The organism is Actinoplanes couchii, from assembly GCF_016862075.1.
Taxonomy (GTDB): domain Bacteria; phylum Actinomycetota; class Actinomycetes; order Mycobacteriales; family Micromonosporaceae; genus Actinoplanes; species Actinoplanes couchii.
In genome coordinates this window covers 1-56,135 of the sequence record NZ_BOMG01000035.1, presented here as the reverse complement: position 1 = coordinate 56,135, position 56,135 = coordinate 1, and the positions used below count along the sequence as shown (strand labels likewise).

At 70.8% G+C, this 56,135-nt stretch carries 53 protein-coding genes and 2 pseudogenes (1 of these 55 running past the window's edge); 34 read left to right on the top strand and 21 right to left on the bottom strand.

The genetic code is table 11. The features are described 5' to 3' along the window. Positions 1–373: the end of a transcription termination factor Rho gene (rho, locus tag Aco03nite_RS11495; protein WP_203795025.1), read on the top strand. Its footprint begins 1,724 nt before the window's first position; only the last 373 of its 2,097 coding nucleotides appear in the window; its start codon lies beyond the left edge, outside the window; its stop codon occupies positions 371–373. Positions 374–506: 133 nt separating this feature from the next. Beyond that, a complete protein-coding gene (locus Aco03nite_RS11490) occupies positions 507–1,667 on the top strand; it encodes a nitric oxide synthase oxygenase (RefSeq protein ID WP_203795024.1) in 1,161 nt (386 codons plus the stop codon). Here the strand turns inward: Aco03nite_RS11490 and Aco03nite_RS11485 are convergent. From Aco03nite_RS11485 to Aco03nite_RS11475, 3 genes are read right to left on the bottom strand one after another with little or no spacing between them, the layout of a single operon-like run. Further along, positions 1,651–2,268: an RNA ligase family protein gene (locus Aco03nite_RS11485; protein ID WP_203795023.1), complete on the bottom strand. Its 618-nt coding sequence runs from the start codon at positions 2,266–2,268 to the stop codon at positions 1,651–1,653. The genes Aco03nite_RS11490 and Aco03nite_RS11485 overlap by 17 nt on opposite strands. A 1-nt stretch (position 2,269) precedes the next feature. Then, positions 2,270–3,166, bottom strand: a complete 897-nt coding sequence (locus Aco03nite_RS11480) for a phosphatase domain-containing protein (RefSeq protein ID WP_203795022.1) — start codon at positions 3,164–3,166, stop codon at positions 2,270–2,272. Then, a complete protein-coding gene (locus tag Aco03nite_RS11475; protein WP_203795021.1) occupies positions 3,163–4,221 on the bottom strand; it encodes an RNA ligase in 1,059 nt (352 codons plus the stop codon). Before Aco03nite_RS11475 ends, Aco03nite_RS11480 begins: the two co-directional genes overlap by 4 nt. A 195-nt stretch (positions 4,222–4,416) precedes the next feature. Here Aco03nite_RS11475 and rpmE point away from each other — a divergent pair, with 195 nt between their 5' ends. After that, positions 4,417–4,641: a 50S ribosomal protein L31 gene (gene rpmE / locus Aco03nite_RS11470; protein ID WP_188119615.1), complete on the top strand. Its 225-nt coding sequence runs from the start codon at positions 4,417–4,419 to the stop codon at positions 4,639–4,641. Between the two features lie 86 nt (positions 4,642–4,727). Further along, on the top strand, positions 4,728–5,816 hold the full coding sequence (prfA, locus tag Aco03nite_RS11465; protein ID WP_203795020.1) for a peptide chain release factor 1: 1,089 nt from the start codon (positions 4,728–4,730) through the stop codon (positions 5,814–5,816). Here the strand turns inward: prfA and Aco03nite_RS11460 are convergent, their stop codons facing one another. Together Aco03nite_RS11460 and Aco03nite_RS11455 are read right to left on the bottom strand one after the other, a co-directional pair. Continuing rightward, positions 5,817–7,166 (bottom strand): outer membrane protein assembly factor BamB family protein, encoded by a 1,350-nt coding sequence (locus tag Aco03nite_RS11460; protein WP_203795019.1) that lies wholly within the window; start codon positions 7,164–7,166, stop codon positions 5,817–5,819. It lies immediately after the preceding gene. 2 nt (positions 7,167–7,168) lie between these two features. Continuing rightward, positions 7,169–8,671 carry a GGDEF domain-containing protein gene (locus tag Aco03nite_RS11455; protein WP_203795018.1) on the bottom strand — a complete coding sequence of 501 codons (1,503 nt, stop codon included), beginning with the start codon at positions 8,669–8,671 and terminating at the stop codon, positions 7,169–7,171. A gap of 100 nt (positions 8,672–8,771) precedes the next feature. Here Aco03nite_RS11455 and prmC point away from each other — a divergent pair, with 100 nt between their 5' ends. The 4 genes from prmC to Aco03nite_RS11435 are packed head-to-tail and all read left to right on the top strand — an operon-like array spanning position 8,772 to position 11,870. Beyond that, a complete protein-coding gene (gene prmC, locus Aco03nite_RS11450) occupies positions 8,772–9,647 on the top strand; it encodes a peptide chain release factor N(5)-glutamine methyltransferase (protein ID WP_203795017.1) in 876 nt (291 codons plus the stop codon). 36 nt (positions 9,648–9,683) lie between these two features. Next, positions 9,684–10,328, top strand: coding sequence for an L-threonylcarbamoyladenylate synthase (locus tag Aco03nite_RS11445; RefSeq protein ID WP_203795152.1), 645 nt, complete (start codon positions 9,684–9,686; stop codon positions 10,326–10,328). Between the two features lies 1 nt (position 10,329). Further along, complete coding sequence (locus tag Aco03nite_RS11440; RefSeq protein ID WP_203795151.1) at positions 10,330–10,926, top strand: arsenate reductase/protein-tyrosine-phosphatase family protein; 597 nt, start codon at positions 10,330–10,332, stop codon at positions 10,924–10,926. Further along, positions 10,923–11,870, top strand: coding sequence for an L-threonylcarbamoyladenylate synthase (locus Aco03nite_RS11435; protein WP_203795016.1), 948 nt, complete (start codon positions 10,923–10,925; stop codon positions 11,868–11,870). The genes Aco03nite_RS11440 and Aco03nite_RS11435 overlap by 4 nt, the downstream gene beginning before the upstream one ends. On the opposite strand, the gene Aco03nite_RS11430 is transcribed toward Aco03nite_RS11435, so the two are convergent. Then, positions 11,853–13,316 carry an SDR family oxidoreductase gene (locus tag Aco03nite_RS11430; RefSeq protein ID WP_203795015.1) on the bottom strand — a complete coding sequence of 488 codons (1,464 nt, stop codon included), beginning with the start codon at positions 13,314–13,316 and terminating at the stop codon, positions 11,853–11,855. The two genes, Aco03nite_RS11435 and Aco03nite_RS11430, sit on opposite strands and share 18 nt — an antisense overlap. 216 nt (positions 13,317–13,532) lie before the next feature. Here Aco03nite_RS11430 and glyA point away from each other — a divergent pair, with 216 nt between their 5' ends. The 14 genes from glyA to Aco03nite_RS11360 all read left to right on the top strand — a co-directional run bounded on the left by glyA (position 13,533) and on the right by Aco03nite_RS11360 (position 25,475). Further along, positions 13,533–14,816, top strand: coding sequence for a serine hydroxymethyltransferase (gene glyA, locus Aco03nite_RS11425; protein WP_239145073.1), 1,284 nt, complete (start codon positions 13,533–13,535; stop codon positions 14,814–14,816). 145 nt (positions 14,817–14,961) lie between these two features. After that, complete coding sequence (locus Aco03nite_RS11420; RefSeq protein WP_203795013.1) at positions 14,962–15,396, top strand: hypothetical protein; 435 nt, start codon at positions 14,962–14,964, stop codon at positions 15,394–15,396. 280 nt (positions 15,397–15,676) lie between these two features. Next, positions 15,677–15,859 (top strand): AtpZ/AtpI family protein, encoded by a 183-nt coding sequence (locus Aco03nite_RS11415; RefSeq protein ID WP_239145072.1) that lies wholly within the window; start codon positions 15,677–15,679, stop codon positions 15,857–15,859. Further along, a complete protein-coding gene (atpB, locus tag Aco03nite_RS11410) occupies positions 15,856–16,641 on the top strand; it encodes a F0F1 ATP synthase subunit A (protein WP_203795011.1) in 786 nt (261 codons plus the stop codon). Before Aco03nite_RS11415 ends, atpB begins: the two co-directional genes overlap by 4 nt. Positions 16,642–16,718: 77 nt before the next feature. Next, positions 16,719–16,952: an ATP synthase F0 subunit C gene (locus Aco03nite_RS11405; RefSeq protein WP_203795010.1), complete on the top strand. Its 234-nt coding sequence runs from the start codon at positions 16,719–16,721 to the stop codon at positions 16,950–16,952. 25 nt (positions 16,953–16,977) lie between these two features. Continuing rightward, a complete protein-coding gene (locus Aco03nite_RS11400; RefSeq protein ID WP_203795009.1) occupies positions 16,978–17,535 on the top strand; it encodes a F0F1 ATP synthase subunit B in 558 nt (185 codons plus the stop codon). Further along, positions 17,535–18,356, top strand: a complete 822-nt coding sequence (locus tag Aco03nite_RS11395) for a F0F1 ATP synthase subunit delta (protein ID WP_203795008.1) — start codon at positions 17,535–17,537, stop codon at positions 18,354–18,356. Before Aco03nite_RS11400 ends, Aco03nite_RS11395 begins: the two co-directional genes overlap by 1 nt. 81 nt (positions 18,357–18,437) lie before the next feature. Then, on the top strand, positions 18,438–19,985 hold the full coding sequence (gene atpA, locus Aco03nite_RS11390; protein WP_203795007.1) for a F0F1 ATP synthase subunit alpha: 1,548 nt from the start codon (positions 18,438–18,440) through the stop codon (positions 19,983–19,985). Between the two features lie 2 nt (positions 19,986–19,987). After that, a complete protein-coding gene (locus Aco03nite_RS11385) occupies positions 19,988–20,923 on the top strand; it encodes a F0F1 ATP synthase subunit gamma (RefSeq protein ID WP_203795006.1) in 936 nt (311 codons plus the stop codon). Further along, positions 20,923–22,365 carry a F0F1 ATP synthase subunit beta gene (gene atpD, locus Aco03nite_RS11380; protein WP_203795005.1) on the top strand — a complete coding sequence of 481 codons (1,443 nt, stop codon included), beginning with the start codon at positions 20,923–20,925 and terminating at the stop codon, positions 22,363–22,365. Before Aco03nite_RS11385 ends, atpD begins: the two co-directional genes overlap by 1 nt. A gap of 159 nt (positions 22,366–22,524) precedes the next feature. Next, entirely contained in the window at positions 22,525–23,655 is a 1,131-nt protein-coding gene (locus tag Aco03nite_RS11375; RefSeq protein ID WP_444978835.1) for an LCP family protein, read from the top strand. Positions 23,656–23,734: 79 nt separating this feature from the next. Next, entirely contained in the window at positions 23,735–24,016 is a 282-nt protein-coding gene (locus tag Aco03nite_RS11370) for a F0F1 ATP synthase subunit epsilon (RefSeq protein WP_203795004.1), read from the top strand. Positions 24,017–24,024: 8 nt separating this feature from the next. Then, positions 24,025–24,510: a DUF2550 domain-containing protein gene (locus Aco03nite_RS11365; RefSeq protein ID WP_203795003.1), complete on the top strand. Its 486-nt coding sequence runs from the start codon at positions 24,025–24,027 to the stop codon at positions 24,508–24,510. Between the two features lie 149 nt (positions 24,511–24,659). Continuing rightward, positions 24,660–25,475 carry a PhzF family phenazine biosynthesis protein gene (locus Aco03nite_RS11360; protein ID WP_203795002.1) on the top strand — a complete coding sequence of 272 codons (816 nt, stop codon included), beginning with the start codon at positions 24,660–24,662 and terminating at the stop codon, positions 25,473–25,475. A gap of 34 nt (positions 25,476–25,509) precedes the next feature. Here the strand turns inward: Aco03nite_RS11360 and Aco03nite_RS11355 are convergent, their stop codons facing one another. Beyond that, the gene (locus Aco03nite_RS11355) at positions 25,510–25,902 is read right to left on the bottom strand and encodes a VOC family protein (RefSeq protein ID WP_239145071.1); all 393 of its coding nucleotides are present in this window, start codon (positions 25,900–25,902) and stop codon (positions 25,510–25,512) included. Further along, on the bottom strand, positions 25,899–26,471 hold the full coding sequence (locus Aco03nite_RS11350; protein WP_203795000.1) for a cob(I)yrinic acid a,c-diamide adenosyltransferase: 573 nt from the start codon (positions 26,469–26,471) through the stop codon (positions 25,899–25,901). The genes Aco03nite_RS11355 and Aco03nite_RS11350 overlap by 4 nt, the downstream gene beginning before the upstream one ends. A gap of 42 nt (positions 26,472–26,513) precedes the next feature. Here Aco03nite_RS11350 and murA point away from each other — a divergent pair, with 42 nt between their 5' ends. After that, complete coding sequence (murA, locus tag Aco03nite_RS11345) at positions 26,514–27,803, top strand: UDP-N-acetylglucosamine 1-carboxyvinyltransferase (RefSeq protein ID WP_203794999.1); 1,290 nt, start codon at positions 26,514–26,516, stop codon at positions 27,801–27,803. Between the two features lie 57 nt (positions 27,804–27,860). On the opposite strand, the gene Aco03nite_RS11340 is transcribed toward murA, so the two are convergent. Continuing rightward, positions 27,861–28,187: a hypothetical protein gene (locus Aco03nite_RS11340; RefSeq protein ID WP_203794998.1), complete on the bottom strand. Its 327-nt coding sequence runs from the start codon at positions 28,185–28,187 to the stop codon at positions 27,861–27,863. 120 nt (positions 28,188–28,307) lie between these two features. On the opposite strand from Aco03nite_RS11340, the gene Aco03nite_RS11335 reads away from it, so the two are divergent. Next, complete coding sequence (locus Aco03nite_RS11335) at positions 28,308–29,159, top strand: 3-hydroxyacyl-CoA dehydrogenase family protein (protein ID WP_203794997.1); 852 nt, start codon at positions 28,308–28,310, stop codon at positions 29,157–29,159. 100 nt (positions 29,160–29,259) lie between these two features. Here the strand turns inward: Aco03nite_RS11335 and Aco03nite_RS11330 are convergent, their stop codons facing one another. From Aco03nite_RS11330 to Aco03nite_RS11315, 4 genes are read right to left on the bottom strand one after another with little or no spacing between them, the layout of a single operon-like run. Next, positions 29,260–30,015: a hypothetical protein gene (locus Aco03nite_RS11330; protein ID WP_203794996.1), complete on the bottom strand. Its 756-nt coding sequence runs from the start codon at positions 30,013–30,015 to the stop codon at positions 29,260–29,262. Further along, entirely contained in the window at positions 30,002–32,443 is a 2,442-nt protein-coding gene (locus Aco03nite_RS11325) for an FtsK/SpoIIIE domain-containing protein (RefSeq protein ID WP_203794995.1), read from the bottom strand. Before Aco03nite_RS11325 ends, Aco03nite_RS11330 begins: the two co-directional genes overlap by 14 nt. A gap of 49 nt (positions 32,444–32,492) precedes the next feature. Then, positions 32,493–33,806, bottom strand: a complete 1,314-nt coding sequence (locus Aco03nite_RS11320; RefSeq protein WP_203794994.1) for a hypothetical protein — start codon at positions 33,804–33,806, stop codon at positions 32,493–32,495. Between the two features lie 8 nt (positions 33,807–33,814). Beyond that, the gene (locus Aco03nite_RS11315) at positions 33,815–34,435 is read right to left on the bottom strand and encodes a DUF4126 domain-containing protein (protein WP_203794993.1); all 621 of its coding nucleotides are present in this window, start codon (positions 34,433–34,435) and stop codon (positions 33,815–33,817) included. A 71-nt stretch (positions 34,436–34,506) separates the two neighbouring features. Between Aco03nite_RS11315 and nucS the strand changes: the two genes are divergently transcribed. Both nucS and Aco03nite_RS11305 read left to right on the top strand, forming a co-directional pair. Further along, positions 34,507–35,166 (top strand): endonuclease NucS, encoded by a 660-nt coding sequence (gene nucS, locus Aco03nite_RS11310; protein WP_203794992.1) that lies wholly within the window; start codon positions 34,507–34,509, stop codon positions 35,164–35,166. Between the two features lie 483 nt (positions 35,167–35,649). After that, positions 35,650–36,192 (top strand): annotated as a pseudogene (locus Aco03nite_RS11305) (transposase); the annotation flags it as partial. A 207-nt stretch (positions 36,193–36,399) separates the two neighbouring features. Here Aco03nite_RS11305 and Aco03nite_RS11300 read toward each other — a convergent pair. From Aco03nite_RS11300 to Aco03nite_RS11290, 3 genes are read right to left on the bottom strand one after another with little or no spacing between them, the layout of a single operon-like run. Continuing rightward, positions 36,400–37,887: a DUF6297 family protein gene (locus Aco03nite_RS11300; RefSeq protein ID WP_203794991.1), complete on the bottom strand. Its 1,488-nt coding sequence runs from the start codon at positions 37,885–37,887 to the stop codon at positions 36,400–36,402. Beyond that, positions 37,884–38,534, bottom strand: coding sequence for an ABC transporter ATP-binding protein (locus Aco03nite_RS11295; RefSeq protein ID WP_203794990.1), 651 nt, complete (start codon positions 38,532–38,534; stop codon positions 37,884–37,886). Before Aco03nite_RS11295 ends, Aco03nite_RS11300 begins: the two co-directional genes overlap by 4 nt. Before the next feature lie 16 nt (positions 38,535–38,550). After that, on the bottom strand, positions 38,551–40,044 hold the full coding sequence (locus Aco03nite_RS11290) for an aldehyde dehydrogenase family protein (RefSeq protein ID WP_203794989.1): 1,494 nt from the start codon (positions 40,042–40,044) through the stop codon (positions 38,551–38,553). Positions 40,045–40,097: 53 nt separating this feature from the next. On the opposite strand from Aco03nite_RS11290, the gene Aco03nite_RS11285 reads away from it, so the two are divergent. After that, complete coding sequence (locus Aco03nite_RS11285; RefSeq protein ID WP_203794988.1) at positions 40,098–40,424, top strand: Rv1322 family protein; 327 nt, start codon at positions 40,098–40,100, stop codon at positions 40,422–40,424. Positions 40,425–40,434: 10 nt separating this feature from the next. Next, positions 40,435–41,220 (top strand): alpha/beta hydrolase, encoded by a 786-nt coding sequence (locus tag Aco03nite_RS11280; protein ID WP_203794987.1) that lies wholly within the window; start codon positions 40,435–40,437, stop codon positions 41,218–41,220. Between the two features lie 140 nt (positions 41,221–41,360). On the opposite strand, the gene Aco03nite_RS11275 is transcribed toward Aco03nite_RS11280, so the two are convergent. The 4 genes from Aco03nite_RS11275 to mce all read right to left on the bottom strand — a co-directional run bounded on the left by Aco03nite_RS11275 (position 41,361) and on the right by mce (position 46,291). Beyond that, entirely contained in the window at positions 41,361–42,473 is a 1,113-nt protein-coding gene (locus tag Aco03nite_RS11275; protein ID WP_203794986.1) for an AI-2E family transporter, read from the bottom strand. Positions 42,474–42,494: 21 nt separating this feature from the next. After that, positions 42,495–43,976, bottom strand: a complete 1,482-nt coding sequence (locus Aco03nite_RS11270) for a coiled-coil domain-containing protein (RefSeq protein WP_203794985.1) — start codon at positions 43,974–43,976, stop codon at positions 42,495–42,497. A 226-nt stretch (positions 43,977–44,202) separates the two neighbouring features. Beyond that, positions 44,203–45,549, bottom strand: coding sequence for a coiled-coil domain-containing protein (locus Aco03nite_RS11265; protein ID WP_203794984.1), 1,347 nt, complete (start codon positions 45,547–45,549; stop codon positions 44,203–44,205). 259 nt (positions 45,550–45,808) lie between these two features. After that, positions 45,809–46,291, bottom strand: a complete 483-nt coding sequence (mce, locus tag Aco03nite_RS11260; protein ID WP_203794983.1) for a methylmalonyl-CoA epimerase — start codon at positions 46,289–46,291, stop codon at positions 45,809–45,811. A gap of 67 nt (positions 46,292–46,358) precedes the next feature. Between mce and Aco03nite_RS11255 the strand changes: the two genes are divergently transcribed. Beyond that, complete coding sequence (locus tag Aco03nite_RS11255) at positions 46,359–47,540, top strand: acetyl-CoA C-acetyltransferase (protein ID WP_203794982.1); 1,182 nt, start codon at positions 46,359–46,361, stop codon at positions 47,538–47,540. Continuing rightward, entirely contained in the window at positions 47,537–48,502 is a 966-nt protein-coding gene (meaB, locus tag Aco03nite_RS11250) for a methylmalonyl Co-A mutase-associated GTPase MeaB (RefSeq protein ID WP_203794981.1), read from the top strand. Before Aco03nite_RS11255 ends, meaB begins: the two co-directional genes overlap by 4 nt. Here meaB and Aco03nite_RS11245 read toward each other — a convergent pair whose 3' ends face one another. Continuing rightward, complete coding sequence (locus tag Aco03nite_RS11245) at positions 48,503–49,084, bottom strand: PadR family transcriptional regulator (protein WP_203794980.1); 582 nt, start codon at positions 49,082–49,084, stop codon at positions 48,503–48,505. A 53-nt stretch (positions 49,085–49,137) separates the two neighbouring features. Between Aco03nite_RS11245 and Aco03nite_RS11240 the strand changes: the two genes are divergently transcribed. The 4 genes and pseudogenes from Aco03nite_RS11240 to Aco03nite_RS54530 all read left to right on the top strand — a co-directional run. Continuing rightward, positions 49,138–50,319 (top strand): FAD-dependent oxidoreductase, encoded by a 1,182-nt coding sequence (locus tag Aco03nite_RS11240; protein WP_203794979.1) that lies wholly within the window; start codon positions 49,138–49,140, stop codon positions 50,317–50,319. A gap of 180 nt (positions 50,320–50,499) precedes the next feature. Next, the gene (gene icmA, locus Aco03nite_RS11235; RefSeq protein WP_203794978.1) at positions 50,500–52,173 is read left to right on the top strand and encodes a coenzyme B12-dependent isobutyryl-CoA mutase large subunit; all 1,674 of its coding nucleotides are present in this window, start codon (positions 50,500–50,502) and stop codon (positions 52,171–52,173) included. A gap of 76 nt (positions 52,174–52,249) precedes the next feature. Next, positions 52,250–53,176, top strand: coding sequence for a tetratricopeptide repeat protein (locus Aco03nite_RS11230; protein ID WP_203794977.1), 927 nt, complete (start codon positions 52,250–52,252; stop codon positions 53,174–53,176). Positions 53,177–53,200: 24 nt separating this feature from the next. Further along, positions 53,201–54,406: pseudogene (locus tag Aco03nite_RS54530) on the top strand (arginase family protein); the annotation flags it as partial. Positions 54,407–56,135: the final 1,729 nt, after the last annotated feature.

Genomic DNA, 56,135 nt, shown 5'->3' with positions numbered 1-56,135 from the left:
CCTCGGCGCGGCCCGCAACATCGAGAACGGTGGCTCGCTCACCATTCTGGCGACCGCGCTGGTCGAGACCGGGTCGATGATGGACACGGTCATCTTCGAGGAGTTCAAGGGCACCGGCAACGCCGAGCTCAAGCTGGACCGGAAGATCGCCGACAAGCGCATCTTCCCGGCCGTGGACGTCTCCGCTTCCAGCACCCGTAAGGAAGAGATCCTGCTGGGCAAGGAGGAGCTGGCGATCGTCCACAAGCTCCGCAAGGTGCTCAGCTCGCTGGAGAGCGGCGCTGCCCTGGACCTGCTGATGGACCGGCTCAAGCAGACCCGGACCAACATCGAGTTCCTGATGCAGATCGCCAAGTCGACGCCTGGCGAATAAGCACGCAAAACGCCGCGACCCACTCGAAAGGGTGGGTCGCGGCGTTTTTGTCGCACAACCTGTCTGATTCGGCCCATCCACGGTCGTGCGAACCTCCGGTATCCCTGTCCCACGACAGTCCGGAGGCGCCCTGATGCTCGTGCCCGGTTACCGGGATTGCCCGGCCGAACCCTGGGATCCGGGCACGCCTGTGGACCCCGGCGAGGCGGAGGACTTCCTGCGCCGGTGCTACATCGAGAACCCCCGGCTCGGGCCGGTCGAACCGAGACTCGCCATCGTCCGCGCGCAGGTCGCCGCCACCGGCACGTACGTGCACACCACCGACGAGCTGACCCACGGCGCGCGGATGGCGTGGCGCAACGCGAGCCGGTGCATCGGGCGGCTCTACTGGCGCAGCCTGATGGTGCTGGACCGGCGCCGGGCCCGGACCGCCGACGAGATCTACTCGCTGCTCGTCCAGCACCTGCAGACCGCCGGGGACGGGCAGATCCGCCCGGTGATCAGCATCTTCGCCCCGGCCCAGCCGGGCCGCCCGCACGCCCGGGTGTGGAACGAGCAGCTCATCAAGTACGCCGGCTACCGGACCGAGAACGATCAGACGGTGGGGGATCCACGGCAGGTCGGGTTCACCGAGGCCGTCCAGGGTTTCGGGTGGCGGGGCAAGGGCGAGGCGTTCGACGTGCTGCCGCTGGTGGTCGAGACGCCGGCCGAGGGGGTGCGCGTCTACGAGCTGCCGGAGCGGGTCATTCGCGAGGTGCCGCTGAGTCATCCGGAGTTCGGCTGGTTCGCCGAGCTGGGCCTGCGCTGGCACGCGGTACCGGCCATCGCCAACATGCGCCTCACCATCGGCGGCGTGCACTACCCGCTGGCCCCGTTCAACGGCTGGTACATGGGTTCCGAGATCGGCTCCCGCAACCTCGCCGACCGGGACCGTTACGACCTGCTGCCGCTGATCGCCGAGCGGATCGGCCTGGACACCAGCCGGGAGTCCACGCTGTGGCGGGACCGGGCGCTGGTCGAGCTGAACCGGGCGGTGCTGCACAGTTTCGAGCGGGCCGGGGTCAAGATGAGCGACCACCACACCGAGTCGCAGCGTTTCGTCACACATCTGGCCAACGAGGAGAAGGCCGGCCGCCGGGTGCCCGCCGACTGGACCTGGATCGTCCCGCCGATCTCCGGCGGCATCACCCCGGTCTTCCACCGTTACTACGACGAGTTCGACCAGCGCCCCGCCTTCTACCTGGACGACGAGGCGGCGGAGCTGGCCAAAGGCTGCCCTAGGCGAACTCGTTGACCGCGAAGTCGTCGCGGTGGCGCCAGGACGCCTCGGTGCGCACGTGCTCGGCCCGCACCCACTTGAGCAGCTTGAGCGGGAACTCGGCGTGCGGGATCCGGCCGGCCACCCGGACCACGAAACCCTCGGAGTGCTCCTCGTCGCGTTGCGTGGCCCAGGCGGCGCGGGCCTCGGACAGGCTGCCGCCCCGGTACAGCACCGGGACCATCGGCAGCTCCAGCCGGCGGGCCCAGTCGACGGTGTCGTCCCAGCCCAGCAGGGTGTCCGTCTCGTCCCAGATGCCGAAGACCAGGAACACCCCGGGCAGGTCGGTGTACGCCACACTGCGGCGAGCCCACATGGACTCGCCGCAGACCCGCCAGCCGTCCGGGATCCGGTACGACGTCATCGCCCACAGCGCCTTCGCCGGCCGGTCCCACGGGTGGGTGCCGGAGTCGAGCGAGCGGGCGTGCATGCCGTCGCGGGTGAAGGTGAGGTTCCCGCCGTCCATTTTCTCGGTCACCACGAGCTCGCCGTCCAGCCAGGACAGATCGTGCTGAATCCGGTCGTCGGCGGATGCTCCCGGTGAGTCGGGCAGATGGAACGTCCGCGGGTACTTCACCCTAGAAATCTCCCTCCGCAACCTGAAAGACCGTCAGGCCGAGCTGCCGCCACATACGTACCACCTGTTGACGGTCGTCGAACACCCCGACGATCCGCCAACGATCCTTGACCTCCCGGTCGAAGATCTCCCGCTTGACGATCGAGTCCTTGCGGCTGTCACCCTCCGGGCGCATGAACAGGCCTTCATAGGGCACCCCGACGAACAACTCCAGCCAGGCCTCGGTCTCCGCCCGGCACACCTCGTCGCGCCCGGAGCAGAAGACGATGGCGTGGCCGGCCGCGTGCATCGCCCGCACCGCCGTGATCACCGCCGGGTTCGGCTCGTCCTCGCCGACCCGGTTCCACGCGTACGGGCTGCGGCCGGTCATCAGCGCGACGGTCCCGTCGATGTCGACCAGCACCGCGCCCGGCAGCTCCGGGTCCGGCCGGTAGACCACACCCGGGCCGCCCGGATCGATGAACGGGATCGGCAGCGGCGTGTTCTTCCCGGCCAGGTAGCGGTCGTGCATGCGGCGGATGGCGTCCTCGCCGACCCGCTCGTCCTCGGGCCGGCCGACGTCGCGCCGCACACACTCGTCCACCGGCACGTCGGTGAAGTCGTGCACCTCGAACGACGCCGAATAGCGCGCCGCCATCTCGGCCCACTCCCGGACCGTCTTGGCGCGCAGGTTGGTGTCGTCCACGATGACGCTGCCCCGGGCCCGCAGCAGCGCCTCGACGGCCGCCCGCTGGGCCTGGGTGACCTGCGCCTCGGCGTGCTGCGTGTAGAGCCGGCAGCCGTGCAGCATGCGCCGCAGGTCGTCGCGGTTGACCCGGACCACGTCCGGCTGGAGCTTGCGCGCGAACGTGGTCTTGCCGGACGCCGGCAGGCCCCGGGTGATGAGCAGACGTGTCACTTCGGTTCAACTTCCTTCACTGCCGGCCGTACGCGCTGCCACAGGCCGGGACGGTAGTCCTTGCCGTCCAACCGCAGGAACAACTCGGCCCGGTACCCGGTGCGCAGCGCCTCGGCCGCGAACTCCTTGCGGCCCCACCCCTCGGGCAGTGCCGCGACGATCTTGTCGAACGTCGCCTCGACGGCCGCCACCGCCTCCTCGACCTCGGCGATCAGGCCGGTGGCGATGCCGGTGACCCAGACGTGGAACTCGTCCGGCAGCGGCTCGGTCAGGGCGTCCAGATCACCACCGACGGCGAGGATCTCCCACACCGAACGCGGGGTCAGGCCGGTGACGAGCCGGTGTAGACGTACATAATCGGCGTATTTGATCTTGACTCGCTGGTCGGCCTCGGTGAAGTGCACGACCAGACCCTCCCGGCCGTCCCTCGGCTCGGCGGCGAGCGCCTCGGCGAACGTCGCGTGGCCGAAGGTCTCCACCACCGGCCCCGGCCAGTCCGGCACCGCCGTCGGCCCGTGACTGCGGCCGGTCGCGATCTCCACCGCACCGAGCAGGATCAGGTCGTCCATCCCCTGGTAGTCGATCACGATCCGGTTGTCCGGATAGACGATCTCCACGAGCACGGTCAACCCCTGCGGCGGTACGAACGACGAGTACCGCTCGCGCAGTACCTGCGTCGCGTGCCGGGCCTGGTCGGAGGCGAACGAGCCCCGGGTGGCGACCGCCCAGCCCTCGCCGTCGTGATAGATCACACCCAGGCTGCCGTCGGCCTTGTCGGTGACCGTCACCGCCGCGCCCGGGGCGAGCCGGGGCGCCTGGCTCTGGTCGTGGTTGAAGAATTTCGGGAACGGCCGCGCGGCGATCCGCCCCTCGGCGTCCACCACCAGACCACGGCAGGCCAGCGTGACGGGCGTCCACGCCCCGGAGTACTGACACGCCTCGGTGTAGTTGTAGATCGTGAACGGCAGGCGGGGATGACGCTGGGTGCGGACCAGTCCGCTGTCGATCGCGGCGGCCAGATCGGCCGGATCGAGGACGTCGTGCAGAAGCGTCATGGGGTGCCTGCCAGCTGTGGGAATGAACGGAGCAGCGCTCACGTTAACCAGGACGAATCCAGTTGCGCCTCCTGATTTCCGGCCGGTACGGGAGGCATGGCAGACTGGTGCATCGGCCAGTAGGGGTTCCGGTTCACGTCTTTCCAGCAGGAGGGCGACCCGGCGGCCCGTTGTATCGAGAGGGACCGAGAAGACATGAAGAGCGGAATCCACCCCGAGTACACGACCACCGAGGTCGTCTGCTCCTGCGGCAGCACCTTCACCACCCGCAGCACCGCGAAGGGCGCGGAGATCCGCGTCGAGACCTGCAGCGCCTGCCACCCGTTCTACACCGGCAAGCAGCGCGTCCTCGACACCGCGGGCCGGGTCGCGAAGTTCCAGGCGAAGTACGCCAAGGTCACTGCCGCGAAGAAGAAGTAACTGCTTCCACGGCGCCCGTCCCGGTTCTCGGGGCGGGCGCCGTTCGCGTGTGGTCCGCTTTTCACGCCGGCTGGGGAGAAGTTCTGATGAGTAACGACCGTTTGAGCACGCTTCTGGCCGAGTACGTGGACCTGGAGCGCCTGATGGAGGACCCCTCCATCCACTCCGACCAGGCCCTGGTCCGCCGGGTCGGCCGCCGTTTCGCCGAGCTGGCGCCGATCTGGGCGGCCAACCAGGAGCTGGAGGCGGCCCGCGCCGATCTGGCCGCCGCCAAGGAGCTGGCCGCCGAGGACTCGAGTTTCGCCTCCGAGGTCGAGGCGGTCGCCGCCACGCTGCCCGGGCTGGAGGAGAAGCTCGGCGAGATGCTGATGCCGCGCGACCCCAGCGACGCCAAGGACGTGATCATCGAGATCAAGGCGGGTGAGGGCGGCCAGGAGTCCGCGCTGTTCGCCGGTGATCTGCTGCGCATGTACACCCGGTACGCCGAGAAGCACGGCTGGGTGGTCGAGGTGATCGACTCGCAGGAGTCGGACCTCGGCGGTGTGAAGGACATCTCGGTCGCGGTGAAGACCAAGGGCGCGCCCGTGGGCGGGCACGGCGTCTGGTCCCGGATGAAGTGGGAGGGCGGCGTGCACCGGGTGCAGCGGGTGCCGGTCACCGAGTCCCAGGGCCGGATCCACACCTCGGCGGCCGGCGTGCTGGTGCTGCCCGAGGCGGAGGACGTCGACATCGACATCCAGCCCGGCGACCTGCGGATCGACGTCTACCGCTCGTCCGGTCCGGGTGGCCAGTCGGTCAACACCACCGACTCCGCGGTCCGGATCACCCACCTGCCCACCGGGACCGTGGCCAGCTGCCAGAACGAGAAGAGCCAGCTCCAGAACAAGGAGGCGGCGATGCGCATCCTGCGGGCCCGGCTGCTGGCCCAGGCCCAGGAGGCGGCCGACGCGGCGGCCGGTGACGCGCGCAAGGCCCAGGTCCGCACGGTGGACCGCTCCGAGCGGGTCCGCACCTACAACTTCCCGCAGAACCGGATCACCGACCACCGGATCGGCTACACCGCCTACAACCTGGACCTGGTCCTCGGCGGCGAACTGGACGGGGTGCTGGACGCGCTGGCCCAGTCGGACCGGGCGGCCCGCCTGGCCGGGGACAGCGACATGCCGCGCCGCTGATCAGCCGATCCGGTGGACGGTCAGCCGGCCGGCGTTCTGACAGGCCAGGATCGGGCCGGTGCCGGAGCACCGGCCGTTCCCGGTCAGCGGGACCGTCCCGAGCAGGGTGGACCGGCCGGTGACCAGGTCGAACCGGGTCACCACGGACCTGGTGTAGTCCTTCACCAGCGGGTCCAGCAGCACCACGTAGTGCTCGTCGGCGTCCCAGTAGGCGACCCAGCCCCGCCCGGGTTTGCCGACCGTGCGCCCGGTGGCCGCCTCGGCCAGCACCGGCTGGGGCGCGGTGTCCGAGCGGGTGAGCAGCAGGAACTCATTGCCGGGGGACAGCCCGATGATCGGCCAGCCGGTGCCGGTCCAACGGTGCTCGCCGGTGAGCGGGTCGACGGCGCGGAAGCGATTCTCCTCGGTGAGGCAGATCACCGGACCGCAGTCCTGGGACCAGAGGTAGTCGCCGGACTTCGCCGACCAGAGCCGCTCCAGCGTGTCGGCCCGGTAAGCGGTGATCTCACCGTCCGTCCCGGTCGTCCGGTTCTCCAGGAACAGGCCCGGGGTCAGCGCGATCGAACTGCCGCTCCCGGTGACCGGCGACCGCTCGGCCCACGGCAGCTTCCGGACCAGCTGGACGGCGCCGGTGGCGTAGTCCAGCAGGGTGATCTCACCGTCCCCGGTGGCGGTCACCATCCGGATCGGCTCGTCCCCGTCGATCTGCACGGTCATGTCCACCGCCCGCGGCAGGGCCCGCTCCCAGACGACACCGCCGTCCCTGGTCCGGACCAGCCGGAACCGCACCGGGTCGCCCTGCTTGCCGTGCTCGACCAGCAGGGTCGTCTCCGGCCCGGCGTGCAGGTGGTAGCCGCCGGACCGGGTCCACAGCGTGGTGCCGCTGATCGCGTCGACGGCCGTGATCGTGCCGCCGTAGGTCTCCACGGCGACGCTGCCGTCGCCCATGTCGGTCTCCACCGTCTCCTGCCCACCGGCCAGCAGCAACACGCCGGAGCGCTCCACGGTCTCCATCTGCGTCGACTGCTCGCCGACCGGGCGGCTCCAGCGGGCCTTCCCGGTCGCCGCGTCGTAGGCGGTCAGACTCGGCGAACCGTCGCTGTTGGTCTGCACCAGGATCAGGCCGCCCGCGACCGACATCGAGTCCATCTCCTCGAACGGCACCGCCCACAGCTCCTGGATCAGCGGCGGCGCCGGCCGGGCCGAACCGCCGAGCGCGACCACGCACAGCGCCGCGAGACCGGCCAGCACCAGACGGCGCACCGTGCCGTGCCGGAACTCCGGCACACGCTCGGCGCGGCCGTCCCCGTCCGGTTCGCCGCTGACGTCGCCGAGCTCGATCATGCTCATGGTCATATGGTGGGCTTCCGGCCCGCCGCGGCGGCGGCCAAAGCGGCACTGAGCCCCCGGCCGTTGGACCCGACCTCGGACCAGCCGGACGCCACCCCGATCGGGGTGCCGGGCACCAGCGCCTGCCAGTTCTCGGCGTTCGCGGCGGCGCCGATCCGGCGGGACACCTCGGCCGCCTGGTGCGGGCCGGCGCCCGGCAGCACCAGCACGAACTCGTCACCGGCGAACCGGGCCACGAAGTCGCCGCGGCGCATCACCCGGTGCAGCACCCCGGCGATCCGCTGCAGGACCAGGTCACCGCAGTGCCGGCCGTGCCTGATGTTGATCGTGGTGAAGCCGACCACGTCGCAGATGCCGACCGCGGCCCGCTCGCCCCGGGACAGCAGCGAGTCCACATAGCGTTCCAGCTGACGGCGGTTCGGCAGGCCGGTCAGCGGGTCGGTGAGCGTCTCGTCGCCGTACCGGCCCGGATCGCGGTGTGTCTCCTGCGCGTCCAGGCGGGCGGCCACCCCGTCCAGGTAACCGTCCCGGAGCTGGTCGATGCGCATCGCGGCGAGACGGAACGCGTACCGGTCGGCGGCGTGCGCGGCCGCGTGATCACCCGCGGTGGAGTGGCAGATGCTGCGCAACCGGGCCGCCTCGGGAGCGCCCAGGGTCTCGGCGGAGACCGGCACCGCCTCCAGCATCGCCAGCGCCTGCTGCGGGCGGCCGGCCGCGATGGCCAGGCAGACCGAGCCGAGATGCCGCAGGTCCCGGGTGCGGGCGCTGTCGCCGCCGCCACCGGTCAGCCAGCGGGTCGCGTCCGACGAGGTCGAGTCGCCCAGCGCGGCCCGGCGGGCCAGGGCGTACCCGTACACCGCCCGGCTGCTCGGCCGGAGCTGATCGGTGGCGACGTAGCGGGACAACTCGGCGTCGATGTCGCGCAGCACCCGCAGACAGCCGTCGGTGTCGCCCTGATGGTCCAGCGCCACGGCGTTGCGCAGCCGGATACCCGGCGCCGCGAAGACCTCCTGCGCCAGGCCGGCCGCCGCGCCCACCTCGCGGGCCTGCTCGATCGCGATCAGGGCCTGGCCGTGAAAACCCAGATAGCTGTACGCCATGGCGAGGTCGTGCCAGCCCCACGCGGTGTCCGCGTCCCGTTCCGGCACGGCGGCCAGCGCCCGGGACGCCTGCACCAGATGCGTGACCCCGCGGTCCAGATTGCTCTGCAGGTGTGCGCCGAGGGCGGCGAAAGCGTGCAGCTGGCCACGCAGGTAGGGGTCGGGCACCTCGCGGACGGCCTCGGCGGCGGCGGCCATCGCGGCGGCCAGCTCGGCCACCCGGCCCAGGTTGATCAGCGCGCCGAAGCGCTGGACCAGCGAGTACGCCCGGGTCGCCGGGTCGGTGACGGTGTCCAGCACCGTGTCCAGGATCGGCAGGGCCGCGGCCGACTGCCCGTTCTGCTGGAGGTGATTGGCACGGCGAAGATCATCGACGTGTTCCGCGAGCTGGTCCAACCAACCCACCAGGCGCCTCCCACGACATCGGGCATCGCCCTCGCGCGATCCGCGGACCGGGCCGGAGCCCGCCGACGACTCCGCGTGCGCGAGGTCCCATGATTATGCCGTGACACCGCGACACGAACACCCCCGCGAGGACACGGATCGGACCCGCTTGGCGCCGGAGCTGGCAGCGGCGACGGTCGATCTCGGCGCGGCCGGAGTGTCCTCGCCACGTGTCGACGCCGAACTATTGGCTGCTCACGCACTGGGTGTGCCGCGCGGGCGGCTCCTGCTGACCGACACGATCCGGGCCGCCGAGCTGTCCCGGTTCCGGGACCTGGTCGCGCGCCGGGCCCGCCGGATCCCCCTGCAGCACCTGCTCGGCAGCGCCGCGTTCCGCTATGTGGAACTTGCGGTCGGCGACGGCGTCTTCACCCCCCGGCCGGAGACCGAGCTGCTGGCCGGCTGGGGTGTCGAGCGGACCGGGCCGGGCGCGCTGGTGGTCGACCTGTGCAGCGGCAGTGGCGCCATCGCGGTCGCGATCGCCGACGAGACGAAGGCCGGGCGGGTGATCGCCGTCGAGCGGTCGCCGGCCGCCCTGCCCTGGCTGCGCCGCAACACCGGGGGCTACCCGGTGGTCGAGGTGGTGGCCGGGGACGTGACCGATCCGGATCTGCTGGCCGGCCTGCACGGCACGGTGGACGTGCTGCTCTGCAACCCGCCGTACGTGCCGGACGGCACCGAGGTCCCGCCCGAGGTCTCCGGGCACGACCCGGCCGAGGCGGTCTTCGGCGGCGGCGACGGGCTGGTGGTGATCCGGCCGGTGATCGAGCTGGCCGCCCGGCTGCTCGTACCGGGCGGATCCCTCGGGATCGAACACGACGACGTGCACGGCGAGGCGGTTCCGGCGCTGCTGCGGGCCGACGGCCGGTTCACCGGGGTGACCGCGCACGACGACCTCACCGGCCGTCCGAGATATGCGACCGCCCGCCGCCGGTGAAACACCGTTCAGTCGCATGGCACACTGCAACACGTGATGCTCTACGACTGCGCCACCGTCGCTGACCGGGACCGTGGCATCGCCGCGGCTGTCGAGGCGGCCAAGAGCGGCGAGCTCGTGGTCTTCCCCACCGACACGGTCTACGGGGTGGGGGCCGACGCGTTCACCTCGCACGCCGTCACCCAGCTGCACCACGCCCGCGGCTCGGACCGCCGGGTGCCGCCGCCGGTGCTGGTCGGCTCCCGGCACACGCTGGACGGGCTGACCTACTCGCTGCCGCGTGCCGCCCGGGAGCTGGCCGACGCGTTCTGGCCCGGCGCGCTGACCATCATCGTCGAGCACTCACCCAGCCTGACCTGGGACCTCGGCGACACCGGGGGCTCGGTCGCGGTGCGCATGCCGCTGCACCCGGTCGCCCTGGAGGTGCTGCGCGAGGTCGGGCCGATGGCCGTGACCACCGCCAACAAGCTCGGCTCGCCCGCCCCGGTGACCGCCGACGAGGCCCGCGACCAGTTGGAGTACGCGGTGCGCGTCTACCTGGAGGCCGGCCCCGCCCTCGACCCGGCGCCGAGCACGATCGTGGACGTCACCGGTGATGTGCCGCGGGTGCTGCGGGCCGGTGCGATCCCGCTCGAGAAGCTTCGTGACGTGGTTCCGGAAATCATCGATGGGCAGGACTGACTTGGCGCCGTTCACCGTTCTGCACGTCTGCATGGGCAACATCTGCCGGTCGCCGATGGCCGAGCGCCTGCTGGCGCGCGCCGTCCGGGACCGGGCCGGTGACGCCGACGACGGCCGGCTGCTGCACAGTGTCAGCGCCGGCACCGGCGGCTGGCACGAGGGCGAGGAGATGAACCCGCCCGCGGCCCGCCTGGTCCGCGCCCGCCGCGGCACCGACGAGGGCTTCCTCGCCCGCAAGCTGCGCGGCGACTTCATCGACGAGGCGGACCTGATCCTCACCGCCACCGCCGACCAGTACGACTACGTGGTCGCGCTCCGCCCGGACGCCGCCGAGCGCACCTTCGTGCTCGGTGAGTTCGGCCGGCTGCTCGGCTCGGTGGACGCGGCCTCGCTGCCGCCGGCCGAGCCGAAACCGGAGGCGCTGCGGGCCCGGGGCACCGCGATCGTCGAGGCGGTCGCCGGGCTGCGTGGCGCGGACTCGGCCCAGGCCGGCGACGACCTGGACGACCCGTGGGGCCGCGGCGACCAGACGTTCCACCGGGTGGGCGACGAGATCGAGGACACCACGATGCCGTTCGCCGCGTTGTTGCTTCCGTGAACCTTTCGAAGATCGCTCTGCCGGACGCCGAGGGGTTGCGCCGGGCCGCCGAGATCCTGCGGGCCGGCTCGGTGGTGGCGTTTCCCACCGAGACCGTCTACGGCCTCGGCGCCGACGCCTTCTCCGAGCGGGCGGTCGGCGAGATCTACCGGTTGAAGAACCGGCCGTCCTGGAACCCGCTGATCGTGCACGTGGCGGACCTTCCGGCAGCCCGCGCGCTGGCCGCCGAGTGGCCGGCCGGGGCGGACAAGCTGGCCGGCGCCTTCTGGCCGGGCCCGCTGACCCTGGTCGTGCGCCGGGCCTCGCACCTGCCCGGCATCGGCGCGGTCAACGACACCGTGGCGGTCCGCGTCCCGGCGCATCCGGTCGCGCTCGACCTGCTGAGGGCCTGCGGGTTGCCGCTCGCCGCGCCCAGTGCGAACCGTTCCGAGGGCATCTCGCCGACCACCGCCGAGCACGTGGTGCGCAGCCTGCCGGACGTGCCGCTGGTGCTGGACGGCGGCGCCTGCTCCTGGGGCATCGAGTCGACGGTGCTGGACGTGACGGGTGACGTGCCGCGGCTGCTGCGGCCGGGTGCGCTCGGCCTGCGGGTGCTGCGCGAGGTGGCCGGCACCGTCGCGCTGCCCGAGGCGGAGACCGAGGACGGCGCCGCGCGGAACTCGCCCGGGATGAGCCGGCGGCACTACGCGCCGCGGGCCCGGACCGTGCTCCGCCCGGATGCCCGGGACCACGAGGGTTTGACCGGGCCGGTCGGCACCCTGACGTATGAGGGCAGCGAAGGGACCGAGGTCCTCTCCGCCGACCCGCGGGAGTACGCCGCCGACCTGTACGCCGCCCTGCACCGCCTGGACGACGCCGGTTACGCCACCATCGTCATCCAGGAGCCGCCGCGGACCGAGGACTGGCTGGCCGTCCGGGACCGGTTGTCACGCGCTGCCGCCTGACGTCTCCGCGGTGCGGGTGATGTTGCGGGCCATCCCGCTGAAGACGATCCCGTGGAACGGCACCACCGACGCCCAGTAGAGGTGCCCGGCCAGCCCGCGCGGCAGGAAGACGGCCCGCTGGCGGTAGACGCTCCCGCCCTCCGGGGTGGCCTCGGCCCGCATCTCCAGCCAGGCCCGCCCGGGCACCCGCATCTCGGCCCGCAGCCGCAGCAGTGAGCCGGGTTCGATCTCCTCGACCCGCCACCAGTCCAGGGCCTCGCCGACCCGTAGCCGGTGCCGGTCGCGCCGGCCGCGCCGCAGCCCGACCCCGCCGGCCAGCCGGTCCATCCAGCCGCGCACCGACCAGGCCAGCGGGAACGAGTACCAGCCGTTCTCGCCGCCGACCCCCTCGATGACCTTCCACAGCCGGTCCGGCGGGGCGCTCACCGGCCGGGACCGCTCGTCGACGTAGATGTTGCCGCCGGACCAGTCCGGGTCGCTGGGCAGCGGTTCGGCGGAGACGTCCAGGCCGGAGGCGGTGGACCAGCGGGTCTCCACGTCGGCGTCCCGGATCTTGCTGCGGGCCAGCCGGACCGACTCGTCGAAACCCAGCGGGGCCGGGCCCGGGATCAGCTCGGCGATGTCGTTCTCGTGCGCGATCGCCTCGTGGATCAGGCTGCCGACCAGCGGCCGGGCGATGCTGTTCGGCACCGGGGTGATCAGGCCGACCCAGTGCGACGACAGCCATGGGCTGAGCAGGCGGACCGGGACGATGACCCGGCGCGGGAGCCCGGCCACCCGGGCGTAGCGCTGCATCATCTCCCGATAGGTGAGCACGTCCGCGCCGCCGATGTCGAAACCGCGGCTGACCTCGGGCGGCAGGGTCGCGGCGCCGATCAGGTAACGCAGCACGTCGCGTACCGCAATCGGCTGGATCTTGTTGTTGACCCATCGTGGGGTGACCATGGCCGGCAGGCGCTCGGTCAGGTAGCGCAGCATCTCGAACGACGCCGAGCCGGACCCGATGATCACCGGCGCCCGCAGCACCACCGTCGGCACCCCGCTGTCCAGCAGGATGTGCCCGACCTCGGCCCGGGAGCGCAGGTGGGCGGAGGGTTTCTCGTGGGCGGGCGGCTCGGGTCCGCCGAGATAGATGATGCGGCGTACGCCCGCAGCCCGGGCCGCCGTGGCGAAGTTCTCCGCGGCCTCGCGGTCCAGCCGCTCGAAGTCCGGGCGGCCCAGCGAGTGGACCAGGAAGTAGGCGACGTCGACGCCCTCGAAGGCGGCCGGGAGCGTCGCCGGGTCGGACAGATCTCCCTCGGTGATCTCGGTCCGCCCGGCCCACGGCGCGTCCCGTAACCGGGCGGCACTACGGGACAGACATCGCACCTGATGGCCGGCGTCGAGCAGTCGCGGGACCAGACGCCCGCCGATGTAGCCGGTCGCGCCGGTGACAAGACATCGCATGCGTACAGGATTTCCCAGGAAGCCCGGGTCTGACGCCGGTCGGGCCGAAACGCCGGTCGCCGCGGTGTGGTGTGTGCCGCTCTGGGGCGAATCCCGGCGATTGACCCTGGTCGGGTCCGCCGGGGGACGCGACTGTGCCCGCCTGCGCGGCCGGGGAGACATATGCTGCTCGGGCAGGGTCCTCGGACGGGTAGATCCTCGACACGGGAGGCCATCGTGGGCACCTTCTGGGGGCCGGACTTCGCGGTGTTGCGGCGTGACGATCCGGAGATCGCCGCCGTGCTCGTCGACGAGGTGGTCCGCCAGCGGGACACCCTCCAGCTGATCGCGAGCGAGAGCTTCACCTCGCCGGCGGTGCTCGCGGCGCTCGGTTCGACGCTCGCCAACAAGTACGCCGAGGGTTATCCGGGGGAGCGCTACTACGGCGGCTGCGCCCAGGTGGACCGGGCCGAGCGGCTCGCGGTCGAGCGCGCCCGGGAGCTGTTCACGGCCGAGCACGCCAACGTGCAGCCGCACTCCGGCGCGGCGGCGAACCTGGCCGCCTACGCGGCGCTGGCCGAGCCCGGTGACGTGGTGCTGGCGATGGGGCTGCCGTACGGCGGGCACCTCACCCACGGCAGCCGGGCCAACTTCTCCGGCAAGTGGTTCCACCCGGTCTCCTACCGGGTCTCGCCGGAGACCGAGGAGATCGACTACGACGAGGTACGGGATCTGGCGCTGGCGCACCGTCCGAAACTGATCATCTGTGGCGCCACCTCGTACCCCCGCCTGATCGACTTCGCCCGGTTCCGGGAGATCGCCGACGAGGCCGGGGCCTACCTGATGGTCGACGCGGCGCACTTCATCGGGCTGGTGGCCGGGCGCGCGGTGCCGTCCCCGGTGCCGTACGCCGACGTGGTCACCGCGACCACCCACAAGGCGCTGCGCGGACCGCGCGGCGGCATGATCCTCTGCCGGGGCGAGCTGGCCCAGCGGATCGACAAGGCGGTCTTCCCGTTCGCGCAGGGCGGGCCGATGATGCACGCCATCGCGGCCAAGGCGGTCGCCTTCCGTGAGGCGTCCACCGCGGAGTTCCGGGGGTACGCCAACCAGACGGTCCGCAACGCGCGGGCGCTGGCCGCCGGGCTCGCCGCCGAGGGGATGCGGCCGGTCACCGGCGGCACCGACACCCACCTGGCCGTCCTCGACCTGCGGGAGCTGGGCGTGACCGGGCTGGAGGCGGAGACCCGGTGCGCGCGGGTGGGCATCGCGCTGACCAAGAACGCGATCCCGTTCGACCCGCTGCGCCCGTCGGTGGGCTCCGGGATCCGGATCGGCACGCCGAGCGTCACCTCCCAGGGCATGCGGGAGGACGAGATGGGCCGGATCGCCCGGGTGATCGGCCGGGCGGTGCGGGACGAGACCGCCGGGGTGGCCGCCGAGGTGGCCGAGATCGTGGGAGCGTTTCCGCCCTATCCGCTGGACACGGAAATGCCCGAGGATTCCGCACTGGCATGGTGAAATCGCATTCCGGGAAAGAATCCGGAAACGTGATCTGAACGCCCGCTAACCGCTGACGGACGTGTTATCGGGAAGTCCCGGACCCGGTGATAACGTGGCCCGCCGTGCCGAAGACGGTACGAAATGCCTGCGGGAGGTTTTTGCGGTGAGTCAAGTGCCGGCCGACGAGGAACGCCCGGCCCCGGCGGAGGACCCGCGCTGGCGGATCGAGCACCTTCCGCTCCTCACCGCGGTCTCCACCGCCCTGCTGTTCTGCGCCTTCTCGGCCGGTTACCTGGCCAGGGGTGTCGAGGCGGGGGTGGGCGCGGCCGCCGGGGTGCTGATCGTGACCGTCAGCTTCACCATGTCCACCCTGGTGATCGCCTGGGCCGACACGGTCCGGCCGGCTTTGCTGTTGCCGCTCGGAATGCTTACTTATGTGGTGAAATATTCTTTGTTGGGAGTCATCCTGGCCATCGGCGTCGACATCCCCTGGCCGGGCTGGTCGGCCCTCGGGTGGGGCATCGTCGCCGGGGTGGTCGTCTGGACCGGTGTCCAAGCCTGGTGGGTGCACCGCCGGGTCATTCGGAAGGTGATCTAGAGCACCTCGTAACCCCTGGTCAGGAGCATGTAAAACGGGCACGGCGCCACTATCCGGTGACCCCTCGGACTGCGCGGTGTTCCGATTTGGCGCGACAGGAGTACCGTGTCCAGTCAGTTGCGAGACCCCTGACGCCTGGACAACTACGGTTGTGCGGGGGGTCCCGCTTTGCTTCGTGTTTCCTGCTGATATCGTTCGGGCCGACATGGCCGCCCAGAAACCTCCCCACGAATCCCACGGTGACGACGGTCCGGACACGCCCCCCGACTCCGGTGCGGGCATGACAGCACTGTCGTATCTCATCGCGGGCATTCTGTCCTGGGGTGGAATCGGCTGGCTGGTCGACTACTTCGTCGGAACCACGGGCATCTTCGCCGCCATCGGTGCGGTCCTCGGGGTCGCCGGCGCTGTGTACCTCATCGTGCGCCGTGTCACGGCGCCTGACAGGAAAGGGCCAAGGTGATCGGTCAGTCGACGGTCCTCGCGGCGGCGTTCCCGCCCAGCGTCGAGGACTTCTACCTGCCCAGCATCCTGCCGTGGGACGCTCACGACAGCTACTGGTTCACCAAGATCACGGTCCTGGTCTGGGTGGCGGTCGCAGCAATCATCATCTTCTTCCTGGCCTCTTACCGGAACCCGCAGCTGGTTCCGACGAAGAAGCAGTGGATGGCGGAGAGCCTTTACGGCTTCGTGCGCAACAACATCGCGGTCGACATGATCGGCCCGCAGGGTGTCCGGTTCGCGCCCTACCTGACCACGCTGTTCACGTTCATCCTCGTGAACAACATGTTCGGCATCATCCCGCTGGTGCAGATCTCCCCGATGTCGCACATCGCGTTCCCGGCGGTCCTCGCGGTCGTCACCTACGTGATGTTCATCTGGGTCGGTATCAAGAAGCACGGCATCGGCTACTTCATCCACGCGGTGAAGCCGGACGCGCCGGCCGGCATCCTGCCGCTGCTGATCCCGATCGAGATCTTCTCGAACTTCCTGGTCCGTCCGTTCTCGCTGGCGGTGCGTCTCTTCGCCAACATGTTCGCGGGCCACATGCTGCTGCTGGTGTTCACTCTCGGCGGTTTCGCGATGATCAGCGCGAACGCCTGGCTGGCCCCGATCTCGGTGCTGTCCTGGGTGCTCACCATCGCGATCACCTTCCTCGAGTTCATGGTGATCTGCCTTCAGGCTTACGTCTTCACGGTGCTGACCGCGAGCTATGTGCAGGGTTCGCTCGCTGACGAGCACTGAGTAGTACCCGATCTCCAAGTAACACCCCGTTTGTCGTCCCGCGTGATAGTCACGCGAGATACCAGGAGGAACGAAGAATGCTTACCGCCGAACTCTTCGGTAGCACCGCCGCCATCGGTTACGGCCTCGCTGCTATCGGCCCCGGCATCGGTGTCGGTCTGGTCTTCGCCGCTTACATCCAGTCGACCGCCCGTCAGCCGGAGTCTTCCCGCCTGACCCTGCCGTTCGTCTGGATCGGCTTCGCGGTGATCGAGGCGCTCGCGCTCCTCGGCATCGCGTTCGGTTTCATCTGGCAGGGCACCGGGCTCTGATCTAGACCTCGACTAGGAGGTTCGTATGATCGACCTTTACCTGGCCGCGGCCACGGAAGAGGGCGCCGAAGTCGTCAAGCACAACCCGATCATCCCTGTCTGGCAGGAGATCGTGGTCGGCTCGGTGGCGTTCGCCGTGCTCTGCTTCGTATTGATGAAGTTCGTCTTCCCCATGATGGAGAAGACGTTCCAGGCGCGGGTGGACGCCATCGAGGGCGGCATCAAGCGCGCCGAGGCCGCACAGGCCGAGGCCAACGAGCTGCTCGAGCAGTACAAGGCGCAGCTGGCCGAGGCGCGTACCGAAGCCGCTCGCATCCGCGACGAGGCCCGGGCCGACGCCGAGGGCATTCGTCAGGACGTCCTGGCCAAGGCTCGCGAGGAGTCGGACCGCATCATCGCGGCCGGCAACGAGCAGCTGAACGCCCAGCGTGAGGCCATCGTGCGGGAACTCCGCTCCGAGGTCGGCACGCTCGCGGTCGACCTGGCCAGCAAGATCGTCGGCGAGGCTCTCGCGGACGAGGCCCGTACCCGTGGCACCGTCGAGCGGTTCATCGCCGACCTCGACACGGCGGGACAGCGCTGATGACGTCACCGACTGTAAGCCGCGAGGCCTACGGCGAGGCGTCTGCCCGGCTGGCCGCCGAGACCGCGACTGCCACGGCTCCGCAACTGGTCACGGTCGCCGACGAGATTCTGTCGGTGGCCGGCCTGCTGCGGTCCGACCTGCGCCTGCGCCGGGCCCTGACCGACCCGTCGCGGCCCGGTGCGGACCGTGCCGAGCTGATCAAGTCGCTGCTGAGCGGCAAGGTCTCCAAGGCCACTGTCGACACGATCAGCACGCTGGTGACCGGGCGGTTCGCCCGTCCGGGCCAGCTGCTGGACGCCACCGAGCACCTGGGTGTGGACGCGCTCCTCACCTCGGCGGAGCGGGACGGCAAGCTGGGCGACGTCGAGGACGAACTGTTCCGGTTCGGCCAGATCTCGTCCGGTGACTCGGCCCTGGCCGCCGCGCTCAGCGACGCCAGTGCCTCGCTCTCGGAGCGGGTTAAGCTGGTGGAGGACTTGCTGAAGAGCAAGACCCAGCCGGCGACCTTCCGGCTCGTCGAGGTGGCCCTGACCGGCTTCGGTGGGCGTGGCTTCGCGGCCTCGCTGAACCGACTGGTCGAGGCGACCGCCGAGAAGCGCGACCGCGAGGTGGCGTACGTGACGGTGGCCAAGCCGTTGACCGAGGCCGAGGAGCAGTCCCTGGCCGGCAAGCTGTCCGCCGTCTACGGGCGCGACGTCTCGCTGAAGGTGGACGTCGTTCCGTCGGTTCTCGGTGGAGTCAGCGTCCGGGTCGGTTCCGACCTCTACGACGGCACGGTCCAGCGCAAGCTGAACGCAGCCAAGCAGGCGTTCGCCTAATTTAGCTTTTTCCCCTCGATTCCTGATCGAGAAGCCCCCTCGGCGGCGGTGACGTCCCGAGCTAGACAGAGAAGGCAGAGGATGGCCGAGCTGACCATCTCCTCGGACGAGATCCGGGGGGCGCTAGAGCGCTACGTCTCGTCCGCCACGAGCGACCTCACCCGTGAAGAGGTGGGCGTCGTCTCCGACGCAGGCGACGGCATCGCGCACGTCGAGGGTCTCCCCTCGGTGATGGCGAACGAGCTGCTCGAGTTCGCCGACGGCACCCTGGGTGTCGCGTCGAACCTCGATGTCCGTGAGATCGGCGCCGTGATCCTGGGCGACTACGCCGCGATCGAGGAGGGCCAGCCGGTCAAGCGCACCGGCCGCGTCCTCTCGGTCCCGGTGGGCGACGCCTTCCTGGGCCGCGTCGTCGACGCCCTGGGCAAGCCGATCGACGGTCTCGGTGAGATCGCCAACGAAGGCTTCCGCGAGCTGGAGCTGCAGGCGCCGAACGTGATGGCCCGGCAGCCGGTGAAGCAGCCGCTGCAGACCGGCATCAAGGCGATCGACGCCATGACGCCGATCGGCCGTGGCCAGCGCCAGCTGATCATCGGCGACCGCAAGACCGGTAAGACCACGGTCGCGATCGACACGATCATCAACCAGAAGGCGAACTGGGAGTCCGGCGACCCGGAGAAGCAGGTTCGCTGCATCTACGTGGCGATCGGCCAGAAGGCCTCCACCGTCGCCAGCATCCGGGGCACCCTGGAGGCACAGGGCGCGCTGGAGTACACGACGATCGTGTCGGCCCCCGCGTCCGACCCGGCCGGCTTCAAGTACATCGCCCCGTACACCGGCTCGTCCATCGGACAGCACTGGATGTACAACGGCAAGCACGTCCTGATCGTCTTCGACGACCTGACGAAGCAGGCCGAGGCCTACCGCGCCGTGTCGCTGCTGCTGCGCCGCCCGCCGGGCCGTGAGGCGTACCCGGGCGACGTCTTCTACTTGCACTCCCGCCTGCTGGAGCGTTGCGCCAAGCTCTCCAACGAGCTGGGTGGCGGCTCGATGACCGGTCTGCCGATCATCGAGACGAAGGCCAACGACATCTCGGCCTTCATCCCGACCAACGTCATCTCGATCACCGACGGTCAGATCTTCCTGGAGACCGACCTGTTCGCCTCGGGTGTCCGCCCGGCGATCAACGTCGGTACCTCGGTGTCGCGCGTGGGTGGTTCGGCGCAGGTCAAGGCGATGCGCTCGGTCTCCGGCCGGTTGCGCCTGGACCTGGCCCAGTTCCGTGAGCTGGAGGCCTTCTCGGCCTTCGCCTCCGACCTGGACCGCGCGTCGCGTGCCCAGCTCGAGAAGGGCGTCCGCCTGGTCGAGCTGCTGAAGCAGCCGCAGTACTCCCCGTACTCGACGGTCGAGCAGGTCATCGTGATCTGGGCCGGCACGACGGGTCAGCTCGACGACATCGCCGTCGGTGACGTGCGGCGTTTCGAGCAGGAGTTCCTGCAGTGGTTCAAGCAGCACCACAGCGACGTCTACACCACGATCGAGTCGACGAACCTGCTGAGCGACGACAACATCGAGAGCCTGAAGTCGGGCGTCGTCGAGTTCAAGAAGTCGTTCCAGGGCGGTAACTAGGCATGGCCGCCGGTCAGGTATCGGCGCTGCGTCGGCGCATCCGCACCGTCAAGTCGACCAAGAAGATCACCAAGGCGCAGGAGCTGGTCGCCACCAGCCGGATCGCGAAGGCCCAGGAACGGGTCAACGCCTCCCGGCCGTACTCCCTGGCGATCACCAAGGTGCTCGGCGCTCTGGCGTCGAACGCCTCGGTCGACAACCCGCTGCTGACCGCGCGTGAGCGCGTTCAGCGGGCGGGGGTCCTACTGATCACCAGTGACCGGGGCCTGGCCGGCGCCTACAACGCCAACGCCATCCGTACCGCCGAGCAGCTGATCGCTGAGCTGAAGGCGGACGGCAAAGAGGTGGCGCTGTACATCGTGGGCCGGAAGGGCTTCGGGTACTACACGTTCCGCAACCGGCCGGTGGCCGCGAGCTGGACCGGATTCTCCGAGCGCCCCACGTTCGCCGACGCCAAGCGCATCGGTGACGGGCTGATCGAGGGGTTCCAGGCCGGCTCGGCGACGGAGGGGACCTTCGGGCCCGAGGGCATCGAGGGTGTGGACGAGCTCCACATCGTCAGCACCGAGTTCAAGTCCCTGATGACTCAGCAGGCCAACGCGAAGCCCCTCGCGCCGGTCGCGGTCGAGTCGCCGGAGGAGGAGAAGTCCTCCGAGCCCAAGGCGTCGTACGAGTTCGAGCCGGACGCCGACGAGTTGCTCGACGCGCTGCTGCCGAAGTACCTCAACACGCGGATCTACGCGGCGTTGCTGGACTCGGCGGCCAGTGAGTCGGCTTCGCGCCGGCGGGCGATGAAGAGCGCGTCGGACAACGCCGACGACCTTCTCAAGCGGTACACGCGCGAGATGAACTCCGCGCGGCAGGCTGCGATCACCCAGGAAATCAGTGAGATCGTCGGCGGCGCCAACGCGCTGGCCGCGGCAGGAAGTGATGTGTGATGACTGCTGTTGCTGAGCCCACCAAGGCGGAGACCGGTGTCGGCCGTGTCGTCCGGGTCATCGGCCCGGTCGTCGACGTCGAGTTCCCCCGCGACGCCATGCCCGCGATCTTCAACGCTCTGCGGGTCGATGTCACCCTCTCCGAGGGCAAGAAGACGCTGACCATGGAGGTCGCCCAGCACCTGGGTGGCAACCTGCTCCGCGCCGTCTCGATGCAGGCGACCGACGGCCTGGTCCGCGGTTCCGCGGTCACCGACACCGGCGCGCCGATCTCGGTGCCGGTCGGCGACGTGACCAAGGGCCACGTGTTCAACGCCCTCGGCGAGGTGCTCAACGTTGACCCGTCGACGCTGGACATCCAGGAGCGCTGGTCGATCCACCGCAAGCCCCCGGCGTTCGCGGACCTCGAGCCGAAGACCGAGATGCTGGAGACCGGCATCAAGGTGCTCGACCTGCTCGCGCCGTACGTGCGTGGTGGCAAGATCGGCCTGTTCGGTGGCGCGGGCGTGGGCAAGACGGTGCTCATCCAGGAGATGATCATCCGCGTTGCCCGTAACTTCGGTGGCACCTCGGTGTTCGCCGGCGTCGGCGAGCGCACCCGTGAGGGCAACGACCTCATCCTGGAGATGGACGAGGGTGGCGTTCTGGACAAGACCGCCCTGGTCTTCGGCCAGATGGACGAGCCGCCGGGCACCCGTCTCCGGGTCGCCCTGACCGCCCTGACCATGGCGGAGTACTTCCGGGACGTCCAGAACCAGGAGGTGCTGCTCTTCATCGACAACATCTTCCGGTTCACCCAGGCCGGTTCCGAGGTCTCCACCCTGCTCGGCCGTATGCCGTCGGCCGTGGGTTACCAGCCCACCCTGGCCGACGAGATGGGTGAGCTGCAGGAGCGGATCACCTCGGTCCGTGGCAAGGCGATCACCTCGCTGCAGGCGATCTACGTGCCCGCCGACGACTACACCGACCCGGCGCCGGCCACCACGTTCGCCCACCTCGACGCGACCACGAACCTCGAGCGGTCGATCTCCGACAAGGGCATCTACCCGGCCGTGGACCCGCTGGCCTCCAGCTCGCGGATCCTGGCGCCGGAGTTCGTCGGTGTCGAGCACTACACGGTGGCCCGTGAGGTCCAGCGGATCCTCCAGAAGTACAAGGACCTGCAGGACATCATCGCCATCCTCGGCATGGACGAGCTCTCCGAAGAGGACAAGGTCACGGTGCAGCGGGCTCGCCGCATCGAGCGGTTCCTCTCGCAGAACACCTACGCGGCGGAGCAGTTCACCGGTGTCGCCGGCTCGACGGTCCCGCTGAAGGAGACCATCGAGGCGTTCAAGAAGATCTCCGAGGGTGAGTACGACAACTACCCGGAGCAGGCCTTCTTCATGTGCGGTGGCCTCGAGGACCTCGAGAAGAACGCGCACGAGCTGATGAAGGGCTGACCTCGGTCAGTTCGTAGTTCGTAGGAAGAGCCGCGCCGGTGTCACACCGGCGCGGCTCTTTTGTATCGTCGTACGTCACTGTAAGTGACGAATTGACCTCTCTTCGCACACGATTCGGGTATTCTTGGCCGCGCATTCTTCCGGCAGTGGGGTATTCGAGTGTCCAAGTCTCTGAAGCGGCGTGCGCCCGTCTGGGCCCGGCTCTGTGCCGGCCTCGGGTGTGCGCTGATGGTCGGCAGCGGTGGCCTGCTGGTCACCGGGCAGGCCCTGGTCGCGCGGTACACCGGCGCCATCGAGACCGGTGGCGGCTCGCTGATCGGCGGCACGGCCTCCGCCGAGGACGACGACCGGGGCAGCGACATCACCGGCCCGGTGAACATCCTGATGGCCGGCATCGACCCCCGCGACGACACCCAGGCCCCGCGGTCCGACTCGATCATCGTGGCGCACGTGCCGGCGAGCATGGACCAGGTCTACCTCTTCTCCATCCCGCGCGACCTCTACGTGACGATCCCGCCGTTCGCGCAGACCGGCTTCGCCGGCACCACTGCCAAGGTCAATTCCGCGATGTCGTACGGCAGCTACCTCGGTGACGGCACCCACGACGTGCAGCAGGGTTTCCAGCTGCTGGCGCACACGGTCAGCGGGATCACCGGGATCCACCGTTTCGACGCCGGCACGATCATCAACTTCGGCGGGTTCAAGAAGATCGTCGAGGCGATGGGCGGCGTCACCATGACGATCGACCAGAGCGTCCGGTCCGAGCACCTGCAGCCGAACGGCAAGGGCCGGCCCAAGCGCCCGGAGTGTCTGAGCGGGGGCTGCGACCACCCGTACACGGGCCCGCAGAAGGTCTACAAGGTCGGTACCCACCACCTGCAGGCCTGGGAGGCGCTCGACTACGTACGGCAGCGCTACGGGCTGCCCAACGGCGACTACGACAGGCAGCGGCACCAGCAACAGTTCATCAAGGCGATGGCGAAACAGGCGATGAGCCGGGACGTGGTCACCGACCCCACCAAGCTGCTCGCCGTGCTGGACGCCGCCGGGGACTCGCTGACCTTCGACGGCGGCGGCAGCAGCGTGATCGACTGGGGGCTGGCGCTCAAGGGGATCAACACCGAGGACATGACGCTCGTCAAACTCCCCGGCGGCGGGCTCTACGACAACGGCCGATACCTCGGTGAGCAGCTGGATCCCTCGACTGCCGAGTTCTTCCAGGCCGTGCGCGAGGATCGGATCGCGGCGTTCCTGCTCGACCACCCGGATTACGTCGCCGCGGAGAGCTGAGACGGCACCCCGTACCACGTCGGCGTTGGCCGCCGATTAGACTTCACCCATTCGGTTCGCAGCGTCAAAGGGAGACAGCGTGGCCAACCAGCTGCACGTCGAGGTCGTCGCCGTCGAGGAGAAGGTCTGGGTCGGCGAGGCCGAGATGCTCGTCGCGCGCACCACCGAGGGCGAGATCGGTGTCCTCCCCAACCACGCACCGCTGCTCGGCCTGCTGAAGGAGCCCTCCCAGGTGCGGGTCAAGCTCGCCGGGGGCGACCAGCTCACCTACGACGTGGCCGGTGGGTTCCTCTCCATCGACGCCAACGGCGTGACGATCCTCGCCGAGAGCGCGACGCCCGCCACTCCCGAGTCTCGCTGACACCGGCGATGCGGGTTCTGGAGATCGCCGGAATCTGCGTCGTCGCGCTGCTCGCGTTTCTCTTCGCGCTCTTCTTCCGCCGCCGCCTGCTCCAGGTCGGCGGCGGAACCATTCGGTTGCAGGTGCACATCAACACGATGGTGCCCGGCCGTGGGTGGTCGCCCGGCCTCGGCCAGTTCCTCGGCGACGAGCTCCGGTTCCACCGCATGTTCAGCCTGGCGATCCGGCCCAAGCGGATCCTGGACCGGCGCTCGCTGACCGTCGAGGAGCGGCGTCTCCCGGCCGGCCCCGAGCGGCTCACCATGCCCGGCCACTGGGTCGTCCTGCGCTGCCGCACCGGGTCCACCGACCTGGAGATCGCGATGGCCGAGACCACGGTGACCGGTTTCCTCTCCTGGCTGGAGGCGGGCCCGCCCCGCGATCCCGGCAGCCTGGGCGGCCGCCCGGTCTTCGGCCCCCGCCCGACCGAGACCCCACGCCCGGCCGAGAGCTGACGCCGCCTCTCCCGGACCTTGACTCCGCGCCTGGCGAGAGCTGACGCCGCCTCTCCCGGACCGGGATCCCGCGCCCGGCCGAGAGCTGGCGCCGCCTCTTCGGGATTGGCCGTCGTGCCGCCGCCCGCGGATTCCGTAACGTCGGCGGCATGCGGATCAAAATCGTCGACGCCTTCACCGACCGGCCGTTCACCGGCGCGCCCGCCGGGGTGGTGGTGCTCGACGGCGACACCTTTCCCTCGGACGAGTGGATGCAGCGCGTCGCGATCGAGGTCAACCACGCCGAGACGGCGTTCCTGCACCGCCTCCCGGCCGGTTCCGCGGCGGATTGGGCGCTGCGCTGGTTCACCCCGGGCGCCGAGGTGGCCCTCTGCGGGCACGCCACCCTGGCCACCACCCACGTGCTGAATCGGGCCGGGCTGATCGGTGGATCCACCGGCTATCAGACCCGCAGCGGGGTGCTCACCGCCTCGGTCGACGACTCCGGCCTGATCACCCTGGACTTCCCGACCGCCCCGCTGAGCCCGGTGAAGGCCGATCCGGAGCTGGTCGCGGCGCTCGGCGTGACCCCGTCGACGGTGCTGCACACCGGTCCGCTCACCGACGACCTGCTGTTCGAGGTGGCCGACGAGGCGACGGTCCGCGGGCTCGCCCCCGACCTGCGCGCGGTGGCCCGGCTGACCCGGCGCGGGGTCATCGTCACCGCGGTGGCCGCCGGCCCGGCAGCCGGTCACGACTTCGTGTCCCGCTTCTTCGCCCCGGCCGTCGGTGTCGACGAGGACCCGGTGACCGGCAGCGCGCACACCGCCCTGACGCCGTTCTGGGCCGCCCGGCTGGGCCGCACCGAACTGACCGGTTACCAGGCCTCCCGCCGGGGCGGTCACGTCCGGGTGGCCCTGCACGGCGACCGCACCCACCTCAGCGGCCACGCCGTGACCACCATCGACGGCGACCTGCTCGTCTAGGTTCGGTGCGCCGAACACCGGCGGGGCACGAAACCTAGTCCTCGGCGACCAGTTCCACCTCGTAGCCCCAGGGGTCCTCGAGGTAGGTCGCGTACGAGTCCGGGCCGCCCGCGTGTGGGTAGCGGTCGGGGAACATCGGGGACCAGCCGTGGTCCGGGGCGAGTTCGTGCAGACGGTCGACCTCGGTGCGCGGGCCCGCGGTGAACGCCAGGTGGTTCAGTCCGGGCGCGCGTCGGTCGTGGGCCGGGCCGGACAGTGCGGGGGACTGCTCCAGCACCACGTAGGTCTCGCCGCGCCGCCAGGACCGGCCGCCCGGCCAGTCCTGGAAGCCGGTCCAGCCCAGCTCGGTGAAGAGCCAGCCCCACGGGCGGATCGCCCCGGCCAGGTCGGGCACCCACAGCTCGACGTGGTGCAGGGCTCCGGTCACCGGTCGCCGCCGGGCACCCACTTCACGTCGCCGCCCGGGTTGGCCGTGCGGGACAGGATGAACAGCAGGTCGGAGAGCCGGTTCAGGTACTTCAGCGGGAGCACACTGGTCCGGTCCGGCTCCAGCTCGTACAGCGCCCATGCGGTCCGCTCGGCCCGGCGCGCCACCGTCCGGGCCACGTGCAGCAGCGCCGCACCGGGGGTGCCACCCGGCAGGATGAAGCTGTCCAGCGCGGTGAGCCGCTCGTTGAACTCGTCACACCAGGTCTCGAGCCGGGTCACGTAGGCCTCGGTGATCCGCAGCGGCGGGTAGGGCGGGTCCTCGGCCAGCGGGTTGCCCAGGTCGGCCCCGAGGTCGAAGAGGTCGTTCTGGACGGTGGCGAGCACCGCCCGGACGTCCTCGGGGAGGTCGCCGAGCGCGAGCGCGACGCCCAGCGCGGCGTTGCACTCGTCGGCGTCGGCGTACGCGGCGATCCGGGGTGAGGTCTTCGGCGCGACCTCGTTGTTGACCAGCCTCGTCTCGCCGGCGTCGCCGGTGCGGGTGTAGATGCGGGTGAGATGCACAGCCATGGGGGACACCCTACGAGGCGCGGGTGTGCTCCGGCCCATACCATGGCCCGCGTGGATGTGATCAGGGTTAAGGGTGGTGCACGGCTCGCCGGCGACGTCGTGGTGGGCGGGGCGAAGAACTCGGCGCTCAAGCTGATGGCCGTCGCGCTGCTGGCCGAGGGCCGCAGTGTGGTGTCGAACGTGCCCCGGATCACCGACATAGCGATCATGGCCGAGGTGCTGCGCCGGCTCGGCTGCGACGTCACGCTGGACGGCACCGAGGCGATCATCGACGTGCCCGCCGAGCCGGGCAGCGAGGCCGACTACGACCTGGTGCGGCGGCTGCGCGCGTCGATCTGTGTGCTGGGCCCGCTGCTGGCCCGCCGCGGCTACGTGCGGGTGGCCCTGCCCGGTGGCGACATGATCGGCTCCCGGGGCCTGGACATGCACGTCGCGGGCCTGGCCCGGATGGGCGCGGAGATCTCCGGTGAGCACGGGTTCGTGATCGCCTCGGCGCCGAAGGGCCTGCGCGGGGCGAAGATCTGGCTGGACTTCCCGAGTGTCGGCGCCACCGAGAACATCCTGATGGCGGCGGTGCTGGCCCGGGGCGTCACGGAGATCGACAACGCGGCCCGCGAGCCGGAGATCGTCGACATCTGCGAGATGCTCAACGCGATGGGCGCGAAGATCGAGGGCGCGGGCACGTCCACCCTGATCATCGAGGGTGTCGAGGGCCCGCTGAAGCCGGTGCGGCACACCACGGTCGGCGACCGGATCGTCGGCGGCACCTGGGCGTACGCGTCGGTGATGACCCGTGGCGACGTGACCGTGCACGGGGTCCGGCCGGAGTTCCTGGACGTCGCCCTGGACAAGCTGGTGACCGCGGGCGCGACCGTCGAGCCGGGTGACAACCAGTTCCGGGTGCGGATCGCCGACCGCCCGCGCGGGGTGGACATCGTGACGCTGCCCTATCCGGGGTTCGCCACCGACCTGCTGCCGATGGCGCTGGGCCTGGCCGCGGTCGCCGAGGGGTCGTCGCTGATCACCGAGAACATCTTCGACGGCCGGTTCATGTTCGTGAACGAGATGGTGCGGCTGGGCGCCGACATCCGCACCGACGGGCACCACGCCGCGGTGAACGGGCGGGAGCGGCTCTCCGGCGCCCCGGTCCGGGCCACCGACATCCGGGCCGGCGCCGGTCTGGTGATCGCCGGGCTCTGCGCCGACGGGGTGACCGAGGTGGGCGAGGTGCACCACATCGACCGTGGCTACCCGAACTTCGTCGCCGACCTGGCCGCGCTGGGTGTCGAGGTGGAACGCACCGACGTCCCCGAGCCGACTTTCGACTTCTAGGACTGTTGTCGAGCGTTCTTCTCGACAACAGTCTGGGCTTCAGATCTTCAACGAAGTTCAGAAAGACGCGACCAAGCGTCGTGCCTCCTCCACCTCTTCGGAGAAGACCAGCACGCTGACCCGGCCGTCGCGCCGGGTCGCCGTGGTGGCACGGATGCCCGCATCGGAGAGGTACCGCCGGATCTCGTCGGCCACCTCGGGCTCGCCGGTGACGGCCGCCGGCCAGAGCAGGCCGTAGTCGTCCCACTCGCCGAAGATCGCCAAACCGTCCGGTGCCGGGACGGTGGGTTGCAGGCCCATCCGCCAGAAGACCGCGCCCAGGAAGCCGACCAGCCCGACGGCGATCAGCGGTCCGATGAGGTACCAGCCGTCGCTCGTGGCCATGCGCACAGTGTGGCACCGGCGCCCGACCATTTCTGACGATTCGACCCGATCCCCAACCGAGCTGAACCTGCGTTAAGTAACGCCGGTAAACTGGCGGCTCGGCTGACGAAGGAGTGAAGAATGGCGGGTCGTCTCGCGGTCATCGGATCCGGTCTGATGGGCTCCGGCATCGCTCAGGTCTCGGCGCAGGCCGGGTGGCAGGTCACCATGCGGGACGTCGACGACGCCTCGCTCACCCGCGGCATGGGCGCGATCGAGGATTCGCTGACCCGGTTCGTCACCAAGGGCCGGATCACCGAGGAGGATCTGCAGGCCACCCTCGCCCGGATCACCCCGACCACCGACCTGGACGCGGTCGCCGACGCCGATGTGGTGATCGAGGCGATCTTCGAGAAGGTGGAGGCCAAGCACGAGGTCTTCAAGGCCCTCGACAAGATCTGCAAGGCCGGCGCGGTCCTCGGCACCAACACCTCGGCCATCCCGATCACCCAGATCGCCACCGTGACGCAGCGCCCCGAGTCGGTCGTCGGCATCCACTTCTTCTCGCCGGTCCCGATGATGAAACTGGTCGAGCTGGTCCGTGGTTACCAGACGTCGGACGAGACGCTTGCTACCGCGCGGGCGTTCGCCGAGGGGGTCGGCAAGACCTGTGTCGAGGTCAAGCGGGATGTCGCCGGGTTCGTCTCCAATCGGCTCTTCTCGGCGATCCTGGTCGAGGCGATCCAGCTGGTCGAGTCGGGTGTGGTCTCCGCCGAGGACCTGGACACCGTGATGAAACTGGGCTTCGGCCACACCATGGGCCCGCTGGCCACCGTCGACCTGACCGGCCTGGACGTGATGCTCAACGCGGCCGGCAACATCTACCGGGACACCGCGGACGCCAAGTTCTTCCCGCCGGAGCTGCTCCAGCGGATGGTCCAGGCCGGCGATCTGGGGCGCAAGACCGGCAAGGGGTTCTACGACTACAGGTAACCCTCAGCCATCGCTGTCGGCCCGGCGGTCGCGGGGTGGCCCCGCGACCGACCGCCCTCCTCGCGTCGGTTCGCACGGGGCCGTGGCCGACCCCGTACCGTCAACGGGTTGTCGCGAAGGACAGTGAGAGCAGCGTGGCCGCGACCATCCCGCCCAACAGGGTGAGGCCGATCCCGCCGATCTCCATCCGGGCGTGCAGCCGGCTGTGGGTGAGGTAAGCGGCGACCGGCACCCCGACGGACGGCGCGATCGCGAAACCGAGCCAGCCGAGCCCGCGGATCAGCGGCCCGCCCCACGTGGCGGTGTCACCGAAGGTGACGAGGCCTACCGCTACCAGACTGGCCAGCGCGGCCCCGGCGGCCCCGGTGACCGGCAGCAGCAGGAGGGCCCAGCGGGGGAGCCGGCCGGGCCCGGGCGGATGGATGGTGACGTCGATCCGGTCGGCGGCCCGGGACAGCAGCACTCGCGGCGACTGCCGGCCGGGGGCCACCACGTCCTCGCCCGGCTCCGGCCGGCGCTGCAGGGCGACCCGGGGCATCGCCTCCACCGGCGCCGGTTCGGGCACCTCGCCGAGTGCCCGGATGCGCAGGCCACGGGCCCGGCGGAGCTGATCCCAGAGCCGGGTGGCCTCGCGGTCCACGTCGATCACCTGGGCCGCCGCGGCACCGGCCCAGCGGTCGGCGGCCAGGGCGTCGCTCTCCGCACGGGCCAGCTCGCCGGCGGCCCGGGCAGCGCTGTCCTGGTAGGCCAGCTCGGCGTCGTCGAGGGCGGCGTCGCGGCGCTTGGTGACGTCGGCGAGCGCGCTGACCATCAACTGGTAGTCACGGCCGATCGGCTGGCGGTCACGTATGGTCACTGTTCACCTCGTACGGGATGATGACTTCCGGCGTGCGGTGCACCGCACTGTCGAAGAACAGCGCCCGGCGCGGCCGCGGGGTCCAGTACGGCCCGCCCGGCCGCGGGTGCAGCGGGGCCAGTTCGGAGCCGTGCACACCGAGGGCCACCCAGGCGCCGATCGGCTCGAACCGCCCGGCCAGGTCGTCGCGGAGCCGGGCCACCGACCGCCACCAGCCGAGCACGTGGATCCGCCGCTGCGGGCCGCCGGTGAGCAGCGCGCGCAGCGCCGGGCGGTGGCGGGGACCGGCCGCGTCGAGTCCGTAACCGATCACGTACCGCGGCACGTCCGACTCCGGCGGCTCGAAGTGGACGTCCGCGGCGTCGTACCAGTCGGCGGCCGGGAGTTCGGCGACCAGCCGGGTGGCCGCCGGTTCGGCCTCCGGTTCCAGGCATACCACGCTGAAGTGCGCCGGGCCCTGGGCGGCCAGCGACAGCGCGGCGGCGGCCAGCACGTCACAGGCCTCGCCGGACCGGTTCCCGAGCACCGCCAGGTTGCGTCCCGGCTCCGCCTGCAGACCCAGCCGGGCGGGCTGCGCGGTCACCTCGATCCGTTCGCCCAGCACCGCGGAGGGGACAGTGCCGGCCGCGGCGGGCACCCGCCCGGACGACCGGAAGGCCGCCGGCAGCCGGGGCACCACGGATCCGTCGAAGACCCGCGGCTCCTCGCAGCCGGCCGGCCGGCACCGCCACAGCCGGCGCTGGGTGGCGCCCCAGGCGGTGCGGTCGCCGGCGTCCGGGAGCCGGACGATCCGGTTGGCCCCGGCCAGCCCCGACTCACCGTTGACAACCGTGTGGAACCGGGGGATCAGCGACGCGGCCAGGTTGTCGGCGGCCAGCACCCGGCGGGCCTGCGGCAGGGCGATCCGGGTGGTGAACCGGTCGAAGACGGCCGGCCGCCCGGTCAGCGACTGCACCCCGTCCTGCGCGGACAGCACCAGGTGCACACGCTCCCGCCGGACCAGCTCCGCCAGCAGGGCGGTGGCCTCGTCGGCGAGCGCGTCCCGGCCGTCGAACAGCACCGGGAACTCGTCGATCACCAGTACCGTCCGGACCGCCGCCGGGGTGTCCAGATGGCGCAGCACGGCCAGCCCGAACTCCCGGTCGTGCTGCAGGTTGATCCCGGCCAGCCGCAGCTGCGGGAGCCAGCTCGGGTCGCGCGGGCCGGGAACGTACCTGGTGAACGCGTCGCCCGGCGTGAAGTCCAGCAGGTGGACCGCCAGTTCGCCGGGACCGTACCGGGTGGCCAGCGAACCCAGCCAGGTGTAGATCAGGTTGGTCTTCCCGGACCCGGCCGGCCCGCCGATCAGCAGGTGCGGGGACCGGTCACCGAGCGACAGCTCGACCAGGACGCCGTCGGTGCTGTCGCCGATCGGGGCGAGCAGACCGTCCCGGGCCGACTCCGCCCAGTGCCGGTCCGGTTCCAGGTCGGCCAGCCGGGCCGGCGGCGGGCCCTGGCGCAGCCGGTCGGCGGCCTCCCGGCAGAACGCCGCGACACGCTGCGGCGGCGGGGCCGGGTCGAGCCGGACCTCCAGCCGGTCCAGCGAACTGCACGAGGCGATCCGGTCCCGGACCGTGATCCGCTCCACCGACGGGTGCTCGGTAAGCTCCATGCCCCGGACCACCAGGTGCACCCCACGGCCCACGCCGGTACGCACGATCCGGTCCAGTTGGGCCCGCTGCGCCCGGGTCATCTCCTCGACCGTGGCCGGATCGGCGAGCAGCACCACGATCCGCCAGCCGTCCCGGTCCTCGTCCCGGCACAGGCGGTCGACCAGCTCGTCCAGCAGCGGCCCCAGCCCGCCCGGCCCGACGAACCGGGTGCCGAGCGGCGCGAAGACCGCGAGCGTCTCGCCGAGGCGCTCCGGGTCGTAGACGGTCAGCTCCACCTCGCCGGCCCGGGTGCTGCCCAGCGCCCGCAGCAGCAGCCCGGTGATCACCTCGTCGAGGGTGGACTGCGGGCCGCTCAGGTGCAGGTGCGCCCGGTCGAGCAGTGGGATCAGACCGGGCAGCGCCTCGGTCTCGTCGAAGTCGATGGTGCCGATCCGCAGCAGGCCCGGCGGGCGGCCCGGCTCGGGGTCGCTCGGCGCCCACAGTCGCCAGGACGTCCCGGCGGCCCCGGAGGCGCTGGCCGAGGCCAGGCCGCGCAGGTGCCCGGCGAGCCGGTCGGCCTCGCCGTGGAAGCGTTGCCTGATGTCCTGGCGGGCGGTCTCCCGGGCGGTGGCCAACTGGTTCAGGCAGGTGGCGTAGGCGTCCCGGACCAGCCGCCGACGGTTCTGTGCCTCGCCCCGGGCCGACTCGGCGGCGGCCAGAACCGCGCGGGCGGTGCCGCGGGCCTCGGCCAGCTCCTGCCGGATCACGGCGACCAGCGCGTTGCGGTGGCTACCCACGCGATACCCCGGCGTCCATGGTCGGGGATATTAGCCACTAAATGACCTTTTATGGGGTTTTGATGCTGCGTGTCGGGAGCTGCCGTCCCTCCATCTCCGTCCACAACCGCTCCGCCACCACCATCGCGGCCTCCCGCAGCCACTGCTTCGTGACGTCCTCCGGGACGTACCGCCGGAACCAGTCGACGACCAGCCGCGCCTCCCGGCTCAGCCCGTCCACCCGCACCCGCCGGCTGTACGGATTCAGCCCGAGCACACAGCAGAACTGCAGCACGTTGTAGTGCCGCCAATCGTCGGTCGTCCCGAACGGACCGGCCGGCCGCAGCTCCGACACACACTCCCGCAGCACCGCCCGCAGCGCGCCGGCCCGGGCCCGCGGCTGATCCTCCCGGCCCGCCAGCCGCAACCCCACCAGCGGCAGATCCGTCAGCGGGCTGCGGGCCAGCCGGTTCAGATCCCCGAAATCGGTCAGCGCCCGCCGGGTCAGCCGCAGGAACTCCGGCTCGCCCAGCGCCTCCAGCCGCCGCGGCTCCCGGCGGCGCAGCAGCGCGTCCGCGTTCAGGAACAGCGCCGACCGGTCCGCCCGCAACCCGGAATCGTCACCCAGCGCCAGCCGATCCATCGCCCGGCGCACCAGATCACCCAGCCCGGCCACCGTGGCACCGGCCGCCACCACCACGAACTGCAGCACCGTCACCACGTCTTTGTCGCCGGCCAGCCAGATCGTCAGCCCGGCCGGCACCCCCAGCAGCAGCGCCGCCGTCAAGCCGCCGGCCAGCGACCGGCGCACGTCCGGGCCCAGCCGCTCACCCGACTCGGCCGCGTGCGCCACCGCCATCAGATAGCCGAACACCAGCAGATCCACGCCGATCGCGGCGATCGCCGGAACCTCGCCGCCGAACGGGAACAGCAGCAGCGCCAGGCCGGCCGTGTACAGCACCGCCATCGACGTCAGGGCCAGCGGCAGCGACACCGGCGACACCTGGGCCCGCATCCGCCACAGCAGGACCAGCGCGCCCACCAGCGGCGCCAGCACCACCAGCCGGCCCACCTGCGGCAGGAACATGATGATCAGCAGGAACAGGGCGCCGAGCGTCAGCGCGCCCCGATCGATCGGGCGGCGCTCCACCGGCGTCAGCGGCAACAGCGCCACCACCGCGCCGGCCCAGCACAACGCCGGTACACACAGGAGGATCTCGGCGGCCTCCGACCCCGGGGCCACCGTCCACACGGCGACACCCAGGGCGTACGACAACAGCCCGCACGCCGGCCAGCGCAGAGACGCGCGCCGCGGATCCCGGCCGATCAGATAACAGGACAGCCACCACGTGAGGGCGAAGGCGGGTACGGCGATCGCGGGCACCGGTAGAGTCAACCAAACAGCTGCCGGGTTTCGACACCCGCGTCGCGTTCCCTTTTGCGCCGGTTACGCCGCCGGACCACCCAGACGGCCGCCCACACCATCACCACCAGGCCGATCAGCACCAGCACCGGCAGCAGAATCGCCAGAATCGACATGAGCACACTGCCGATGTCCTCGGCCGTGCTGGCCACCGGCGCCCCGAAACCGGCCGTCGCCGTGTTCACCACCGGCCGCGACGCCGCCTTCACCCCGTGCACCACCAGGGCGATCAGCACACCGGCGACGATCGGCACCCACTGGTTCGACGTGAAGAACGCGCCCGGATCGGCCACCGTCACCGTCTCCGACGCCGACCCCGTCCCGAACGCCAGACCACCCGCCGTCGGCCGGACGAACGTCTGCACCACGTCGTTCACATGATCGACGACCGGCACCTTGTCGGCCACCATCTCGATCGCCAGCAGGAACGCCAGAATCGTCAGCGTCCAGCCGTTCGACAACCAGGCCGAACCGGACGGAAGGTCGATGGCCTCGGTGTACCGCGCCAGCAGACCCATCGTCAGCAGGGGGATGTAGGCGTTCAGCCCGGCCGACGCCGCCAGACCGGTACCCGTCAATACTTCCAGCACGTTCCCAGCATGGCACCGCCACGCACGTGCCGCCCGACGGGCACCCGCCACGCTTCAGGTACCGTCGTGCGGTGCGCCTGGTCATCGCGAAATGCTCCGTGGACTATGTCGGCCGTCTTTCCGCCCACCTGCCCCCGGCGGTGCGGCTGTTGATGGTCAAAGCCGACGGGTCGGTGTCGATCCACGCCGACGACCGTGCCTACAAACCGCTCAACTGGATGAGCCCGCCCTGCAAGCTGCAGGAGGCGCCGGGCGTCTGGAAAGTGGTCAACAAGGCCGGTGAGGAATTGCGGATCACCCTGGAGGAAGTGTTCCAGGACTATTCCTATGAGTTGGGGGTCGACCCCGGACTCGTCAAGGACGGGGTGGAGGCGCACCTTCAGGAACTGCTCGCCAAACATCCCGAGACGTTCGGCGAGGGATACACGTTGGTGCGGCGGGAATACATGACCGCCATCGGCCCGGTGGACCTGTTGTTGAAGGACGCCGAGGGTAAATCGGTGGCCGTCGAGGTGAAGCGCCGAGGCGAGATCGACGGAGTCGAGCAGCTCACCCGTTACCTCGAACTCATGAACCGCGATCCGCTCCTTTCTCCTGTTGCCGGGGTTTTCGCTGCTCAGGAGATCAAGCCTCAGGCTCGGGTGCTTGCTAACGATCGTGGGATTCGTTGTGTCGTCGTTGATTACGACAAGCTTCGTGGGATGAAGAAGGACGAGCTCACTCTTTTCTGAGATTGTCGCGCTCGCCTGGTTCGGTTTTGGGGCCGGGTGACCCACTCCGGGCGGTCAGGCTTGATCCCTCCGTGGGTCACCCGGCCCCAAAACCTTTTCTGGTCACCGTGAGCATCGCGGCTTAAGGTCAATTCTCTTCTTCTTGTACGAATCTCTTACGGTGACCGTGGCGGCCACGCCAGGAATGCGATGGTCCGGCTTTCCCCGCGACTGCCGGGCCGGATGCGGTGGTCGCGGTCAACCCTTCGCCGGGGCCCGAGTCGGCCGCCTTCTCACGGTCCGCGGTCATGGCTGGGCGGTTGCTGTGGTCAGGGTGTCGGATCTGCCTGGCTGGGAAGCAAAGAAGTCCCGTTTCGGGGACCGGCGGCCGATCGTGGGGTCTCGTGGCACGGCGTGGTCTTCGGCGGTCTGGGGGTGATCGGTTCGGTGCCGCGTTCGCGGTAGGCCTGCCGGAAGGCTTCACTCATCTTTTAGATGAGCTGGGCAAAGGCCCGCTGGCTGCGGTTTCTTCCCCGGCATCTACCCGGCGCGTTCCCGTGCCTGCCCGGCTACAACAAATGGCTGCGGGCGGCGTTGCCGCTACTGAAGAAGGCAATCCGGCTGGTCGCCGCGGACACCGATCTGTGGTTCGACGATGTCTGGGTCACCGATTCCACCCCGGTCGAATGCGGCCGGTCGAGGCCGACCGTGAAACGCTCCGACCTGGCCGGCTGGGCCGTTTACGGCCACTGCTCGTCGCACTCACGATTCTTCTGGGGCCTGCGGCTGCACCTGATCTGTACTTCTTCCGGCCTACCGATCGCCTGGTCACTGGCCGATGCGAAAGCTGGCGAACGTCAGGTCCTGGCCGCTGCGCTGGAACAAGATCCCGAACTGCTCGCCGCCCGGCCGGGTCAGCTGATCATCGCGGACAAGGGACCGCGCCACCGGTCAGCCCTTGACCAGGTCATTGATCGCCTACGACCATTGACCTGGGGTAGGACTTACTCGTCCAGGCCCCGGAGCCTTCTCCGGCCACGGCGGCAGCACCGGATCGATCAACGCCCACAACTTGTCGTCAACATCCCACGGCTTGGCCACAACCCGCGAAAGAGACTGATCTTCACGCCGTCACGCTGATCACCATCGGTTCGGCAGGTCGTGTTGGGAACTTCAAGCCCGTCTCGCGCGGCCGCGGCCGGGGCCGCCTCGGCGGCGCGTCGGCGACGATCACGAGGGGCGGTCGCGAGGGGGTCAGCGGGGGGAGAGGTTCAGGCGGGTGGGGTCTGTGGTGAAGGTCAGGTAGGCCTGGGTGCCGGCTACTGCCAGGACCAGCTGGAACAGGATCATGTCGTAGGCGGCCGGCCAGCCCTGGGACAGCTGGATGACCGTGGGTACGGCCAGGATCAGCATGTCGATGCCGCTGAAGGCGTGCAGCAGCGGGCCGGTGGGCAGCGAACCCATCGGGGTGTCGATCGGGATCAGGTCGTTGCGGGCCATGCCGGAGCGGGCCGCCCGCAGGGCCGAGATCGCGCCGATCGGGCCTAGGGCCGCGCCCAGCAGCCACCACTGGCCGGGCGGGAGCGCGCCGGACGTCTGGAGCAGGGCCAGCGCCACCGTGGACCAGGTGGTGGCCAGGGCCAGCGGGATCCAGAAACGCTGCCGGACGGCCTGGCGGGAGTCCAGGCCGAGCAGGCGCAGCAGGACCGGGTTGGTGGCGTCGGTCTTGACCGTGGCGGTGGTGGCCCGCGCCGCCAGCGAGGAGCCCAGCACCAGGGTCAGGGCCAGCAGCCAGGGCGGGGCGGCGGTCAGCAGCAGCGGCAGCGCGGTGGACGCCGCCGTCCACAGCAGGCGCGGGGTGCGGCGCCGGGCCAGCAGCAGGTCCTGGGCGGTCAGCGGCGGCAGCCTGCGGTGCAGGGTGGTGGAGCGCAGGCGGCGACGGGCCCAGTAACGCCGTTCCAGCATGTCGGACAGGAACGACGGCTCCATGCTGTACGCCGTGTCGGCGAGGGTGCCGGCAGTCTTCGCGGACTCCAGGACCTCGGCGTTCGGCGTGCGCGCGATATCGCGTACCCCAGCCAGGTAGGCGGCGGTGACCAGGACCGCGAGGGCGCCGGTCAGCGGAAGCACCACGGACGTCGCGGGGGTCGCGCCGAACTCGGGCGGGGTCCAGCCGGTCACCTCGGCCACCAGGGTGGCCAGACCCAGGGCGAGCGCGACGCGGGCGACGGCATCGGTGGCCGTGGCGAGATGCGGTCGCCGTTGCGCCGCCGAAGCCAGGAGCGTCAGCAGTACGCCTACCAGCGCGCCGGTCACCACCAGCACCGCCGAGCCGGCGGCCAGCGCGTGCCCGAGCACGGCGAAGGTGATCGCGGCGGCCGACAGCCCGGCACCGGCCGCGACGGCGTGCAACGACGGGGCCAGCAGCCGGCGCCGGCTGACCGGGGCGGTGAGCAGGAAGTACGAGGCGGGCCGGCTGACCGTGACCGGGCCCAGCCGGCGCAGGCCCAGGAAGAGCAGGGCGGCGCAGACCACGGCGGCGGCCAGCGCACCGACCCCGGTGAGGTGCGGGACCAGCGGGGTGAAGACGGCGGCCAGCGGTTCGTTGAAGATCGCGATGGTGACACCGATGCAGAACACGACGGTGTACGCCGTGCCCAGGGTCTCGCCGCGCTCCCGATGCGACGCCCGGGTGCGGCGGATCCACCGGCGGACCGGCCGCAACTCGACGAGGTAGCTCACCTGTCCTCGCCGCCGGACAACTGCTCCATCGTCACGATCTCGGCACCCGAGGCGACCGCGAACTTGTCGTCGTGGCTGGCCAGCAGCAGGGAACCGCCGGTCGACAGGTACTCGGCGAGCATCCCGGCGACCATCGCCCGGCCGTCCGGGTCCAGCCGCTGCTCCGGCTCGTCCAGGATCAGCAACGAACTCGGGCGCAGCAGCACCAGGGCCAGGGTGAGGCGCTGTTTCTGCCCGGACGACAGCGACGGCGGGATGGCGTCGGCGTGCGCACCCAGCCCGAGCCGCTCCAGGGCCTCGTCGATGCCGGCGTCCTCCGGGTCCTGGCCGTGCGCACGGCAGACCAGCTCGGCGTGCTCGCGGACGGTCAGCCCCAGGTACCACGTCGGGGGCTCGACCGTGGTGGCCACCGTGGCCCAGAACGCGGGGCTGTCACCGGGCTCGGCGCCGAACACCCGGATCGCGCCCGAGTCGGGCTGCTGCAGGCTGCTGACACAACGCAGCAGTGTGGACTTGCCGATGCCGTTGTCACCGGTCACACAGACACCGGCGCCGGCCGGGACGGTGAGTCCCACGTTCACCAGCACCGGTGTCGAGCCGTAGCTCACGTACAGGTTCTCGACTTCGACCGCGGAGTGCTCGACCACGCGTACAGCCTAAGTCTCAGGGTTTGCGGCCGTAGAGCAGGCGTAGCGCCTTGACGATCTGCCGGACCTGGGCCGGAGTGCGCTCGAACGTCATCGCGGGCAGCAGCGACGGCCCGCGGCGCACGGTGATCGCCTTGGCCCGGGCGAACTCGCGCAGCCCGTCCTCGCCGTGGATCCGGCCGAAACCGGACTCGCCGACCCCGCCGAACGGCAGGTTGCCCATGCCGACGAAGGTGAGCGTGCCGTTCACCGCGACCATGCCGGAGCGCAGCCGCCGGGCGATCCGGATCGCGTTCTTCTTACCGAAGACCGAGCCACCCAGCCCGTACGGCGAATCGTTGGCCTTTTGCACCGCCTCGTCCGCATCGCGGACCTTGGTGATCGTCAGGGTCGGCCCGAACGTCTCCTCGCGCATCTCCGACGACTCCTCGGGCACGTCCACGAAGACCGTCGGCGCGACGTAGGGCGCCTGGACCGCGCCGGCGCCACCGAGCACCGCCCGGCCGCCCTTGGCGAGCGCGTCCTCGATGTGCTCCCGGATGATGTCGAGCTGCTTCGGCATGGTGATCGGCCCGATCTCCTCGCCGGTCCGCAGCTTGCCGGCCTTGGCGACCACGGCCTCGACGAACCGGTCGTAGACCGGCTCCACCGCGTACACCCGCTCGATGCCGATGCAGGTCTGCCCCGCGTTGGTCATCGCACCCCAGACCGCGGACTCGGCGGCCAGCTCCACGTCCGCGTCCGCGTCGACGATCAGCGCGTCCTTGCCGCCGGCCTCCAGCACCACCGGCACCAGGTTCTCCGCGCAGGCGGCCATCACCCGCTTGGCGGTGGCGGTCGACCCGGTGAACGAGACCTTGTTCACCCCGCCCCGGCACAGCGCCCCGCCGACGTCGCCCAGCCCGTGCACCACCTGCAGCACCGGCTGCTCCGGCACCACCTCGGCGAACGTGTCGGCCAGCCACTGCCCGACCACGGGCGTGTACTCGCTGGGTTTCAGGACGACCGCGTTGCCGGCCGCGAGCGCCCCGCTGATCGGCCCGACCGGCGTCACGATCGGGTAGTTCCACGGCCCGATCACACCGACCACGCCGTACGGCTGGTACTCCAGATGCCCGGAGTGCTCGGCCACCAGGATCCGGGTGCGGACCCGGCGCGGCCCGAGCACCCGCTTGGCGTTACGGGCCGCCCAGTCCAGATGCTCGACGGCGGCGGTGGCCTCGATCAGCCCGTCGGTGATCGGCTTGCCGGACTCCCGGTGGGTCAGCTCGGCCAGCTCCTCGATCCGCTGCACGATCAGCGAACGCCAGGTGAGCAGCCGTTTCTTGCGCCCCTCGAAGCCGAGCCCGAGCCACCAGGCGGCCGCCGCCCGCCCGCGCTCGACAGCCGCGACGACGGCCTTCTCGTCGGCGACCGGCACCCGCCCGGCTTCCTCACCGGTGGCCGGATTGGTGGAGATCAGCTGCCCGTCCTCGATCACGGGCAGGCCGGGAACATGAGTGGCCGTCATGTCCGCGAGTGTAGGGCGAATGTTACCGATGAGTCACTACGTACGCTTGACGGGTGAGCCCGCGCCGTAACCGCCCCAAGTCCTCGAAACACGAGGACCGTTCGCCCGACCGTCCCGGCATCACCGAGGACCGTGTCCAACAGTGGCAGGACGGCGATTATCTGGTGCGCAACGTGTTCGGCGCCGCGGCCGTCAAGATCTACCGCTGCCCCGGCTGCATGCAGGACATCCGTCCCGGCGTGGCCCACATCGTCGCCTGGCCGGCCGACGACCGGGGAGACCTGACCGACCGCCGCCACTGGCACTCCGGCTGCTGGCGAGCAAGAGACAGAAGAGGCCCCGGCGTGGAGCGCTCACGCAACGCCCCCCGCTATGGGTAAAGATCAGGGCATGAGCAACCAGCAGATCCGTGCCAACTCGATCCTCCCCGCACGTCGCGAGGACATCGAGCTGCACACCGCCGACGGAGTGACCCTGGTGGGCGAGCTGGCCCGCCCCCTGGACCGGGATCCGGTGGCCACCCTGGTCTGCCTGCACCCGCTCCCCACCCACGGCGGCATGATGGACAGCCACATCTACCGCAAGGCCGCGTGGCGCCTGCCCGCTCTGGCCGGCATCGCCGTGCTCCGCTTCAACACCCGCGGCACGTCGAGCACCCGGGGCACCAGCGGCGGCGAGTTCTCCAAGGCGGTGGACGAACGTTTCGACGTGGCGGCCGCCATCGAGTACGCCGAGTTCGCGGACCTCCCGAACATCTGGCTGGTCGGCTGGTCCTTCGGCACCGACCTGACCCTGATGTACGGCCTGGAGCCCACGGTCGACGGAGCGATCCTGCTCTCCCCGCCGCTGCGCTACTCGCAGCCCGAACACCTGACGGCCTGGGCGGAGGACGGCAAGCCGCTGACGGCCCTGATCCCCGAGTTCGACGACTACCTGCGCCCCGACGAGGCCAGGGAGCGTTTCGCCGCGATCCCGCAGGCAGAGGTGATCCCGATGCCGGGCGGCAAACACCTGTGGGTCGGCGACGCGGAAAAGGTGATCGACAAAATCGTCCAGCGGGTGGCCCCGCAGGTGACCACCCCGCTCCCGACCACATGGGCCGGTCCGATGGAGACCGGCGACTCGAGCGCCTACGCAGACCGCACGGTGGCGGCCTTCGACAACGTGGAGCGCTAGGTCCTGTGTGGCAGACCCCACGGGGTCTGCCACACAGGACCTGGGCCGAACGCAAGGTTCTGGGGCGGCGGTGGCCCACGGAGGTATCAAGCCTGACCGCCCGGAGTGGGCCACCGCCGCCCCAGAACCGGACCCACCGCCTACCGGGAGTCTTGCACCGGGACGACGACCTCGCGCACGATCAGCTGCACCGCGGCCACCATCGGGATGGCGGCCAGCGCACCGATGACGCCGAAGAGACCGACCCCGAGCAGAGCGGCCACCAGCGCCGCGACATCGCTGACCCGGACCGACCGCCGCATCACCCGCGGATAGATCAGATAGTTCTCGATCTGCTGGTAGAGCAGGAAGAACACCAGGCAGACCACCCCGTCGGTGACGGACGAGGCCACCCCCACCAGGCTGACGATCACCGCACCGAGAGTGGCCCCGATCTGCGGGATGAGATCGCAGATGGCGACGACGACGGCCAGGGCGAACGGATAGGCCAGCCCGAGGACGACGGCCAGCGCGAAGGTGCTCGCTCCGGCGAGGACGGCGATGGCCAGCGCCCCCACCATGTAGGCGCCCACTTTGGTGAGTATCTCGTCGGTGAGCAGCGTGACACGTTCCCGTCGGGTGGCCGGGACCAGCCGGTACGCGGTGGCCTTGATCCGGTCGAACGCCGCCATGAAGTAGATGGTCAGGACCAGCACGGTCAGGATGTTGAAGATCGTGCCGAACAGCAGCCGGGCCCCGCCGACGACCCCGCCGAGAGCGTTGCCGATGGTGGCCGCGTTGACGGCGCCCTGCACCTTGTTCGCGACGTCGTACCGCTGCACCAGCTCGTTGACGGTCTGACTGCGGCGCAGGCTGTCCAGCACCGCCGGAGCGTTGTTGATCAGCTCGGTGGTCTGCGTGACCAGCGGCGGGACCAGCGCGACGATGCCACCGGCGAGCAGGGCGACCAGGCTGAGCGCGACGATCGCCACCGCCGCCCCGCGGGGCAGTCCCCACTGCCGCAGCCGGACCACCGCCGGGTTGAGGCCGATGGCCAGGAACAGCGCGACGAAGATCAGGACGAGGATCGAGGCGGCGTTACGAACCCCTAGGAACAGCGAGTACGCCGTGATCAGGCCGAGTCCGAAGAGGAATCCGACGAGCAGGGGGTTCCGCCGGTTCAGAGGCGGCCCCGGCTCACCGAACGACTTGGGTGCGGGAGCCTCGGCCGGCTCCTCTTCCTCCGGTTCCGGGGGTGGCGGCTCGGCCGGCATCGGGTCCGCCTGTCCCGGGTGTTACTCGGCGTCCGCGGAGACCCGGCTGGCCTGCGGAACCGTCACCTTCGCCGACGCGGTGACCTTGCCCGGCGACTCCGGGACGGGTGCGACGGAGGCGACCGGCGCGGCGGCGACAACCGGCGCGGCAGCGGCGGCCGGGACAGCGGCCGGAGCCGGCGCGGTGGTGGCCGGGGCGGGCACCGGGGCGGAGGCCACCGCGGTCACCGGGATGTCGGCGGTCCGGGTCGGGTCGTCCGACGGGTCGGCGGCGGCCGCCATCACCGCGGCGGCGGCCAGCTCGGCCACCCGCTTCGCCTCCCGCTGCACCTGGCGGCGGACCTCGGCGGCGTGCCGCTCGGCGGCCTCGCCCGAGCGCTGGGCGTCGGCGACCCGCTTCAGCTCCACCTCGAGCTGCTGCTGCGTCTCGGTCACCCGCTGCCGGATCCGCTCGGCCTCCTGCTCACCGGCGTCGGCCGCCTCCCGGGCGGTGACCCGGCGCTGCTCGGCCTCGGCCACCTCGCCCAGAGCCTTCTCCAGCTCCATCTTGGCCTCGGCGATGTTCTCCTGCTGGGCGACGATCTCCTTGCGGACGGCGGTCGCCTGGTCGTCCGAGCGCCGGAGGACCTCCTCGGCGTACTTGTCGGCCTCGCTGCGCAGGTCGGCGCACTGTTTCTCGACGCCGGCCCGCATCTGGCCCAGCTCTTCCACCACCGTCTGCCGGCGTGCCGTCAGCTCCGCGTCGACGGCGGCCTTGAGCTCGGCCTGCTCCCGCTCCGCGTCGGTGCGCTGGGTGGTGACCTCCTGGGTGGTCTTCTCCCGCAGCGCCTTGAGCTCCTGCTCGGCCTGCACCCGGGTGGACTGCACGTAACCGTCCACTTCGGCGCGCGCCCGCTGAGCGTCCTGAGTGGCCTTCTCGATGATGTGCTTGCCCTCGTTGCGGGCCCGGGTCAGCACCGCCTCGGCCTCGGTGCGCATCTGGTCGGCGGACTGGCGGGTGGCGGCCAGGGCCTGGTCGGAGGCGGCGCGTTTGGCGGCGTCGGCCTTCTCCTCCTCGGCCCGGCGCGCGGCCAGCGCGATCTCGAAGTCACGGATGGCGTTGTGGGCGTGTGCCTCGGCCTCGGCCCGGATGCGCTCGGCCTCGGCGAGCCGGCTGGCGATGTCGTCGGTGGCGGAGGCCTTGATCGCCTCACCCTGCTCCTCGGCGAGGGCGAGGATCTGCTCCACCCGGGGGCCGAGGTGCCGGAACGACACCTCACCGCTCATCCCGGCGTTACGACGGGCCTGGTTCAGCTCCGCCTGCAGACCCTTGACCTGGGCGGACATCGCCTGGATCTGCGAGTACGCCTGCTCGCGGTCGTTGAGGAGGGCGGCTATCTCGTTCTCCGCCCGGGTGACGTATCGCTCGACCTGCTTCCGCTCATAGCCCCGCAGGGCGGTCTCGAAGCTGGGCTCGGTGGCCGCCTCCCCGCCGAGACCGAGAATTTCACCGCCGTGCGACATGCTTTCCATCCTCACATACGCATCGTCCCGTGGCATGTCGATACACACCGGGTTGAAAGAGACCATGCGGGTAGTTGCGATTAAACCCAGGCAAGCGCCCAAACGAGTCAGGCCGTACCGGAGAAACTCCGGTACGGCCTGAATTCGTCAACACCGGCCCGGGCGCCCGGTCAACCGTCGCGCACTTGCGGCGGCTCCGCAACCGGAGAGGGCGGCTCGCTGAGGGTCAGGAATTCTGTGCGGCGACCGGCTCGTCGTCGGCCTCCGCGTCGTCCGCGTCACCGTCGGCCGGGGCGGCCTGCTCGGGGGCCCGCTGGGCCGGCGCCTCGGCCGGTTTGGCAGGGACCGGAGCCGCGGCGGGAGCGGCAGCGGCAGCGGCGGCCGCCGGGGCCGGGCCGGTGCCCGGGACCAGGCCGGAGAGACCGGAGAGCATCTGCCCGAGCTGGCTGGTGACCGCGTCCTTCTGCCGGGTGAGGTCCTCGACCTCGCGGCGGGCCGCCTGGGTGGTCATCTCGGATTCCTGGCGAGCCTCGCTGAGCAGCCGGTTCGCTTCCTGGCGAGCCTCGGTGACGGTCTTCTCGGAGAGGGCCCGCGCCTTCTCGACGGTCTCCGCGGCGTGCCGCTCCGACTCGACCCGGCGGCTCTCGGCGCGCTGCTCGGTCTCTTTCGCCCGCTCGTCGGCGGCGCGGGACCGCTGGTCGGCCTCGGCCACCATCTTCTGGGTGGCCTGCACCTGGGCGGCGTGCCGCTGGGACTCCTCGGTCTCGGCCTTCTCCCGGCGCTCGGCGATCTCCAGGGCCAGCGCCTGCAGGTCCTTGTCGCGCTTGTCACGGGCGTCGGTGAGGAGCTTGGTCGCCTCGGCGCGCTTCTCCTCGGCCTCGCGGGCGGCCTTGGCCCGGGCCTGGGTGATCTCCCGCTCGGCGGTGGCGCGCAGCGACGCGACCTCGCGCTCGACGGTCGACTTCAGCTCGGCGACCTCGTGCGCGGTGACCGAGCGCAGCTGCTTGGTCTCGCGGTCGGCGTCCGAGCGGAGCGTGTCGGCCTCGCGGCGGGCCTGGACCCGGGCCTCGGCGGCCTCGCGCTCGGCGTGCGTGCGGACCTGGCCGGCCTCACGCTCGGCGGTCGCCTTCATCGCGGCGGCCTCGGCCCGCGCCTTGTCGGTGATCTCCCGCGCTTCGAGACGAGCCGCGGAGAGAATGCCCTCGGACTCCCGTTTCGCCTCGTTGCGGTGGTCGTTCGCCTGTTCCTCGGCGAGACGCAGGATCTGCTCCACCCGGGTGCCCAGCCCGGAGAGCGTCGGCCGGTTGTTCTCCTCCAGCAGCTTGTTGCTGTCGGCCAACTTCTGCTCGAGCGCGTTCAGTCGCTGCTCGGCCTGGCGCAGGCGACGCTGCGCGTCGTTCATCCGTTGCTCGGCCTCGCCGCGAGCCGCCTCGGACTGGTTCAGCGCGGCGAGCAGCCGGCCGATGTGTCCGTCGACCTGATGACGGTCGTATCCACGCAGGACGACGGTGAAGTCGTGCTGGGAGTTCGCGGTCTCGAAGAAGGCCAGGTTCTGATCCTGCTGCTGGGGCATTGCGCCATCCTGGCGAGAAGGGGGCGGACATGCAAGAGCCGAAGGGCATCCGAACCGCATCGTAGATCAGCTTTGAGCTGGACCGTAGACCGGCCCCGGCACGTTCGGACATAAGCCACGCCGGACCGGTCGGCCGTCCGTGGTCCCGCTGCCACCTGGCCACTCGGGTCTCCGGGTGATCCCGGTCCCATCCGTGACGCCGTCGGCGCTGCTCAATGGCCCCGATACTGCCAGGAGACCGGGGCCACGTCAGGGGGATTCACCCGGCCGGAGTACCCCCGGCCGCGGGCTCGACGAGCTCTACCAGGACCCCGCCGGCGTCCTTGGGGTGCACGAAGTTGATCCGGGATCCGGCGGTGCCCCGTTTCGGCGCGTCGTACAGAAGGCGCAAACCGCGGGCCCGCAGCGCCGCGGCGGCGGCCTCCACATCGGCGACCGTGTAGGCGAGTTGCTGGAGCCCCGGGCCGCTGCGGCCGATGAACTTGGCGATCGCCGAGTCGGGCCGGGCCGGGGCGAGCAGCTGGATCCGCGGGCCGTCGCCGTCGCCGACCGCCAGCATCGCCTCGCGGACACCCTGCTCCTCGTTGATCTCCTGGTGCACACAGCGCAGCCCGAAGGTCTCCTGGTGGAAGCGGATCGCCTCGTCCAGATCGGGCACCGCGATGCCGACGTGATCGATGCGGAGCAAACCGGGGAATGTGACATTCTCGGCCGCACCGGTACTCGGTGTGTTGTCAATCATGCGGATAGTCTCGTACCTGACCCATCGTTAAGGCCGGCCCCGGGCCCCCGCAGAATGGATCGTGACCGTGACCAGCTCCGTCATCGTCAGTGGCGCCCGGACCCCGATGGGGCGCCTGCTCGGCAACCTCAAGCATCTGCCCGCCACCGCCCTCGGCGGGCACGCCATCGCCGCCGCCCTCGGCCGGGCCGGCATCGAGCCCACCCAGGTGGAGTACGTGATCATGGGCCAGGTGCTCCAGGCCGGCTGTGGTCAGATCCCGGCCCGGCAGGCCGCGGTGGCCGCCGGCATCCCGATGTCCACCCCCGCCGTCACCGTCAACAAGGTGTGCCTGTCCGGCCTGGACGCGATCGCGCTGGCCGACCAGCTGATCCGGGCCGGCGAGTTCGACATCGTGGTGGCCGGTGGCATGGAGTCGATGACCAACGCGCCGCATCTGCTGACCGACCAGCGCCAGGGCCGTAAGTTCGGTGACGTGCTGGTGCGTGACCACGCCGCGTTCGACGGCCTGATGGACCCGTGGGCCGGCATCTCGATGGGCGAGTCGACCGAGGCCAGCGGGGTCCGGCTGGGCATCACCCGGGAGCGGCAGGACGCCTTCGCCGCCCTGAGCCACCAGCGGGCCGCCGCCGCGCAGCGCGAGGGCCGGTTCGCCGAGGAGATCGTCGCGGTTCCGGGCGGTGGCCGGGAGTCCGGGACGATCGACGGCGACGAGGGCGTGCGCCCCGGCGCCACCGCCGAGTCGCTGGCGGCGCTGCGCCCGGCGTTCACCCCGGACGGCACGATCACCGCGGCCACCTCCTCACCGATCTCCGACGGCGCGGCCGCGGTGGTGGTGATGAGCCGGGCGAAAGCCGAGGAGCTGGGGCTGACCTGGCTCGCCGAGATCGTCGCGCACGGCAACGTGGCCGGCCCGGACAGCTCGCTGCAGTCCCAGCCGGCCAACGCGATCAAGCACGCGCTGGGCAAGGCCGGCCTGACCGCGGACGACCTCGACCTGGTCGAGATCAACGAGGCCTTCGCCCAGGTGGTGATCCAGTCCGCGCGTGAGCTGAAGGTCGACGAGGACATCGTCAACGTGAACGGCGGTGCCATCGCCCTGGGCCACCCGATCGGCATGTCCGGCGCCCGGCTGGTCCTCACCCTCGCCCTGGAGCTGCGGCGGCGCGGCGGCGGGCTGGGCGCGGCCGGTCTCTGCGGCGGCGGCGGCCAGGGCGACGCGCTGCTGGTCCGGGTTCCGGCCGCATGACCGTGCGGCGGTCGCGTGACGTGCCCTCCCTGGTGGCCAAGGCCCGGGAGGGCGACGCGCGGTCCGTCGCCCGTCTGATCAGCCTGGTGGAGGACGGTGATCCGGCCCTGCCCGAGGTGGCCGCCGCGATGGCGCCGTCGGCCGGCCGGGCCCGGGTGGTCGGTCTCACCGGCGCGCCCGGGGTGGGCAAGTCCACCACGACGAACGAGCTGGTCCGGGCGTTGCGCCTGGCCGGGCACCGGATCGGGGTGCTGGCCGTCGACCCGTCCAGCCCGTTCACCGGCGGGGCCATCCTCGGCGACCGGATCCGGATGCAGGACCACACCGCCGACCCGGGCGTCTACATCCGGTCGATGTCCAGCCGCGGGCAGCTCGGCGGGCTGTCGGCGGCCACCCCGCAGGCGGTCCGGGTGCTGGAGGGCGCCGGGTGCGACGTGATCCTGGTGGAGACGGTCGGGGTCGGTCAGGCCGAGGTGGAGATCGCCTCGCTGGCCGACACCACGCTGGTGCTGCTCGCACCCGGGATGGGCGACGCGATCCAGGCGGTCAAGGCCGGGGTCCTGGAGATCGCCGACGTCTTCGTGATCAACAAGGCGGACCGGCCCGGCGCCGACGCCACCCATCGCGACATCCAGGGCATGCTCGCTCTCGGTGGGCGCGGTCCGGGCGAGTGGCGGCCGCAGGTGGTGCGCGCGGTCGCCGTCAAGAACGAGGGCATCGACGACGTGGTGGCCGCGATCGGCAAACACCGTGACTGGCTGGAGAGCAGCGGCACGCTGCGCAAACGCCGGGAGCAACGGGCCGCCGCGGAGATCTCGGCGCTGGCCCTGGGCACCCTGCGGGGCCGGATGGGGGATCTGCGGGACGGCACGGTCCTTCCCGATCTCGCGGCCCGCGTCGCCCAGGGTGACCTTTCGCCGTACGCCGCCGCAGAGTCACTGCTGGCCGCCCTCGGGCACTGATCACCCGAACCGGGCCAGCGTCTCCTCGATCATCTCGCGGCTCCAGGTCAGGCTGCCGTCGCCGAGGTCGTCGACCAACCCGCGCAGCCAGTCCCGCTCGGTCCGCAGCAGCGCGGTCCGGTATTCGTCCTCGATCAGGAACAACCGGGGCAGCCCGGCCGGGGCCTGCGCCTCGATCCCGGCGATCCGCGCGGTGAGCGTCTCGACCCGGCGTGCCAGCAGCTCCCGGGTCTCGGCCGGGCTGAGCGTCGGCAGGAAGGCGAGCGCCACCGGGAACTCCGGGAACTCCCGGGCCGGCTCGGGCAGCATCTCCAGCAGCCAGCGGCGCAGGGCGGCCGTGCCCTCGTCGGTGATCTCGTAGACGGTGCGTTCCGGCCGTCCCGCCTCCCGGCTGGTGCCGCCGGGCCGCGCGAGTCCCTCCCGGACCAGCCGGTCCAGGGTCTGGTAGACGCTGTTGCGCTGCGCCACGTTGACCAGCTGGTCCTGGCCGCGGTGCTTGATCACCTGCTGCATCCGGTACGGGTGCATCGGCGCCTCCACGAGCAGTGCCAGCAGAACCATCGCCAGTGGGGACCGCTTCATGACCCTGAGCTTAGGCCTTGACGATTCTTAGTCATCTCATTAATAGTAATTGTATGACTAAAAATGCTGCGGTGATCGGCGGCGGCATCGCCGGGACCGCCACCGCCATCGCCCTCCGGCATGCCGGATGGGCGCCGGTGATCTACGAGGCCACCGAGCCGGACGACGGCGAGCGGGGGCTGTGGCTGACCCTCGCGGTCAACGGGGTGAACGCGCTGCGCTCGCTCGGCATGGACCCGGCCGTGGTGCTGGCCCGCGGGTTCGCCACCCCGGTGCTCGGGCTGTCCGGCGCCACCGGGCGGCTGCTGGCCGAACTGCCGCTCGGTGGCCCGCTGCCGGACGGGACGGTCACCACCTCGATCCGGCGGGCCGATCTCTCCGCGGCACTGCGGGCGGAGGTGCGGGGACAGGGCGTGGAGATCCGGTACGGGCATCGCCTCACCGCCGCCACGACCGGGCCGGACGGGGTGACCGTCACGTTCGGCAACGGCGCCACGGCCGGTGCCGACCTGCTGGTCGGGGCGGACGGTCTGCGTTCCCGTACCCGCAGAGCCATTGATCCTGAAGCCCCTGAGCCGTTCCATCTGGGCCTGCTCGACACCGGGGGCTTCACCGACGGCCCGGTGCCCGCGGAGCTCGCGTCGCGGCCGGGGGAGATGCGGATGTCGTTCGGGCGGCGGGCGTTCTTCGGCTGGGCCACCGCGCCGGACGGATCGGTCTGGTGGTTCGCCAACCCACCCCGCAAGCAGCCGGTACGGCCGGGCGAGTTCACCCCGGAGAGCTGGCGGGCCCATCTGCTGGAGCTGGCCGAGGGGGAGCCGGCCGCCGGGCTGATCCGGGCGACCGCCGAGATCGCCGGCCCGTGGAACACCCGCGACCTGCGCCGGATCCCGCACTGGCACCGCGACCGGATCGTGCTGGCCGGTGACGCCGCGCACGCCGTCGCGCCGTCCTCCGGCCAGGGCGCGTCGATGGCGCTGGAGGACGCCGTGGTCCTCGGTGACTGTCTGCGACGGCACGACGGGGTGCCGGAGGCGCTCGCCGACTACGTCACGATCCGCCGGCCCCGGGTCGAGAAGGTCGTCGCCTACGGACGGCGGTCGAGCAGCACGAAGGTGGCCGGGCCGGTCGGCGCCGCGATCCGGGACGCGATGACGCCCACGGTGATGCGGCTGCTGCACCGCAAGGGCGATCCGCAGGCCTGGATCTTCGACCACCGGCTCCCTGACCTCTGAGGGCGGGGAGCCCCGGCAGCGTTGGCGGGCGCCGCCGGGGCTGTGGAGGAAGGACTGCGTCGTCCTCCAGCGTTGTCCGGACCGGGCCTCCGCGACAGTGGGGAAATCCCTTGTCGTTCATTCACCACGATGATCGATGGAATCCTTAGCGATCGTTCAGTTCTGCTCTACGATGGCGGGATGGACGCTGCCGAGATCCACGCCGGCCGGGAGCGCTGGCAACGACGCTACGACGCCGCCCGCAAGCGCGACGCCGACTTCACCACCCTCTCCGGTGCCGAGGTCGACCCGGTCTACGGCCCGCCGGACGGGGCCGGCCATCCCGGTTTCGAGCGGATCGGCTGGCCGGGCGAGTTCCCGTTCACCCGTGGCCTGCACCCCACCGGGTACCGCGGGCGGGCCTGGACGATCCGGCAGTTCGCCGGCTTCGGCAACGCCCGGCAGACCAACGAGCGCTACAAGATGATCCTGGCCGCCGGCGGTGGTGGCCTCAGCGTCGCGTTCGACATGCCCACCCTGATGGGCCGCGACTCCGACGAGCCGGAATCCCTCGGCGAGGTCGGCCACTGCGGGGTCGCCGTCGATTCGGCCGCCGACATGGACGTGCTCTTCGACGGCATCCCGCTGCAGGACGTCACCACCAGCATGACCATCTCCGGCCCGGCCGTGCCGGTCTTCGTGATGTACCTGGTCGCCGCCGAACGCCAGGGCGCCGACCTGTCGAAGCTCGACGGCACCCTGCAGACCGACATCTTCAAGGAGTACATCGCGCAGAAGGAGTGGCTGTTCGCGCCCGAGCCGCACCTGCGCCTGATCGGCGACCTGATGGAGTACTGCGCGGCCGAGATCCCCCGGTACAAACCGCTCTCGGTCAGCGGGTACCACATCCGGGAAGCCGGCTCGACCGCCGCGCAGGAGCTGGCGTACACCCTCGCCGACGGCTTCGGCTACGTCGAACTCGGCCTGTCCCGCGGCCTCGACGTGAACACCTTCGCCCCCGGCCTCAGCTTCTTCTTCGACGCCCACGTCGACTTCTTCGAGGAGATCGCCAAATTCCGGGCCGCCCGCCGGATCTGGGCCCGGCACCTGCGCGACGACTACGGCGCCACCAGCGAGAAAGCACAGTGGCTGAAGTTCCACACGCAGACCGCCGGGGTGTCGCTCACCGCCCAGCAGCCGGTCAACAACGTGGTCCGGACCGCCGTCGAAGCCCTCGCCGCGATCCTCGGCGGCACCAACTCGCTGCACACCAACGCCCTCGACGAGACCCTCGCCCTGCCCACCGACGAATCCGCCGAGATCGCCCTGCGCACCCAGCAGGTCCTGATGGAGGAGACCGGCGTGGTGAACGTCGCCGATCCGCTCGGCGGCTCGTGGTACGTGGAGGCCCTCACCGACCGGATCGAGGCCGAAGCGGAGGAGATCTTCACCCGCATCCGGGAACTCGGCCACGACGGCAGCATCACCGCCGGGATCCTGCGCGGCATCGAGGACGGCTGGTTCACCACCCACATCGCCGAGGCTGCCTTCGCGTACCAGCAGGCCGTGGAGCGGAGCGACAAAAAGGTGGTCGGTGTCAACGCGCACACCGGCACCGTCGCGAAGGAACTGGAGATCCTCCGGGTGTCGCACGAGGTCGAGAAAGCGCAACGACGCGATCTGACCGACCGCAAGGCCGACCGCGACGCCGTACGCGTGAAAGCCGCCCTGGACGACATGGTCGCCGCCGCGCGGGACGGGCGGAACATGATCCCGGCCATGCTCGACGCCGCGCGCGCCGAAGCGACCCTCGGAGAGATCTGCGGTGTGCTCAAATCGGAGTGGGGCGTCTACCGGGAGCCGCCCCGCTTCTGACAGCGCCTGTGACGTCCGATATCGGCGGGCCGGTGGCGACGCGAACAGCCGTGACAGCGTGCGAGACTAGGTAACCATGAGCGACCCACGGACCACTCCGTCGATCTTCACCCGCGGCGCGGTCGATCTCAGCGCGCTGCGCCCCTCGCCGCCGGCCAGACCCGCCGCGCCGAGCCGCCCCGCGGCCCCCGCCGGAGAGACCCCCGGCGCTGTTCCCGGCATCCCCGGCGTCGCCCCGGAGACCATCATCGAGGTCACCGACGCCGAGTTCCAGTCCGTCCTGGAGCGGTCGGTGGAGACGCCGATCCTGCTGGACTTCTGGGCCGACTGGTGCGAGCCCTGCAAGCAGCTCTCGCCGGTGCTGGAGCGCCTCGCCGGGGAGTACGCGGGGGCGTGGATCCTCGGCAAGGTCAATGTGGACGTCAGCCCGCGCCTCGCGCAGGCCTTCCGGGTCCAGGGCATCCCGCAGGTCACCGCTCTGATCGGCGGCCAGCCGGTGGAGGGCTTCAGCGGAGTCCTGCCGGAGACCCAGATCCGGCAGTACATCGACGCCGTCCTCAAGGCGGCCGGCGTCAGCGTCGCCGCCCCCGAGGACCCGCGCCTGGACGCCGCCGACGACGCCCTGATGACCGGCGACCTGGACGCGGCCGAGGCGGCGTACCGGAAGATCCTCGCCGAGGCGCCCGCCGACGCGGCCGCCGAGTCCGGCCTCGCCCAGGTGGAGCTCTACCGGCGGATCGCCGGCGTCGACCCGGCCACCGCCCTGGCCAAGGCCGAGACCTCCCCCGACGACGTCGAGGCCCAGCGGCTCGCCGCCGACATCGAGGTGCTCAGCGGACAGGCCGATCTGGCGTACGCGCGGCTCGTCGCCCTGGTCAAGAAGACCTTCGGTGACGACCGGGACGCGGTCCGCAAACACCTGCTGTCGCTGTTCGCCGTGGCCGGCCCCGACGACCCCGCGGTCGCCGGCGCGCGACGCGCCCTGGCCAGCGCACTCTTCTAGGAATTCGAGGACAAGGAGGGCGTCGTGCGTCGCATCGCCGTTCTGGACGCACCGTCCAATCTCGGCCTGCGCCCGCCCACCGCGACGTCGGTGCCGGGCTGTGCCAAGGCGCCCGGCGCCCTCCGCGACCAAGGTCTGCTGGCCCGGCTCGGCGCCCGCGACGCGGGCTGTCTCACCCCGCCGCGGTACGACCCGGGCGACTGGCGTCCCGGTGACGGTGTCGCCCACGCCCCGGAGATCGCCGCCTACTCCAAGGCGCTCGCCGACCGGATCGGCGCCATCCTGGACAACGGCGAGTTCCCGGTCGTGCTCGGCGGCGACTGCTCGATACTGATCGGCTCCGGCATCGCCATGCACCGCCTCGGTGACGCCGTCGGCGGCCGCATCGGACTCGTCTTCGTGGACGGTCACTCCGACTTCCGGCACCCCGGCAACGCGTCCTACGTGGGCGCCGCCGCCGGCGAGGACCTCGCCCTGGTCACCGGCCGCGGCCAGGCCGACCTGGCCGCCATCGAGTCCCGCCGCCCCTACTTCCGCGACATCGACGTGGTGGTCCTCGGCATCCGCGCCCAGGACGAGTACCGCCTCGACCTCCAGGCCGCCGGCATCATCACCCGCCCGGTGCCCGCCCTGCGCGCCGAGGGCGCCGCCCGCAGCGCCCAATGGGCCCGCGACCAGCTGGTCGACTGCGCCGGCTACTGGGTGCACATGGACGTCGACGTCCTCGACCCGGCGGTCATGCCGGCCGTGGACGCCCCCGACCCCGGCGGCATCGCCTTCCCCGAGCTGGAACTCCTCCTGTCCGGCCTGGTCGAGTCCCCCCACTGCCTGGGCGTGGAGATAACCGTCTTCGACCCCGACTACGACCCCGACGGCCGCTACGCCGCCGAGATCACCTCAGCCGTGGTGAGCGGCCTCTCCCCGGTCCGCAACGCGGCGTCCCGCCCCGACCTGGTAGCCGCCCGCCTCGACCTCGACACCCACCCGACAACGGTCCTCCCCGACCCCATCGAGGTCTCCGAGCCGGCCGCCCTCCACAACCCGACCACCCTCCCAGCCCCAGCCCCAGTCGCAGACCCTGACCTGGTCGCCGACCCTGATCTGGTCGTAGACCCCGATCTGGTCGTAGAGCCTGACCCGGCCGCGGCCGGGGCCTCCGCCTTGGTCGCGGACTCAGCCCTGGTCGCGGACCCTGATCCGGCCGCTGGCCCCGACACGACCGCAGATCCTGATCCGGCCGCAGACCCTGACCCGGTTGTGGTCCCTGATCCATCCGACACCATCGAGCCCGCTGGCGATCTCGCCGACGATCTTGCCGATGTCGAGATCGCTGACGTGGAACCCGCCGCCGAGATCCCTGACGCCGGTCCCACCACCGACTTCACCGAGGCCGATCCCGCAAACGCCGACTTCGCCGAGGCCGATCCCGCGAGCGCCGATTTCGCCGATGGCGAGTCCGCGAATGCCGACTTGACTGAGGTCAGGCCCGCGAACCCTGAGCCCGCCGAAGGTGATCCCGCGAACGCCGACTTCGCCGATGGCGAGCCCGCGAGCGCCGAGTTCGCCGAGTTCGCCGAAGGCGAGCCTGCCGGTGCCGATTTCGCCGAGGTCGATCCCGCCGCTGATCATGTAGGCCTTGGGACCGCCGACAATCAGCCCGGCACCGAGTTTGCCGACAACGATCTTGCCGATGCCGATGCCGATGCCGATGCCGATGCCGATTCGTCCGCCGTCGCCGAGCCGGAAGCGGTCGAGCGCCCACCCGCGGTGACCACTCTCGACTTGATAATCACCAGAGCGGTCGACGGCCGGCCACCAGCGCTGCGAGACGAAACCGTCGAGGATTATCCGTCAGACGCCCTCACCTCGACGTCCTTCGCCATCGATGAGCCAGCGGAGGCCGAAAGCCTCGCGACTGACACCCTCACGGCCGACAACCTGGCGGCCGAGGAGGTCGCTGCGGAGGACCTCGCGGCCGAGAACCACGCGCCCAAGAATCATGCGGTGGAGGACTTTGCGGCCGAGAACCATGCGGCCGAGAACCATGCGGCCGAGAACCATGTGGTGGAGGACTTTGCGGCCGAGAACCATGCGGCCGAGAACCATGTGGTGGAGGACTTTGCGGTCGAGGACCTTGCGGCCGACAAACTCGCGACGGACGCTTCCACTGCCGACAAACTCGCGACGGACGCTTCCACTGCCGACAACCTGGCAGCCGGGGACATCGCGGGGGAGAACCATGCGGCGGGCATCCCGGTGGATGACGAGCCTACGGTTGGCGATCCTGCATCCGCGGATCTTGCGGCTGATGAGCCGTTGGCGCAGACGGACCCGAATCAAGGACGGGCCGAGGACGCACAGCCACCGGGCGACTTTGGTGACAGCCTGACGAGCGATGCCGACTTCGTCCTGGCAGCGGCCCTCGCCTCGGACGGCCCCGGCGAGAAGCCCGCCGGTGAAGGCTCGGAGGGCGAGTCCTCGGAGGACGCCGAACCAATCGCGTCGGTCAGTAACCCGATCACGGAAGGCGGCGATCCGAGCGCGGAGGACGCCGATTCGAGCGCGGCAGTCGGTGACCGGATCGCGGAGGACGCCGATTCGAGCGCGGCGGACGGTGATCCGGAAGCCGGAGCGCTGACTCTGGCCGACGCCGACGCCGACGCCGACGCCGATCTGGTCCCGTCGATCCCGTCGGTTCCGGAAGAGGAGTTCGAGCCGGCTGCTGCAGCCGAAGGAACAGTGCCTTCGGATGCGCCACCTGGCGATGGCGACGCGGTTGCTGATGCTTCCGTTCCCGAGACCACGGCGACTGACGACCCAGCGGCCGAGGACGTAGTGGCTGACGACCCTACGGCCGAGGATGTAGTAGCTGATGACGCCGCGGCCGAGGACGCGGTGGCTGATGGTGCCGATCCTGAGGATGCGGTGGTTGATGGTGCCGGTTCCGAGGATGCGGTGG

What these genes read in the sequence shown, in the direction of transcription:
- Aco03nite_RS11240 (WP_203794979.1), top strand. Translation starts at nt 49,138, where the DNA reads ATGACTAAAAATGCTGCGGTGATCGGCGGCGGCATCGCCGGGACCGCC.
- Aco03nite_RS11265 (WP_203794984.1), bottom strand. Translation starts at nt 45,549, where the DNA reads ATGCCCCAGCAGCAGGATCAGAACCTGGCCTTCTTCGAGACCGCGAAC.
- mce (WP_203794983.1), bottom strand. Translation starts at nt 46,291, where the DNA reads ATGATTGACAACACACCGAGTACCGGTGCGGCCGAGAATGTCACATTC.
- Aco03nite_RS11400 (WP_203795009.1), top strand. Translation starts at nt 16,978, where the DNA reads ATGATCGACCTTTACCTGGCCGCGGCCACGGAAGAGGGCGCCGAAGTC.
- Aco03nite_RS11385 (WP_203795006.1), top strand. Translation starts at nt 19,988, where the DNA reads ATGGCCGCCGGTCAGGTATCGGCGCTGCGTCGGCGCATCCGCACCGTC.
- meaB (WP_203794981.1), top strand. Translation starts at nt 47,537, where the DNA reads ATGACCGTGCGGCGGTCGCGTGACGTGCCCTCCCTGGTGGCCAAGGCC.
- Aco03nite_RS11290 (WP_203794989.1), bottom strand. Translation starts at nt 40,044, where the DNA reads ATGACGGCCACTCATGTTCCCGGCCTGCCCGTGATCGAGGACGGGCAG.
- Aco03nite_RS11280 (WP_203794987.1), top strand. Translation starts at nt 40,435, where the DNA reads ATGAGCAACCAGCAGATCCGTGCCAACTCGATCCTCCCCGCACGTCGC.
- prfA (WP_203795020.1), top strand. Translation starts at nt 4,728, where the DNA reads ATGAGTAACGACCGTTTGAGCACGCTTCTGGCCGAGTACGTGGACCTG.
- Aco03nite_RS11365 (WP_203795003.1), top strand. Translation starts at nt 24,025, where the DNA reads ATGCGGGTTCTGGAGATCGCCGGAATCTGCGTCGTCGCGCTGCTCGCG.
- murA (WP_203794999.1), top strand. Translation starts at nt 26,514, where the DNA reads ATGGCCCGCGTGGATGTGATCAGGGTTAAGGGTGGTGCACGGCTCGCC.
- Aco03nite_RS11460 (WP_203795019.1), bottom strand. Translation starts at nt 7,166, where the DNA reads ATGAGCATGATCGAGCTCGGCGACGTCAGCGGCGAACCGGACGGGGAC.
- Aco03nite_RS11430 (WP_203795015.1), bottom strand. Translation starts at nt 13,316, where the DNA reads ATGCGATGTCTTGTCACCGGCGCGACCGGCTACATCGGCGGGCGTCTG.
- atpD (WP_203795005.1), top strand. Translation starts at nt 20,923, where the DNA reads ATGACTGCTGTTGCTGAGCCCACCAAGGCGGAGACCGGTGTCGGCCGT.
- icmA (WP_203794978.1), top strand. Translation starts at nt 50,500, where the DNA reads ATGGACGCTGCCGAGATCCACGCCGGCCGGGAGCGCTGGCAACGACGC.
- Aco03nite_RS11270 (WP_203794985.1), bottom strand. Translation starts at nt 43,976, where the DNA reads ATGTCGCACGGCGGTGAAATTCTCGGTCTCGGCGGGGAGGCGGCCACC.
- Aco03nite_RS11350 (WP_203795000.1), bottom strand. Translation starts at nt 26,471, where the DNA reads ATGGCTGTGCATCTCACCCGCATCTACACCCGCACCGGCGACGCCGGC.
- Aco03nite_RS11230 (WP_203794977.1), top strand. Translation starts at nt 52,250, where the DNA reads ATGAGCGACCCACGGACCACTCCGTCGATCTTCACCCGCGGCGCGGTC.
- Aco03nite_RS11275 (WP_203794986.1), bottom strand. Translation starts at nt 42,473, where the DNA reads ATGCCGGCCGAGCCGCCACCCCCGGAACCGGAGGAAGAGGAGCCGGCC.
- Aco03nite_RS11395 (WP_203795008.1), top strand. Translation starts at nt 17,535, where the DNA reads ATGACGTCACCGACTGTAAGCCGCGAGGCCTACGGCGAGGCGTCTGCC.
- rpmE (WP_188119615.1), top strand. Translation starts at nt 4,417, where the DNA reads ATGAAGAGCGGAATCCACCCCGAGTACACGACCACCGAGGTCGTCTGC.
- Aco03nite_RS11360 (WP_203795002.1), top strand. Translation starts at nt 24,660, where the DNA reads ATGCGGATCAAAATCGTCGACGCCTTCACCGACCGGCCGTTCACCGGC.
- atpA (WP_203795007.1), top strand. Translation starts at nt 18,438, where the DNA reads ATGGCCGAGCTGACCATCTCCTCGGACGAGATCCGGGGGGCGCTAGAG.
- Aco03nite_RS11245 (WP_203794980.1), bottom strand. Translation starts at nt 49,084, where the DNA reads ATGAAGCGGTCCCCACTGGCGATGGTTCTGCTGGCACTGCTCGTGGAG.
- Aco03nite_RS11335 (WP_203794997.1), top strand. Translation starts at nt 28,308, where the DNA reads ATGGCGGGTCGTCTCGCGGTCATCGGATCCGGTCTGATGGGCTCCGGC.
- Aco03nite_RS11405 (WP_203795010.1), top strand. Translation starts at nt 16,719, where the DNA reads ATGCTTACCGCCGAACTCTTCGGTAGCACCGCCGCCATCGGTTACGGC.
- Aco03nite_RS11445 (WP_203795152.1), top strand. Translation starts at nt 9,684, where the DNA reads ATGCTCTACGACTGCGCCACCGTCGCTGACCGGGACCGTGGCATCGCC.
- Aco03nite_RS11415 (WP_239145072.1), top strand. Translation starts at nt 15,677, where the DNA reads ATGACAGCACTGTCGTATCTCATCGCGGGCATTCTGTCCTGGGGTGGA.
- Aco03nite_RS11490 (WP_203795024.1), top strand. Translation starts at nt 507, where the DNA reads ATGCTCGTGCCCGGTTACCGGGATTGCCCGGCCGAACCCTGGGATCCG.
- Aco03nite_RS11340 (WP_203794998.1), bottom strand. Translation starts at nt 28,187, where the DNA reads ATGGCCACGAGCGACGGCTGGTACCTCATCGGACCGCTGATCGCCGTC.
- Aco03nite_RS11475 (WP_203795021.1), bottom strand. Translation starts at nt 4,221, where the DNA reads ATGACGCTTCTGCACGACGTCCTCGATCCGGCCGATCTGGCCGCCGCG.